58 protein-coding genes and 3 pseudogenes (2 of these 61 only partly in view) are annotated in these 57,671 nt (G+C 30.4%); 4 read left to right on the forward strand and 57 right to left on the reverse strand.

From position 1 onward, the window contains the following. From I6U51_RS05015 to I6U51_RS05155, 29 genes and pseudogenes are all read right to left on the reverse strand, one after another. Positions 1-116 carry the start of a DNA adenine methylase gene (locus I6U51_RS05015; RefSeq protein ID WP_211141511.1) on the reverse strand. Its footprint begins 640 nt before the window's first position, so 116 of the gene's 756 nt are visible here — the first part of the coding sequence; the start codon lies at positions 114-116; the stop codon falls past the left edge of the window. Positions 117-172: 56 nt separating this feature from the next. After that, positions 173-364: pseudogene (locus tag I6U51_RS25420) on the reverse strand (DUF5659 domain-containing protein); the annotation flags it as partial. Between the two features lie 139 nt (positions 365-503). Further along, positions 504-695: a hypothetical protein gene (locus tag I6U51_RS05020; protein ID WP_425489748.1), complete on the reverse strand. Its 192-nt coding sequence runs from the start codon at positions 693-695 to the stop codon at positions 504-506. A gap of 4 nt (positions 696-699) precedes the next feature. Then, positions 700-1,479: an N-acetylmuramoyl-L-alanine amidase gene (locus I6U51_RS05025; protein WP_211141513.1), complete on the reverse strand. Its 780-nt coding sequence runs from the start codon at positions 1,477-1,479 to the stop codon at positions 700-702. 16 nt (positions 1,480-1,495) lie between these two features. Continuing rightward, a complete protein-coding gene (locus I6U51_RS05030) occupies positions 1,496-1,696 on the reverse strand; it encodes a BhlA/UviB family holin-like peptide (protein WP_211141515.1) in 201 nt (66 codons plus the stop codon). A 139-nt stretch (positions 1,697-1,835) separates the two neighbouring features. Further along, a complete protein-coding gene (gene tnpA, locus I6U51_RS05035; RefSeq protein WP_211141516.1) occupies positions 1,836-2,291 on the reverse strand; it encodes an IS200/IS605 family transposase in 456 nt (151 codons plus the stop codon). Positions 2,292-2,553: 262 nt separating this feature from the next. Then, complete coding sequence (locus tag I6U51_RS05040) at positions 2,554-2,763, reverse strand: hypothetical protein (RefSeq protein WP_211141518.1); 210 nt, start codon at positions 2,761-2,763, stop codon at positions 2,554-2,556. Positions 2,764-2,781: 18 nt separating this feature from the next. Beyond that, a pseudogene (locus I6U51_RS05045) lies at positions 2,782-4,008 on the reverse strand (IS91 family transposase). Positions 4,009-4,206: 198 nt separating this feature from the next. After that, positions 4,207-4,788 carry an AEC family transporter gene (locus tag I6U51_RS05050; protein WP_246517075.1) on the reverse strand — a complete coding sequence of 194 codons (582 nt, stop codon included), beginning with the start codon at positions 4,786-4,788 and terminating at the stop codon, positions 4,207-4,209. Between the two features lie 425 nt (positions 4,789-5,213). Continuing rightward, complete coding sequence (locus tag I6U51_RS05060) at positions 5,214-6,011, reverse strand: lipid II flippase Amj family protein (protein ID WP_178908172.1); 798 nt, start codon at positions 6,009-6,011, stop codon at positions 5,214-5,216. Continuing rightward, on the reverse strand, positions 6,012-6,914 hold the full coding sequence (locus I6U51_RS05065; RefSeq protein ID WP_211141522.1) for an MBL fold metallo-hydrolase: 903 nt from the start codon (positions 6,912-6,914) through the stop codon (positions 6,012-6,014). Positions 6,915-7,108: 194 nt separating this feature from the next. Next, positions 7,109-7,699 (reverse strand): hypothetical protein, encoded by a 591-nt coding sequence (locus I6U51_RS05070; RefSeq protein ID WP_211141523.1) that lies wholly within the window; start codon positions 7,697-7,699, stop codon positions 7,109-7,111. A 54-nt stretch (positions 7,700-7,753) separates the two neighbouring features. Then, the gene (locus I6U51_RS05075) at positions 7,754-8,419 is read right to left on the reverse strand and encodes a DUF3786 domain-containing protein (RefSeq protein WP_211141525.1); all 666 of its coding nucleotides are present in this window, start codon (positions 8,417-8,419) and stop codon (positions 7,754-7,756) included. 122 nt (positions 8,420-8,541) lie between these two features. Continuing rightward, positions 8,542-9,597, reverse strand: a complete 1,056-nt coding sequence (locus I6U51_RS05080; protein WP_343069515.1) for an HD-GYP domain-containing protein — start codon at positions 9,595-9,597, stop codon at positions 8,542-8,544. Between the two features lie 118 nt (positions 9,598-9,715). After that, positions 9,716-10,561, reverse strand: coding sequence for an undecaprenyl-diphosphate phosphatase (locus tag I6U51_RS05085; protein ID WP_211141527.1), 846 nt, complete (start codon positions 10,559-10,561; stop codon positions 9,716-9,718). A 22-nt stretch (positions 10,562-10,583) separates the two neighbouring features. Then, positions 10,584-11,318: an ABC transporter permease gene (locus tag I6U51_RS05090; protein ID WP_281395929.1), complete on the reverse strand. Its 735-nt coding sequence runs from the start codon at positions 11,316-11,318 to the stop codon at positions 10,584-10,586. Further along, complete coding sequence (locus I6U51_RS05095) at positions 11,311-12,234, reverse strand: ABC transporter ATP-binding protein (RefSeq protein WP_211141529.1); 924 nt, start codon at positions 12,232-12,234, stop codon at positions 11,311-11,313. Before I6U51_RS05095 ends, I6U51_RS05090 begins: the two co-directional genes overlap by 8 nt. A 149-nt stretch (positions 12,235-12,383) precedes the next feature. After that, the gene (locus tag I6U51_RS05100; RefSeq protein WP_211141531.1) at positions 12,384-13,307 is read right to left on the reverse strand and encodes a sensor histidine kinase; all 924 of its coding nucleotides are present in this window, start codon (positions 13,305-13,307) and stop codon (positions 12,384-12,386) included. Then, a complete protein-coding gene (locus I6U51_RS05105; RefSeq protein ID WP_211141533.1) occupies positions 13,300-14,004 on the reverse strand; it encodes a response regulator transcription factor in 705 nt (234 codons plus the stop codon). The genes I6U51_RS05100 and I6U51_RS05105 overlap by 8 nt, the downstream gene beginning before the upstream one ends. 1 nt (position 14,005) lies before the next feature. Then, entirely contained in the window at positions 14,006-14,548 is a 543-nt protein-coding gene (locus I6U51_RS05110; RefSeq protein ID WP_211141535.1) for a GNAT family N-acetyltransferase, read from the reverse strand. 162 nt (positions 14,549-14,710) lie between these two features. Beyond that, complete coding sequence (locus tag I6U51_RS05115; protein WP_343069517.1) at positions 14,711-15,259, reverse strand: GNAT family N-acetyltransferase; 549 nt, start codon at positions 15,257-15,259, stop codon at positions 14,711-14,713. Between the two features lie 56 nt (positions 15,260-15,315). After that, positions 15,316-16,401, reverse strand: a complete 1,086-nt coding sequence (locus I6U51_RS05120) for a sensor histidine kinase (protein WP_211141537.1) — start codon at positions 16,399-16,401, stop codon at positions 15,316-15,318. Beyond that, positions 16,398-17,084, reverse strand: a complete 687-nt coding sequence (locus tag I6U51_RS05125) for a response regulator transcription factor (RefSeq protein WP_211141539.1) — start codon at positions 17,082-17,084, stop codon at positions 16,398-16,400. The genes I6U51_RS05120 and I6U51_RS05125 overlap by 4 nt, the downstream gene beginning before the upstream one ends. Before the next feature lie 18 nt (positions 17,085-17,102). Continuing rightward, the gene (locus tag I6U51_RS05130) at positions 17,103-17,663 is read right to left on the reverse strand and encodes a class I SAM-dependent methyltransferase (protein ID WP_211141541.1); all 561 of its coding nucleotides are present in this window, start codon (positions 17,661-17,663) and stop codon (positions 17,103-17,105) included. Between the two features lie 193 nt (positions 17,664-17,856). Beyond that, positions 17,857-18,498: a TVP38/TMEM64 family protein gene (locus I6U51_RS05135; RefSeq protein WP_211141543.1), complete on the reverse strand. Its 642-nt coding sequence runs from the start codon at positions 18,496-18,498 to the stop codon at positions 17,857-17,859. Positions 18,499-18,672: 174 nt separating this feature from the next. Continuing rightward, positions 18,673-19,080 (reverse strand): YjdF family protein, encoded by a 408-nt coding sequence (locus tag I6U51_RS05140; RefSeq protein WP_211141545.1) that lies wholly within the window; start codon positions 19,078-19,080, stop codon positions 18,673-18,675. A 237-nt stretch (positions 19,081-19,317) separates the two neighbouring features. Further along, on the reverse strand, positions 19,318-19,857 hold the full coding sequence (locus I6U51_RS05145; protein ID WP_211141547.1) for a nitroreductase family protein: 540 nt from the start codon (positions 19,855-19,857) through the stop codon (positions 19,318-19,320). Between the two features lie 50 nt (positions 19,858-19,907). After that, positions 19,908-20,882, reverse strand: coding sequence for a helix-turn-helix transcriptional regulator (locus tag I6U51_RS05150; RefSeq protein WP_211141549.1), 975 nt, complete (start codon positions 20,880-20,882; stop codon positions 19,908-19,910). Positions 20,883-20,888: 6 nt separating this feature from the next. Further along, the gene (locus I6U51_RS05155; protein ID WP_211141726.1) at positions 20,889-21,392 is read right to left on the reverse strand and encodes a nitroreductase family protein; all 504 of its coding nucleotides are present in this window, start codon (positions 21,390-21,392) and stop codon (positions 20,889-20,891) included. 362 nt (positions 21,393-21,754) lie between these two features. On the opposite strand from I6U51_RS05155, the gene I6U51_RS05160 reads away from it, so the two are divergent. The 3 genes from I6U51_RS05160 to I6U51_RS05170 all read left to right on the forward strand — a co-directional run bounded on the left by I6U51_RS05160 (position 21,755) and on the right by I6U51_RS05170 (position 24,660). After that, positions 21,755-22,228 carry a YsnF/AvaK domain-containing protein gene (locus I6U51_RS05160; RefSeq protein WP_211141552.1) on the forward strand — a complete coding sequence of 158 codons (474 nt, stop codon included), beginning with the start codon at positions 21,755-21,757 and terminating at the stop codon, positions 22,226-22,228. Between the two features lie 131 nt (positions 22,229-22,359). Continuing rightward, the gene (locus I6U51_RS05165) at positions 22,360-22,764 is read left to right on the forward strand and encodes a YsnF/AvaK domain-containing protein (protein ID WP_211141553.1); all 405 of its coding nucleotides are present in this window, start codon (positions 22,360-22,362) and stop codon (positions 22,762-22,764) included. Between the two features lie 174 nt (positions 22,765-22,938). Then, a complete protein-coding gene (locus I6U51_RS05170; RefSeq protein ID WP_211141555.1) occupies positions 22,939-24,660 on the forward strand; it encodes a methyl-accepting chemotaxis protein in 1,722 nt (573 codons plus the stop codon). A gap of 374 nt (positions 24,661-25,034) precedes the next feature. On the opposite strand, the gene I6U51_RS05175 is transcribed toward I6U51_RS05170, so the two are convergent. The 26 genes and pseudogenes from I6U51_RS05175 to I6U51_RS05300 form a co-directional block, all read right to left on the reverse strand. Next, entirely contained in the window at positions 25,035-25,445 is a 411-nt protein-coding gene (locus I6U51_RS05175; protein ID WP_211141557.1) for a hypothetical protein, read from the reverse strand. Positions 25,446-25,540: 95 nt separating this feature from the next. Continuing rightward, entirely contained in the window at positions 25,541-27,883 is a 2,343-nt protein-coding gene (locus I6U51_RS05180) for a bifunctional diguanylate cyclase/phosphodiesterase (RefSeq protein ID WP_211141558.1), read from the reverse strand. Next, positions 27,880-29,001, reverse strand: a complete 1,122-nt coding sequence (locus I6U51_RS05185; RefSeq protein WP_211141560.1) for an ABC transporter substrate-binding protein — start codon at positions 28,999-29,001, stop codon at positions 27,880-27,882. Before I6U51_RS05185 ends, I6U51_RS05180 begins: the two co-directional genes overlap by 4 nt. 76 nt (positions 29,002-29,077) lie before the next feature. Then, complete coding sequence (locus I6U51_RS05190; protein WP_211141562.1) at positions 29,078-30,826, reverse strand: PAS domain-containing sensor histidine kinase; 1,749 nt, start codon at positions 30,824-30,826, stop codon at positions 29,078-29,080. Between the two features lie 5 nt (positions 30,827-30,831). After that, complete coding sequence (locus I6U51_RS05195) at positions 30,832-31,923, reverse strand: response regulator (protein WP_211141564.1); 1,092 nt, start codon at positions 31,921-31,923, stop codon at positions 30,832-30,834. Between the two features lie 260 nt (positions 31,924-32,183). After that, entirely contained in the window at positions 32,184-32,471 is a 288-nt protein-coding gene (locus I6U51_RS05200) for a putative quinol monooxygenase (protein WP_178908195.1), read from the reverse strand. Between the two features lie 104 nt (positions 32,472-32,575). Next, entirely contained in the window at positions 32,576-33,010 is a 435-nt protein-coding gene (locus tag I6U51_RS05205; RefSeq protein ID WP_211141566.1) for a MarR family winged helix-turn-helix transcriptional regulator, read from the reverse strand. 149 nt (positions 33,011-33,159) lie between these two features. Next, positions 33,160-34,059 carry a phosphatidylglycerol lysyltransferase domain-containing protein gene (locus I6U51_RS05210; protein ID WP_211141727.1) on the reverse strand — a complete coding sequence of 300 codons (900 nt, stop codon included), beginning with the start codon at positions 34,057-34,059 and terminating at the stop codon, positions 33,160-33,162. A gap of 367 nt (positions 34,060-34,426) precedes the next feature. Next, complete coding sequence (gene dhaM, locus I6U51_RS05215; protein ID WP_211141567.1) at positions 34,427-34,816, reverse strand: dihydroxyacetone kinase phosphoryl donor subunit DhaM; 390 nt, start codon at positions 34,814-34,816, stop codon at positions 34,427-34,429. Positions 34,817-34,849: 33 nt separating this feature from the next. Next, the gene (dhaL, locus tag I6U51_RS05220) at positions 34,850-35,485 is read right to left on the reverse strand and encodes a dihydroxyacetone kinase subunit DhaL (protein ID WP_211141569.1); all 636 of its coding nucleotides are present in this window, start codon (positions 35,483-35,485) and stop codon (positions 34,850-34,852) included. Between the two features lie 50 nt (positions 35,486-35,535). After that, complete coding sequence (dhaK, locus tag I6U51_RS05225) at positions 35,536-36,534, reverse strand: dihydroxyacetone kinase subunit DhaK (protein ID WP_211141571.1); 999 nt, start codon at positions 36,532-36,534, stop codon at positions 35,536-35,538. 242 nt (positions 36,535-36,776) lie between these two features. Continuing rightward, on the reverse strand, positions 36,777-38,861 hold the full coding sequence (locus I6U51_RS05230; protein WP_211141573.1) for a sigma 54-interacting transcriptional regulator: 2,085 nt from the start codon (positions 38,859-38,861) through the stop codon (positions 36,777-36,779). Between the two features lie 163 nt (positions 38,862-39,024). Further along, the gene (locus I6U51_RS05235) at positions 39,025-39,828 is read right to left on the reverse strand and encodes a VanW family protein (RefSeq protein ID WP_211141575.1); all 804 of its coding nucleotides are present in this window, start codon (positions 39,826-39,828) and stop codon (positions 39,025-39,027) included. 98 nt (positions 39,829-39,926) lie between these two features. Then, positions 39,927-40,577 carry a hypothetical protein gene (locus I6U51_RS05240; RefSeq protein WP_211141577.1) on the reverse strand — a complete coding sequence of 217 codons (651 nt, stop codon included), beginning with the start codon at positions 40,575-40,577 and terminating at the stop codon, positions 39,927-39,929. A gap of 11 nt (positions 40,578-40,588) precedes the next feature. After that, positions 40,589-41,083, reverse strand: a complete 495-nt coding sequence (locus I6U51_RS05245; RefSeq protein WP_211141578.1) for a GNAT family N-acetyltransferase — start codon at positions 41,081-41,083, stop codon at positions 40,589-40,591. A 378-nt stretch (positions 41,084-41,461) separates the two neighbouring features. Next, a complete protein-coding gene (locus I6U51_RS05250; RefSeq protein WP_211141580.1) occupies positions 41,462-42,685 on the reverse strand; it encodes a DUF438 domain-containing protein in 1,224 nt (407 codons plus the stop codon). A 186-nt stretch (positions 42,686-42,871) separates the two neighbouring features. Beyond that, positions 42,872-44,911 carry an FtsX-like permease family protein gene (locus I6U51_RS05255; RefSeq protein WP_211141582.1) on the reverse strand — a complete coding sequence of 680 codons (2,040 nt, stop codon included), beginning with the start codon at positions 44,909-44,911 and terminating at the stop codon, positions 42,872-42,874. After that, positions 44,911-45,653: pseudogene (locus I6U51_RS05260) on the reverse strand (ABC transporter ATP-binding protein). The gene I6U51_RS05255 and the pseudogene I6U51_RS05260 overlap by 1 nt, the downstream one beginning before the upstream one ends. Positions 45,654-45,732: 79 nt before the next feature. Then, a complete protein-coding gene (locus I6U51_RS05265) occupies positions 45,733-46,740 on the reverse strand; it encodes a sensor histidine kinase (RefSeq protein WP_211141583.1) in 1,008 nt (335 codons plus the stop codon). After that, positions 46,715-47,395 carry a response regulator transcription factor gene (locus I6U51_RS05270; protein WP_211141585.1) on the reverse strand — a complete coding sequence of 227 codons (681 nt, stop codon included), beginning with the start codon at positions 47,393-47,395 and terminating at the stop codon, positions 46,715-46,717. The genes I6U51_RS05265 and I6U51_RS05270 overlap by 26 nt, the downstream gene beginning before the upstream one ends. A gap of 61 nt (positions 47,396-47,456) precedes the next feature. Beyond that, the gene (locus tag I6U51_RS05275) at positions 47,457-48,311 is read right to left on the reverse strand and encodes a DUF4037 domain-containing protein (RefSeq protein ID WP_211141586.1); all 855 of its coding nucleotides are present in this window, start codon (positions 48,309-48,311) and stop codon (positions 47,457-47,459) included. 84 nt (positions 48,312-48,395) lie between these two features. Continuing rightward, positions 48,396-48,671: a DUF4491 family protein gene (locus I6U51_RS05280; protein WP_211141588.1), complete on the reverse strand. Its 276-nt coding sequence runs from the start codon at positions 48,669-48,671 to the stop codon at positions 48,396-48,398. A gap of 30 nt (positions 48,672-48,701) precedes the next feature. Continuing rightward, positions 48,702-50,774 carry an exo-beta-N-acetylmuramidase NamZ domain-containing protein gene (locus I6U51_RS05285; RefSeq protein ID WP_211141590.1) on the reverse strand — a complete coding sequence of 691 codons (2,073 nt, stop codon included), beginning with the start codon at positions 50,772-50,774 and terminating at the stop codon, positions 48,702-48,704. Positions 50,775-51,041: 267 nt separating this feature from the next. Continuing rightward, a complete protein-coding gene (gene abc-f, locus I6U51_RS05290; protein ID WP_211141591.1) occupies positions 51,042-52,952 on the reverse strand; it encodes a ribosomal protection-like ABC-F family protein in 1,911 nt (636 codons plus the stop codon). Between the two features lie 595 nt (positions 52,953-53,547). After that, positions 53,548-54,021 (reverse strand): GyrI-like domain-containing protein, encoded by a 474-nt coding sequence (locus tag I6U51_RS05295; RefSeq protein WP_211141593.1) that lies wholly within the window; start codon positions 54,019-54,021, stop codon positions 53,548-53,550. A 66-nt stretch (positions 54,022-54,087) separates the two neighbouring features. Continuing rightward, the gene (locus tag I6U51_RS05300; RefSeq protein WP_211141595.1) at positions 54,088-54,669 is read right to left on the reverse strand and encodes a class I SAM-dependent methyltransferase; all 582 of its coding nucleotides are present in this window, start codon (positions 54,667-54,669) and stop codon (positions 54,088-54,090) included. Positions 54,670-54,839: 170 nt separating this feature from the next. Between I6U51_RS05300 and I6U51_RS05305 the strand changes: the two genes are divergently transcribed. Beyond that, positions 54,840-56,033, forward strand: coding sequence for an MFS transporter (locus I6U51_RS05305; protein WP_211141597.1), 1,194 nt, complete (start codon positions 54,840-54,842; stop codon positions 56,031-56,033). Between the two features lie 140 nt (positions 56,034-56,173). Here the strand turns inward: I6U51_RS05305 and I6U51_RS05310 are convergent, their stop codons facing one another. Both I6U51_RS05310 and I6U51_RS05315 read right to left on the reverse strand, forming a co-directional pair. Then, positions 56,174-57,472, reverse strand: coding sequence for a B12-binding domain-containing radical SAM protein (locus tag I6U51_RS05310; protein WP_211141599.1), 1,299 nt, complete (start codon positions 57,470-57,472; stop codon positions 56,174-56,176). Positions 57,473-57,507: 35 nt separating this feature from the next. Continuing rightward, on the reverse strand, positions 57,508-57,671 hold the 3' portion of the coding sequence (locus tag I6U51_RS05315; protein ID WP_211141600.1) for a hypothetical protein. It continues 142 nt past the right edge of the window; the window shows 164 of its 306 coding nt (coding positions 143-306); its start codon lies beyond the right edge, outside the window; it ends in the stop codon at positions 57,508-57,510.

Below are 57,671 nucleotides of genomic sequence, written 5' to 3' on the forward strand. Positions count from 1 at the left end.
ACCCATCCTGCACCAAAAAATAATTCTACATAACAGCTATGCTCTGGAATCATTCCTATAATAGTCTTTCTTAATTTTGATTTTCCGCCCATTCTACTAATTAGTGGTTTTAACATTTTACATCATCCTTTCAACTTTAAAAAATAAGTTGAAAGATGAAAGCTGATAGAAGTTAGTTATTTTTTTGCATGCATAAAAGAGTTTTCACTCTTCTTTCGGCTGCCATATAATCGCATATATTAATATCAACAGTTCTGTTTGCATACTTGAGTATGCATTCTTTTAATATCTCATTGTCTTCAAAGTATACAATACTTCTATTAAACTTTTTATCTTTCTCTATTTCCTGTATATTTAAGCCACAAGCTACTAAAAAACTATTAAATCTTTATCTGTAATTTCTTTAAGGTGTTTTTTATTCATTTCTGCCTCCTTACAATCGAATATCAGTTCTTTTTGAAGTTTTAAAAAAACTACTCCGGTTTTCCGGAGTAATTTGCATATTAAAGGTTTTGTGTTACTTTTTCTTTAACAGCTTGTCTTGCAGTAGACTGTCCAAAATAAAAAGCAATAACCAAACTGAATACAGTTAAGTATTGCTCAGCTGTTACCTTTCCCATAATAGCTAAGTAACAAAATACTATAGTAAGTAATAAAGCTATAATCTTTTTAATTTGTAGTAATTCTTTCATCATTAATTTACCTTCTTCCTTCTATATATTGAGCTACTTTAAGCATAGTTTTATATCTATCTTCACCTTTGAGATTGAGTTTTGCATAACTCATAAAATTGCCTTCACCAATTTTTATAGGGTAATACCCCTCATAATTGAATGGTGTTTTAGAGTTGTCTATAGCTTCGCAACCCAGATATTCAGATAAATATAGAGCACTTCTTTTATCTACATCGTTGTTGTAGCATACCACATAATGCACTTGCTCTGCAGACTTTAAATTTGATACATTTGCTGTCTGTCCAGTAAGTCCTTGAACTATTGCATTGGCTATTGATTCAGCACCTAATTTGTTATATAAATCTGCATCACTTTGAGTGTCTACAAAACATACCTCTATAAGAATTGTTGCAGGTTTACTATGTCTTATTACATATAAGCTGCTGCCATCTTTTACACCACGATTCGCAAATCCTAGAGCCACTAAAGCCTTTACAACGTTAGAAGCTAACGCATTACCTGCTTCACTCATAGCAAATACTTCTGTACCTTTTCCACCGCCAGCATTTAAGTGTATAGAAACTAAATAGTCTGAATTCGCTGCGTTATAACACCTTTGCTGCAGCGAATTTGAAACACTCCAAGCACTTGAGGGTCTTACATTCCATGCTTGATGTCCTAACGTTTGAAGCTTGTTTATAACTCTATTGGCTATATACAAAGCACAGTTCTGTTCATTTAAATATCCTTCTGCTCCTATATCTGGATAACACCCATGTCCAGAATCTATTGCAAATTTACTCATTCTAACATCTCCTATTTTATTTAAATATTTTATCTTTAACCTCTTTTACGTCATCTTTAATGCCATTAAGGCCTTGTTCTATGCACTCAAATTTCTCTGTTAACTTAGATATAATCTCTTGATATTTTGACTCTCTTTTTGAATTTTCATTTAGTATGAAGAAAAGCACCGCCCATATTCCCTGCTGCATTGCTAAATCTAATACTTTGCTTTCCAAGTTGCACCTCCATTTAAAGTTTGAAACAAAGTCATGACCACCCCTAAAAGGGGTGGCTTGCTCAAGCCCTATAAGGACGTAATACTTCCAGCGCCTAAATGGTGCTAGCTTTCACTACATTCAAGCCATTGTGGACTGATTACTTAGCTACACCCTTAAAAGGGTTTTCCAATTCTTTTGTTGTAATCTTATCCATCATTTGATCATGTTTCTCTTGTTCTCTAATATATTTTGCTATTGTTGCTTCATTTAATCCAACTGTACTCACATAGTATCCATCTGCCCAAAAGTATCTATTTCCAAACTTGTATTTTAAATTTGAATGTCTATCAAATATCATCATTGCACTTTTCCCTTTTAGATACCCCATAAAACTTGATACACTTATCTTGGGTGGAATTGATACTAAAAGATGTATGTGATCTGGCATCATGTGTCCTTCTAAAATTTCTATACCTTTCCATTTGCATAAATCTTTTATTATTTCTTTTATATCTTCTCTTAGTTTGCAATATACTATTTTTCTTCTACACTTGGGCGTAAACACTATATGATACTTGCACATCCACTTAGTATGTGCTAAACTTTGTGCCATAGGACATCACTTCTCTTTCTTTTTTTTGATGGCTTGAACAATCATCATTATATCAGAATATCAAAAAAGTGATGTTCTATTTTTCTTAAGACTTTAATCTCACCCGCATAGCGGGCGGTTTTTAGTTTCGGGCACTATCGCGCCCTCAACATGTTAAAACAATAATAAAAAAAGAGGCCTTTGGGCCTCGTTATCGCTATCGCTCCTAAAAATAGGCGGTAGCCTTTATTTTCATCCTTTTTATTGATTATCTTTAATTTTTTTACAGCTGCAATTTATGCGGTAGCATTAGAAATTTAGAAATTTTTGTTTTTAAACTCCTCAAATACTTCATCAAAATCTGCTTCTTTAAGATATATGTTATAGTTTCCTTCTTTTTTTCTTCAAAAAATGCCTTTACTAAAACTTTAGCCTTTCTTATTTTATTTTTCTCTCTCTGCTTATCTTTTACTTTCTTTTTCTTATTAGCCATCTTTACATCTACCTTTCCTTATGTAAATACTAGCTCCATTTTATCACGAATTAACCCTTTTATCACGCCATAATCATGTATTAGCTTTTCTATCTTCTTCTCATTACTTAATAGAATTTGTTTCTTCATTCGCTCCTTAACACTTACTCCGTAATAGACTATATCGTTAAATTTCATTTGTCTTCCACAACTTGTGCAGCTTAACGGATTCACTCCAAAGGTTAACAATATTCTTGTTTGCCAATTTTTCATCTTCTTTCTGAATTCAGCTACTTTTTCATCTATAAGCTTGAAAAACTTATTTTTGTGCTTAGTATTTTTAGCATATATGCCATAATATCTTATCATTTTAAAATTCTTTTCTGGTATATGTCTTATAACTTTTCCTATGAAATCAATTGCATCTAATTCTTCTTCAACTCTTACTCCATCTTCATGTCTTTCATAATAAAATACTACTTTTCTACCATCATACTTCAATATTCTTGATTCTGCTATCACAGGTCTAGAGGTGTATCTGCCTACATATTTAGTAGCTTGTTTTGCCGTTTTTACTTCACCTTTACCATATACATAAAAGCCATTTTTTAGTTTTTTATATAATTCATCTTTTAACTTTCTAAATTGCTTTTTTACATTTATAAGATTCACTTCCAAAGCATCCAATAATAATTTTTGTCATCTTTTTCTTAATGACTCATAATGTATATGCGTAACTTTTCTCCAAACTGTAAAGTTTCCTGCGCCACCTTCCGTAACTAATAAGTGCACATGTGGATTCCACTTTAAATCTCTACCAAATGTATGTATAACTGCTACTATTCCTGGCGTAAAGCCTTCTTTTTTATTTAAATCTTTAAACCAACTCATGATTGCTTGTGCAGCACATTGCGGTAGCAATGCAAGTAATTTTCTGTTTCTACCAAAGTAATTTCTGATTTCCTTAGGTATAGTAAATACCATATGTCTATGCTTTGTTCTCACTAATCTTAAAACCATTTCGTCTGACCAATCTTCTGATTTCTTTTTTCCGCAGGATGTACAAAATCTATTTTTACATCTAAATCCAACTTTTTTTATTTCTCCACATGCTTCGCATTTAAATTCGATATATCCTATATCCAAAGAACCACAATTAAGCATCTTCTTTATTTCCTTATAAACAATGCTTCTTATGTTACCTCTATTCAATTCTTCAAACCCATCCCAATTGTCTACAAATATATTTTTTATAACCCCTACCATCTTTTCATCACTCTATATAGTTTTTTATATAAATCTTATCATAAATCCACTTACATTTTATCCCCTGAAATATTTTACACAAACTTATAACATTAGTATTTCCAAACCCTAACGGGCTATTTTTTTATGGAGATTTTTTTAAAATTCCTACTAAATAAAAAATAAATGCCCTCCTATAGAGAGCATTTACATTAGTATTTAGCTAAATCGAAGAAACATAAGCATCACTGGTATAGTAACTATTGATAGAATATGAGTTGCCAAAATACACTTTGATGCTAAATTAGCATTCCCATTATACTTTTCACAAAATAACACTGAAACTGTAGCTGTTGGAATTACCTCTGCTGCTATACAGATATTTTTGATTAAAGGTATTCCATTAAAAAAACTTATTATGATAAACATTAAAATCGGAGCAACTATAAGCCTAATAAATGAGCAAAAATAAACATCCTTATCCAATATAATCTCTTTAAACTCTAAAGAACCGATTTTTTCCCCAATTATCATCATAGATAAAGGCATAGTAATGGCGCCTATGTCTCCAAGTGCTTCTTTCGCTATAAAAGGAATCTTTATAGCGAAAATAAATATAAATAAACCAATTATTACAGCAATTATATTAGGATTATTTAAATATTTTCTTATATTAATATTTTCTTTTTCATTAGAGAAGAGACCTTCACCATAGGTCCAAAACAGTATCTGATAAGGAATTAAAAAGATTGATAAATAAAGGACTCCTATTTTGCCATACAATCCGTATACTAAAGGCATTCCCATTGCTCCGCTTAAAATTAATAACTATTCAATTTATGAGCGCCTTTCCAAATACAAGCTTATTAAGCTATAAACTATTTAGATTCATTTAGCATTTTTTCATAACAATAGAATGGTTTTTCTTTTCCTAAAAAACTCATCTCTCCAACAAGTTTGTACCCACATTTTTCAAATAATCTGTTCATTTTTGAATTATATTATTTTACTAACATAGTAAATGCTTTTATTTTATATTTTCTTTTAAAATAATCCTGTATTTCTTATTTAGTAAATAAATTATCTGCATTTGTTTGTAATTAAAAATACCGAAAAATTCACTTGAATAATTCGGTATTTTATAAATTAAATCTTCCAAAATCTAAGCTAGACATGAACTAACTAAATACATGATGTAACATCTACTTTTACGTATATATATTCCTTTATCTGTAGAAATGAACTATAAATTTTGCAGATGGAATTAGTAATAACTGACCTATCAATGTTCCTATTAGCTTCGTTCCTATTAGCATTATAACTAAGGTTTTTACATCTCCATATTCTCTTTTTCCTCTAAATGCTTCATCTGTTATTATTGCTGCTTTTGGATCAATAAAAATAGTTAATAATATACTTGCAATCCCATTAATCATTCCCGAGGACGCTGCTATAGCTAATCTATCACCTGGATCATAAATTGAGGCATAATACGCAGCCAATACACCAATTGTATATATACCTGTAATTAATGCATTCAATAATAGTAGTTTCTTAGGTATATTTTTGTACCTTAAATCACTAATCATATTTTTCCGTGGCATTACTGTATTCTTTGCAACACGTTTTATATTAGCTATGCTTAAAGATTGCACAACTAAATTAGGTATAGAACCGGTTTCCTCAAGCCTTGAAACTGACTTTGAAAATACCCTTAAAAATGTAGGTATAAGTACAATACCTATTAATGTTCCTACTGTTGTTGCTAAAATGACATATCTAACCTCATTAATGGGATCATATTTAATATTTATACTCTTATCAATCATTTTTCCAATTAACGGTCCTTGAAACATGTTAGCTGTTCTTGAAATTAACACTATCAGATTAAATAATGAAAGTGATAATGCAAAGTTCCCACTTTTTACAGAACTTAATCTAACGGAATAAGCTAAAGTATCAATTATATGAATAATTATTGTTAGAACAATTAATTTTTCAAACAAACTTACCTCTAAAATCATTTAATTTCTCCTTTGTATTGAATATTTAAGAAATCCATCATCTATATTTAATTCTATAGCTCCTACTTCATTCAAATATTCAACATAGGACCTTAGCATTCTCTCTATAACCGTATATCTATATCTGTTTTTTACATGAATATTGAATTTTTTAATAACAGCCTTAAAAATATCTTCCATTGTCATAGCTCCATCTATTACATCATATACTCTTGCCGCTCTATTCTTATAGAACTCTATATTATCATTTATAAGTTTTATAATATCATCATACATACCTTTGTGTGCTACTATGTATTTACTGCATTTTAAATCGTAAAGCTTCATCTTACTTTTTAAATCCTCTCTCAGTATATAAGCGTAAGGCATTTTAGCCCCTTCCATAACTTCATAGCTTATGAGAGCATCTCCTAAATATGCAACATCATCAGGAGTAGTAATGCATATATGCGCAGGACTATGTCCCGGTGTGTGAAGAATTTTAAATTTGATACCACACAGATATATTTGATCTTGATTTGGCAAAATCTTAATATCTGTTTCACAAACCATATGTCCAAAATGCTCTGTAACCTCCGATAATGTTTGGCTACTGTAATAAAGCTTTAGATTTACTGTGGAACTGCAAACGAAAGCTTCATAGGCTGGCATAGCAACAACACAGTTATATTTTTCCTTTAAATATGTATTATTTCCTATATGGTCTATATGAGCATGACTGCATATTATACCAACTACTTTGAAGTTGTTTGTTTTTAAAAGCTCATCTATCCCTTTTCTTTCTCCTTTTGCCCATCCCGAATCCAACATAATAATTTCTTCATCATTAATTTTATAAAAGGGTATGTATGTCATTCCAGTATCAATACAAAATGTATTTCCTTTTATCTTTTTTATATCCATGTATTATCTTTAGTGAGGGAGTGTACTACAAGTACACAAAAACACTAAATACTCACTTCCTTTCTATATCTAGTGTATATGCTTATACACCTATTTATTTTGCTCATTATGTACATAGGCTACATGTAACATATGCAGCCTATGATTTATTTATAATTCGTCCTATAAGAATATTTTGAACTTAATCATAGCAATTATTTATAAGGACTTTTAAATGGTTTTTGTTCTGCATAATAGGGTGAAATATTACCATCTATTTTGCTTAATTCCTTACCATCTGCTGAAAGTCCAATAATTTCAAAGTCTGATCCCTCAAATTTATTCATAAATGCAAGCCATATTCTTATGTCGGTAGCATTAATAATTTTTGCTTGCGCTTCAATATTCCTTTTCTTTTCTACAATTTTTACTTGAGTAATGTCTTGATTCCCAATTACTCCAAAGTATATTGGAAGCGAAGTCTTTTCTATGTTAGGAAAGTACTGATGAGATACTCCAAATTTATTTGATACATATTTTATATCTCCTTCAACACCACTATAAATAGTCTTATAACCGCCTATACCTTTTTTTACAAAAGCAGTTGATAAACTATCCTCTCCTAAATGACTAAAGAATACTATGCTTCCTTTATCCGTTTTTTCTTCATAGATAATACTTATTGGTTTTGACCCAGGAGTGGTAATTGCTTCTTCTATTGTTTTCGCACCATGATTAAATTTAACCACTAAAAATAATAAAATAATCATTATTGTAAAAACAATAAAAGTCACCTTCTTTTTCATAAATAACTCCTTATAATAACTTTAAATATAATTTTCTTCTGAATTCATATCTATTTATAACTCCCCTATTTCAAGTATTTTCTTAGCGGCTCCAATTAACTCATCGGCTGCCATAGAACATAATCCAGCTAAGTCTTCTACATGAAGTTCTTTCGTAGCTGAATAATCATAAAGAATAGCAGCCTCCGCTTCAAATTCCTCATCTGCTAGCCATAAAATAAAAGCCATAGGAACGTTAGGTAATACTTTAATTTCTAAGCCTACATCTCCAGAGGTGAATTCTTTTCCGCCTAGTTTAAGACCGGCTTTTAAAAAAAGATCTCCTTTGTTTCCAAAAAACTTTACTAATCTATTTATTCCTTGAAGAGCAAAGCCATCATAAGCATGACCAACTCCTTCTAATTCTCTGAAAGGTACCCATTTGTTTGTCAAATTGCTTTTAGTACATCGGTAAAGATAGCTGAGAATTACCGTTTTGTCAATTATCTTTCTATTATCACCTTTAGAGAAATTTTCTTGTACGTCCTCTTTTAATGTAACAGTTCCCTTTGGATATAAAATTAAGTATTCTCTATTGAAGTAGGTTAAAGTAAGTTGTTGTTTTTCAGAATCATAATAAGCACCGCTTCTCCTAGCCATTTCTTCTGGATGATATTTGTGAAATTCTGCACATAAATTTTCATAGCAAAGACTGTAATTATTTATTTTATTTTCTCCCATAAAAATATCCCCCTTATTGTTTAATCTATATATAGATTATAAACCATAATTTTACATACTTCTATATAAAAAGAGCCAATGATTTAGTAAATATCATCAGCTCATATCTATTCTATATACAACTATATTATTAGTTTCTTTATATAAATATCCTTTCGTTGTTTTAAATCTATAAAGTCTGTTCCATCTACTAAGAGCGGACGTGAAATATCATTTACATTAACTCCTATTACCGTACATATCTTATTTGTATTTAATAAAACACTTTCTCCCATAAGAAAATTTATTACATGTTCTATAAATACTTTACAATACACATAGTCTAATTTTCCTAAGCTTTCTTTTTGAAGTGTTTCCAGTGCTTCGAAAGGTCCTTGGCTCTCTCTATATACCCTGTTGGAGTTAATTGCATCAAAGGTATCTGCAATTGCAATTATTTTGGCAAAGGGATGAATTCTATCTTCTTTAATTCCTAAGGGATATCCGCTGCCATCTAATCTTTCGTGATGCATAAGTACTCCATAAAGTATAGAGATATCTAAAGAAGGTACAGCTTTTAAATAATTATATACTAAGCCTGGATGAGATTTTATTTTCTTCCAATCCTCTGCAGTTAAAGGAGTAACTTTATCTAATATTTCTCTGCTTATCTTTGTTTTTCCGAAATCATGTAAAATTGCAGCATGGCTTAATAAATTTATATCTCTTTCGCTAAATCCAAGCCATTTTCCCAGAACAGCGCTTAAAGCTGTTACATTTACAGAGTGTCTATATATAGCATCTTCTCCACTACCTACAAGTACTATATTTTTTATAACAGACCTTGTTGATCTTAACTCATCTTTAATTTTTCGAGTAAATTCCTCTATTTCTTGAAAATTAGTTTTTATAGTATCTTCTATATTGCTCAGTACTGCTTTCACATCAATTGAAAGATCATTAAAACTCTCCTCTATTTCTTCTACAGTCTTGTTTTTATAGAATTCAAGTACTTCTTCTTGATCGCTATACACTGCAACTCTGCTATAAAAATATATTTTCTGTAGTTTATTAATCATGGCTTCAGTCAGTTCAGTTCTTTCGTTTAATAAAACTATACCATTAGATTTAATTTCCTCTGCAATTATCATCTTTGGCTTTAATTCGTTGACTGTCAGGAATACTTTTCTTCTATTCACTTTTGCATACCCCCCATAAGAATTCTAAATAGAACCAATATTCAGAACACGTTATTCTATTTATATTCCATAACAGTTCTTAATATCCTTCAACTAAAGTTAATTAGGTGTGTTTTTACTAAAACACACCTTTAACTCCAGCTGCTAAAACTATAATTGCAAATATCATTCTATATATCGCAAATATCTTCATTGGTTTTTTCTTTAAATATGAAATAAACTTATCAATTACTACTAAAGCTACTATGAATGAAACCAAAAAACCTACAGCAAGAGAGATTATTTCTGGAGATGTAAGAGTAGCTATCCCCCCAACCTTTAAGATCTTTAAAAAGCTCATTCCTACCATAACTGGAATTGCTAAAAAGAAGGAGAATTCGGCAGCTGCAACGGTAGAAAGCCCTGATACCCATCCGCCTATAATTGTTGAAGCAGAACGTGACATTCCTGGGATTATAGCTAAACATTGAAATAATCCAACTATCAAAGCTTGCTTTATTGTAACATTTAATTCTTGGCTATTTGAATTATTATTTCTAAATTTCTTTTCAGCATATATCATCCATATACCGCCTAGAAACAAAGTTATGGCTACGCATATTGGTGTAAATAAGTACTTATCAGCTAAGTCATTGAGTAGTATTCCAAAGATACCGCCTGGAATGCATGCAATGAATATCATAAACCAAAATTTAAAACCTGACTTTTCATACCCAACCTTTTGTGGAAAGAAATTTATAAGAGTATCTTTTATTTTGCTCCAATAAAGTATAACCACTGCAAGTATTGCTCCAAGCTGTATAACATATGTATACATTTCAACATAGCTCGGATTTGTTCCTTTAAAACCCATTAAATTTTCAAAAATAACCAAATGTCCTGTTGAAGACACTGGTAGGAATTCTGTTATACCTTCCACGATTCCTAGTACTATAGATTTTATTATTAAAAATATTGTTTCCATTTAATCACCTTTTCTAAATTTATTATTTTACATCTACATTTTTAAAGTAGATTATAGTTGCTACAAATCCAATAATAGATGTAGCTACAATAGAAATATAAGAATATATTGGAGGATATTCTGGCCGAAAACCATTGTTTGCTATAACAAGTGCTGCTGACCAAGGATATAAAACACTATATTTCGAATTTGCAATCAGTACATTTACCATGGTTACAGCAATAGTAAATACAATAGCTGGTACGTAATCCTTAAATACTAGTGTTACAAATATAGTTGGGGTTGACAATAAGAAAAGCAGACTGCCCCCTATAATATATTCTTTAAAGGATCTTATCAAAATTATAGTATTCAAACCCTCAAAGGATCCCATTAAACCCAAAATTAAAGTCAGTACCCAAGAAACTACAGTTAATGTGATAATCCAAATCAACAATAGAGTCAACTTACTTATAATAATGCTTATTTTTGATATAGGTATAGTTAATACATTTTTCAATGTATTTTCTACATATTCTCTATTAAAGAGATAAGAAGTAATTACTCCATATAGAAGGACTCCAATTAAAAGCACAACATACAAATTAGTATCTACAAAAAACTCATTAAACTTAATAGGTATATCTGGTCTTTCAGTTTTCTTCATTAAATAACCTATAAAACACATAAAAGGGGCTACTACTGCTCCAACAATGCTGATTAAAAACATATTGGATCTCTTAAGCTTTAATATTTCTGTATATAGTAAATTAACCAATAGTGCCACCTCCTATCAATTTTACAAAGTAATCTTCTAATTTATCTTCACTGGTATTTATCTTTAATACCTCGATATCATTCTCCACAAACACTTTGTTAAGCTTTCCCTGCTCTCCTAGGTGTGAATATACACGAATAGTTCCTTTTTCATGAACTTCATAATCACTAATGCCAAAATGTCTCTCCATAAGCATAACTGCCTTCTTATCGTTAGTAACTTGAAACTCTACATGCTTACGATTTCTCTTTCTAAGTTCTTCTAATGTGATCTCTTCCAGAAGCTTCCCTTCATGAATGATCCCGATGTTGTTTGCCAACTGTTCAATTTCACTTAAGATATGGCTTGAAATAATAATAGTCACATGTTTTTCCTCACATAAGCTGACAAGAAAGTTTCGCATTTCCTGTATTCCAATTGGATCAAGACCGTTTGTTGGTTCGTCTAAAATTAATAATTCCGGTTCATGCATAATAGCAGCAGCAATTCCTAGGCGCTGTTTCATTCCTAAAGAATATTGAGATACTATTTTACGTGGCTCTTTATCAAGGCCAACTCTTGAAAGAGCATACTGCACCGCATCTGATCGGTGAATTCCTCTAAGCCTAGCTAATATTTCGAGATTCTCACTACCTGTGAGATTCTGATAAAATCCTGGTGTTTCAATAATTGATCCAATACGAGTATAAACTTGTTTTGCACTTTGCTGTGCATTCTTTCCAAAGATTTCAATTTCTCCTGATGTAGGCTTCACTAATCCCATAATCATACGTAATGTGGTAGTTTTACCTGCACCATTACGACCTAAAAGACCATAGATACGTCCTTTAGGAACATGAAGATTTATAGCATTTACTGCTGCTTGATTACCAAATTTTCGAGTAAGTTCTTTGGTTTCTAAAATCCACTTCTGCATCCCTATCGCTCCTTGTTCTACTTACTATTTAAGACATACAAATAAAACAACTAGCCAAGCAGGCTAGCATGCAGTCTAGTTATTTTCTGAATATGCCTAACCATATTTTTATTCTACCTAATAGTTCTGACATACAGCTTACGTATTTCTTACTTTTTCTTACTTTTTGGTAGAGAAACTCGAACAAGGGTTTTAGTATATGGAGTACTTTCCATATAAATAGTTCCTTTCATTTTCTGTACAAGTTCCTTTGCTATAGCAAGTCCCAGGCCATGACCTTTCGTCGATCTTGAAGAATCGCCCTTATAAAGGCGCTCGAACACTCTTGCTATTTCATCTTGAGAAAGTCCAGGTCCCTTATCCCACACTTCAAAATAGACATTATTGTCATCTGCCCATGCAGATACTCCCACAAAGTTATTACACATTCCATAACGAAAAGCATTTTGAAGCAAGTTGCTAAAAATCCTGATTAATGCATGTTGATCTCCTATTACAAAATACTCCTCATCGGGAATTTGTATCTCAAGAGTCACCTTTTCTTTTTGCAACCTTGGTACCCAACCTATAAGCTCACTTCGGAGCAGCTCAAGTAAATCAATTTGTTCAAAAGCAAGCTGTACTTCATCAGCATCTATTTGAGCAATCGTAAAGAGCTCATCAATATACTCATTTAGTGCATAAGCCTTATTTTTGGCAATATTTAAGTATTCCTCAGATTCTTCACCAGCCATTCCATCACATAATGCATCTAAATATCCTAGAACCGATGTCAAAGGCGTACGCACATCATGGGATAGATTAGACAACATTTGCTTTCTTGCCTGCTCTGCCCTCAGTGAATTTATTTTATCCTTTTGATAGGAATCTACCAGTTGATTAATTGTAAATACCAAAGGAGCAATTGGCTCCTTTGCTCCAACATGAATTTTACAGTTTTCATTACCTGCAATAATATCTTCTAGAACACTCAAAGTCTCTCGAATGCGGCAGCGGTACTTATATTCACGATAAAGAAAAAAAGTTAAAACTATAATCAATATAATGATAAGCCATATGTTCTCACTACTCATTTCCTGCATCTCCATTAAACTTATAACCCATACCCCAAGCTGTTATAATATATATTGGATTTTCTGGGTCTGGCTCAATTTTTTTACGCAACCTTCTAATATGAACCATAATATTGTTATCATCATAGGCATACTCATCTTGCCATACATTTTGATATATCTGTTTCTTGGTGAAAATTTGTCCAGGATTAGAGGACAAAAAGTATAGTAAGTCATATTCTTTTCCAGTAAGACCAAGATCCTCACCATTATAAGTCACACGCATATGTGCAGGATCAATAACAAGAGAGCCAAAGGTCATGCAATTAGGCTTTTCAGGCGCAGCACCAAGTACTACATATCTACGAATTAAAGATTGCACTCTGGCGGTTAATTCAGATAAACTAAAAGGCTTTGTTATATAGTCATCTGCTCCTGATTTCAATCCTAAAACTTTATCCATTTCGTTTCCTTTTGCAGTAAGCATTAATACTGGAGTATTTTTGTTTTTTCGAATGTTTGTTAGAGTAGAAATACCGTCCATCTCTGGCATCATAACATCTAATATAATCAAATGGTAGTCATGATTATTAATTAACTTCAGACCTTCTATTCCAGTGTGGCAAACTTCTGCCTCATATCCTTCCGTTTCCATGCATTTTTTAAGCAATCTGCATAGTTCAATATCATCATCTATAATTAAAATACTCTTTTTCATATTAGAACTTCCATTCACCTTTAAGCATACCATAAGCAATATGACTAACAAAATGATCATATAGCCATTCGCATTCTCTTAATGTTCCTTCATTTTTAAATCCTAGTCTCTCTGGAATAGCTCTGCTCTTATGATTATTCTCGGCACATCTAATTTCTACTCTATTCAGTTTCAATTCTCTGAATGCATAATCTACAAGAGATGTACATGCTCTTGTCATAATACCCTTTCCTTCAAATTCTTTACCAAGCCAGTAACCAATGCTTGTAGATTTATGTGACCAATTGACATTATGGAATCCAATTACACCTGCTATCTTCCCCTTATACCATATGGACACCTGAAATCCATTGTTGTTTATGTACTGTTGTTTAGTTGAATCTATAAAACCCTTTAAATCATTGCTACTTTTAGTTCCATCTACCCACGGAAGCCACTGCTTTAGGTGAGGTCTGTTAGAATCTATTAATGCAAATAGTTCATCCCTATCACAGTTATCTAAAATCTTTAGTTCTAATTCCTTGTCAATAATATGTTTAACCATAATCCATCACCCCTTTTTATATTTTAAATTTCATTATATCAAATTTTGTAAAAAATGGACATATATTTTTAATATTACAATTATCAATAGTAACTGATAAACATAGTTCTAAGCATCAGGTATTAGTTTTAAAACGAAAAACACCTAAGGATATTTTATTCCCTAAGTGTTTTTCACTTTACTAGTGATCTTTTTTTCTTCTACTTTTTCTTTTCCAGGTAATTCAATACTTAATCTAATCATATCTGTGCATTCAATACCGTTTTCTATAATTTTTTTGTTGTAGTGAATTTTAAAAAAATCTCTATCTATTCCAGTAATGCGAAATCCACATTTTTGATATAATGCTAATTGATCTATACTTGAGTTTCCTGTTCCTACCTCTAAAACTTTTATATTGTCCTGTTTTGCTTTATTTATTGCATGTAGTATAAGTTTTTTACCTATACCTTTCCCTTGGTATTTTTCATCTACTGCAATATTTACAAGCTCCATTGTTAAAGGTCTTGTTTTTATTAGAACATATTCTCCAACAATTTGTTCTTTATAACAAGCTATATAGCAGATCCCTCGAGCTATATAATCTCTAACCGCTTCTTCTGATGGGTCTGCTAATAAAAGCAAATCATAAGGTGCTCTTTCATTTTTATCTAACATTCTTATATCGATATCCATGCCTTCTTCTCCAATTAACTCTTTTAGTTTCTGCACACTGTGCCACTTATTTATCCTCATTAATCCTTTGGGAATATTATTGCTTATTATCTCTACTCATTTGATTGCAATTTAACTTTAAAAGTAATTATGTCTCCACTACTTTCAGCACATATGTGTCCATTATGTAATTCAATTATTTTTTTAGATATAGCTAATCCTAACCCAGATCCGGGCACATTATTAGAGCGTGAAGGATCAATTCTATAGAACTTTTCAAACATCTTATCTATCTTTTCTTGAGGAATATGCTCACCTCTATTGGAAAAAGATATTATAACATGCCCTTCTTCCTTTTCTACATTTACCACGATATCCGAAGGTTTATAACTATATTTCTCTGCATTATTCAATATATTTTCAAATACTCTAACGATCTTTTCAATATCTATTTTTACATTTATATTATTATCGGGCACATTATTTATAATCCTTAACTCTTTTTTCTCTAATATAGTACCATATTCACCTAAAAGTTGGTTCAAAATAGCACATATATTCACATTCACAAATTCTAATTGAACTTCACTACTTGATAGCTTTGTATATTCAAATAATTCATCTATAAGCCTTTTTAGCTTAATAGATAAATTATAAGCAGAGTTTAAATACTCTTTTTCCTCTTCCTCATTTTTAAATTTTTCGTTTTTCAAAAAGTCTAAATAGCCTATAATAGCAGTAAGCGGCGTTCGTAAATCATGAGAAACATTGGTTATTAATTCCGTCTTAGTATTTTCTATTTCTCTTTCACGTTCAAACTTTTCTTTTAATTGTCTAGACATAGAGTTTATATTTCTACTAAGTTCCGCTAGCTCGTCATTGCCTGCAACTTTTAAAGTAGAGCCTAATTCCTTATTGGCAACTATTTCAACATTTTCCGAAATATATTTGATATATTTTATTTCATTCTTTGTGACTATTAGAAAGCTTATGATAAATACTATAATACCTGTCATGAAAACTCCAAGAAGTATCATATTATACATAAAAGGATTCAAATTATTTCTGTTACTATATATATAAGTTTTAGAAATATAGCTAGCAAACAAGATTACAGCAGCAAATGAAAGTGAAAAACAAAATGATATTTTAATTAAAAGATTGATACTTAAGCTTTTTGTAACTGTTACTCTTTTCATATCTTATATCCGACACCCCAAACCGTTTTAATATAAATAGGCTTTTTGGGATCTTCCTCTATTTTTTCCCTTATCTTTGTTATATGGACCATAACCGTACCATCGGATTTATAAAACTCCTCTCCCCATACTCTTTCATAAATCTTTTCTATACTGAAAACTATTCCTTTATTCCTCGCTAAAAGCTCTAAAATATCAAACTCTTTTGGAGTAAGCCTAGCTTCTTTGTTCCCAATAGATACTTGTCTGGAATCTGTGTTTATAGTCAAGTTGCCAATTTCTATAACATTCTTACGCACATGTGCAGCAGCAGTATATTTCTTATATCTTCTAAGATTAGACTTAATTCTAGCTATAAGTTCCATTGCACTAAAAGGTTTTGTAATGTAATCGTCCGCTCCAGAAGTCAATCCTTGTATTTTATCCATATCTTCAGATTTTGCTGATAAAAATATTATTGGCATTACATTATTTTCTCTAATTTTCATGCATACTTCTAAGCCATTCATTCCAGGCATCATTATATCTAGAAGTACTAAATCCACTTCATTTTCTTCAATTATTTTTAGCGCTTCCTGTCCATTTTCTGCCTTATATATTTCAAAGCCTTCATTCTCCAGATATATACTTATAACCTTTCTTATTTCCGCATCATCATCTACTATAAGTATTTTATTAGGCATAATCAGACCCCTTTCAAATTAAACGTTTTGGCACTTTAAGACATATGCTGGTGGAACATTAAGTAGAACCCTTTCATAATCTATATCCTTAAAATAACTGGCAATATACTCTTTCTTTAGTAAAGTATACTGAAATGTAATAAATAATCCACCATTTCTTAATACAGTTCTTGTTTTCTTCAATATTTCACTAGACACATCTTTAGGCAAGCTTGCAAAAGGTAATCCTGAAACTACATAGTCTACTTTTTCAATATCATATTCTCTCAGATATTTATCTATATTTTGTGCTGAATCATTTATTATTAATATATTATCATACTTATTATACTTATCCTTTAGTTCTTTACAAAATTCTTGGTTATATTCAAGTAATATTAATATTGTGTTTTTTCCTTTATTCTTTACAAGCTTGTCTGTAAAAGCTCCCGTGCCTGGACCATATTCCACAATACATTTTGCATTTTTAAAGTCTATGTCATTAACCATTCTATCCGCAAGCTTTTCTGAGCTAGGAGCCACAGCTCCTACAGTTCTTGGTGATTTAACATACTCCATTAAAAATTTTATCCACTTCATACTAACCCTCCTGTATTCTTTAGCAGATAAGCAATTTATAACTGCTTATCTGCTTAAATCTCACTTACAGGCTTAGTATAAAATACGAATATTAAATTTCCATTAGAAAATTCCTTAAGAATTCTTAAGTTTATTTAAAGTTTTTCTAATATTTCTAGAACTAAATAGAAGATCCGAAATCTGGACCTTCTATCTAGACTGATTTATATTGTTTTTGCTCCTTATTCCACAGCCACATTGAGTATATAGTTATAATTAAAATAATTACCCCAGTTACTATGGTGTTATTGTTAGGAGATAAAATACTGCTTCCAAGAAAACTATACAATAACATCAGTGGCATATTTGCCAGTACCACTGTGAAGATAAACTTTCTATAGCTTAATCCTGCAGAACTAGCTAAAAAGCAAGCTACCTCGGAGGGTGCTACTGGACACACTATACCAATTGCTAAAATTCTCGTACTATTTTTAAGTAATTGGTTGTATAGTTTAGGATATTTGTTAACTAAATAGCTTTGAATACTTGAGCTAACTAGAGCCCTTGATGCTGCATATATAATGCTTTCACTAAGCATAACTGAAATTAAGGTAAGAGCAAAAGCTTCTAGCGGATTAAACATACTACCACCCAAAATCATGAATGCTACACTAGGGATTAAAGCGGCTACCCGTACAGTAGATAACGTAATAAATAGTATTATTTTATAGCTGCCAAAACTGTCAAGAAACTTATTTAAATTACCCATATCTCCATTCAATAGATTAAGTTTGTAAAAAATATATATCAATGTGGCCCAAACTGCTATTACTAAAAACTTGCTAATTTTTTTCATATCAAATTCACCTCATATGTAATTTCTAATTACTATTGTAGATGTGAATTCTTAAATATCTGTACAAATAAATCTTAAGGTTTATTAAGAAAGTTATAATTTCCTCATAAGAATTTCCGTATTATAGATAAAAACACCTAAGGATGTTTTATTCCCTAAGTGTTTTTCTCTTTATTAGTGACCTTTTTTCTTCTGCTTTTTCTTTTCTTGTTTCTTTTGAAATTTAATTTCTTCTTCTCTCTCACGTTTTTCTTTTGATAACACCTTGCGTTCAATTTTTCTAGTTTCACAATCAAGCTTTAATGCCTGCTGTGCCTTCGTTCCAATACCTTTCTCCTGTAAAGCTCGTCTAATTTTTCTTTGCATTCTTTTAGGATTAACTTTAGTCTCTGCTTTTACATCAACTGATATGGAATTGCTAAATTGAAGTTTATAGAAGTTTTTCAGGATAAACTCATATATCTCATTGTCTTTAGGTTCCTGCCCAAAAACTACTCTGCAAATTTCAAGCTTATCTTCCTCAAGCCTTTCAAAAACTCCTACCCAAAATGGATCATCAAAAAAAACTGTAAGTTTAATCATGTTTATCCTCCTGTTATTTAGCTTAAATAGAGAAGGGACAACCCCAGGAGGGCAGGTTACTGACGGATTTATCCGCATTCGGACTACCAACCGAATCGTGTTTTTATCTCAAAGCTGCTAATTTTTATTTACATTATATCATTTACATATCTTATGCTCAACAATCTTAAAGTCTACTTCATTTTTTTCATTTCCTTCAGCAATTAAAACTTTAACCTAAACTGATAAGGGTTTCTTTTACCAATTTTCATAATGTATTATATCTTCAAGTTTCTTACGTGGGCGGGCTTTTGGTGTTTCATCTGCATAGCCAACAGGAATAATACCTACTACATATTTGTCCGAAGGTATATTTAATATTGGTCTGATATCTTCCTGTACAAACCACGCAACCCAGCAAGTACCTAATCCTAAATTTTCAGCTTCAAGCACTATATGCTCTATTGCAATGGTTGCATCTCTAATTATAAGCTTAAGCTCTGGCTGCGGACTATCTTCATCTAGTGTTATGTCTATATCATCATTTATTCTTGCGCGTATATCTGCCACACATACTATATGAATTGGAGCATTACTCATCCATTTTTGATCGTGAGACGCCTTTCCTAATTTTTCTCTAGTCAAATCTGATTTGACTATAATAAAATGCCAAGGTTGCGTGTTGCTGCCTGATGGGGCAATTCTTGCGCTTTCGATTAATTGAAGAATTTTTTCATCTTCTACTGGTTTATTACTATACTTTCTTATACTTCTACGGGTTTCAATTTCTTTAATCATAATATTAGCCTCCTATGATTTTGCAATTTTATATTTAATATTAAAGTTTATTAATATTTAATTTCATAAGTTTTATTTAATTCCTTTAGTTCATCTTTAAATTTTTCTCGAACCCATAAAGGTTCTATAATTTCCATGCTATTAAAAAATCTAAAGGCAAGAGAAATATAAAAATCCGGCTTAGTTGTTTTCACATCAATCATATAACTGTCAGTCTCTTCTTTAACTTCACCATATTTAAAAAACACATAGTCTTTTATGCTAGGATATAGATTCTTCTTTATTCTTAACTTTATGAGTATGCTATCTTTATCTTCATAGGCTTTTTTAAAACAGCAAGTGCTGTAATAATTTCTCATATTGAAATCCTCAGGTGAATCGAAGACTTCATTTAATAAAGAAATGCTATCTATTCTCTCAATATTTAAATGAACTTTTGAATTGCTCAACTCTGAAAATGCAACAATATACCATATGCCATCTTCAAACACAATTCCATAAGGTCTTATTATCTGCTCTACTAAACTTGAAGAAATACCTTCATCATAACTTACCTTTATTTTAAAGTTATATTTTAAGGCTTTTTTTACAATATCAAATACATAAGAGTTTTCAATATTAATATCATTAGATTTTATATCAAAAACTATTTTCTTTTGGACATCCTCAAAATCTTTTTTAAAGCATTCATTTACAATATTCTCAATCTTTAAAAATGCAGAATTAGCAAAAGCAGTATAGCCTGGAATATTAATTATGTCCACTATTTTTTTAGCTAGAAGCAGAGCAAAAACTTCATCCTTATTAAACATTATTGGTGGTATAAAATAATCATCTAATAATTCATAGCCTCCTTCACTGCCTGGATAAGATACCACAGGTACATTCATTTCACTTAGAGCCTGCATATCTCTATAGATAGTCCTAATATCAACTTCAAAAGTTTCTGATAACTCTTTTGCAGTCATTTTTTTCTTGTTCTTTAAGGCTAAAATTATAGCCATTAATCTTTCTATTTTCTGCATGTCGAATCACCATGTATGAAAGTGTACTTTTGCTTCATTATATCTATTTGCTGATGCTTTTTTTTCTGCAGGATATCCGATGGATATAATGGAAACAGGAATTATTTCTTCTGGCAGTCCTAATATATCTTGAACATTTTTAGTTCTTGGTTCTACAGGATATATACTGATCCAAACTGCACCGAGTCCTTTTGAATGAGCAGCTAGCAGTATATTCTGAGTTGCAGCAGAACAATCCTGAACCCAAAGGTTAGGGCTTCCCTTATAAACATCTAAATCTTCACAAACTGCTATAGCTACTGAAGCGCCTTTAAGTGGAGCTGCAGCCTGCTTTTCTTCGATTATTTTATTCATTTTCTCTTTGCTTCTTATAACTAAGAACTCCCAAGGTTGCATGTTATTTGATGAAGGAGCAGCCATTGCAGCTCTTAAAAGTTCCTTTACCAATTCATCAGAAACTTCCTTTTCCTCATATTTTCTTATGCTTCTTCTTTCTAAAATTGCTTGCATAGCTTCCATAATAGACCTCCTCATATTTCTTTTAAGTTACGAGTGACTCTTAATCATTTACTATCTTAACTAGCTTATACTAATAGTAACATAGCAATACTGACACAAACCTGTCAGTATTAATATTTATATTTTATAAATTTTTAGTATTTTAATTTTTAACCAGCTGGTACATCTTTTTATTATATTATTTTTTAGGATGATAAAAATTTTGTTTTTTACAATATCATTCAAAGTACTTATCTATAAATTTGATAATACCAAATTTTAAACTCCATTGTAAGTATTTGTATTGGATAATCTTCGCCTAAAAAGGGAAACATAGCAACGTAAATAAAATTTAATGTTTATTGGAGGTAATTATGGCTAATATATTTGGAATTTGGGGCGATGAAGATAAAGATAACAATAACAACAAAACTGAGAATAGGACAGAAAATGCTGAAAATGAAAAACTTAGTCTTCGCCAAGAGCAGTTAGATATCAATAAAAATAAGGTTCAAGCGGGCGAGGTAATTTTGAGCAAAGACGTTGTAGAAGAACAAAAAACAGTTGATGTTCCCGTTACTCATGAAGAAGTTGTTATTGAAAGAAGATCTATTAATAATGAAGCCACTGACTCACCTATTGGCTCAACAGAGAGCATTCATATTCCTGTAAGTGAAGAAAAAGTTGAAGTTGGCAAACATACAGTAGTAACAGGAGAAGTTTCAGCTCATAAGCGTGAAGTTGAGGAAACAAAAAAAGTGGAAGAAACTTTAAAAAGAGAAGAGGCTCGTATTGATACAGAAGGCAACCCTAACATAGTATCTAATAGTGAGAATAATATGCAGTAAAGAATAATAAGGCTAGGCGCAAGAGCACCTTTCAAATCGCAAAAATGATTTGAAAGGTGTTTTTTAAAAAATATATTAATTGCTTAACTTATAATGTAAATTCTACAAAAGATAAATTTGGAGGGATTAATATGTCAAACAAATTATCATTTAATAATGATGGAATTTCTAACACAAAAATTCAACTGCACGAGGAGAAATTAGATATTGCAAAAAAGTGGGTACAAACTGGAGAAGTAAACATACACGAAGAGGTTTTAACAGAGGAAAAAAATATTACTGTACCTGTCAATCGTAAAGAACTTGTCATTGAGAAAAAAGGATCAGATGGAAATTCTGAAGCTATAAGGATACCGATTAGTGAAGAACGGGTTGAGATTACCAAGCATCCAATAGTTCTAGAAAACGTAGAAGTTTTCAAACGCCAATACCAAGACATTAAACCTGTTGAAGAGACTTTAAAAAAAGAAAAATTACATGTTGAAACTACTGGTGATGCTGCAGTTATTTATAATGGATCTGAAAAGCATTTATAATTCATATATTATATAAAAATACTTAAGCAGGAGTCACGCCCTAAAGTGACTCTTTTTTTATTTTCCTAAATTTCTGTTGCTTTTATATTCTGTAACAATAAATAAATTAAGTACATATTATATACTGCATAAACACAGCTATATACACAAGATAACAAAATGGAGGTAATAAAATTGAAAGTATCAGTCAAAGGTAAACTCTTTTTATCCTTTGGGATAATTATTATTTTAACTCTTACCTTAGGTGTATATTCTATATTTGCAATTAAATCAGTAAAAAACAAATCTAATGAAATTAATATAGTATGGTTTAAAGGATTGGATACAGCATATGCAATAACTTCAGCAGCATCAGATTTAAGAGGTAGAGAGTACAAGCATATACTGACCAGCGATATTAGTAATAAAGCAGATGTTCAAAAAAGCATGGAAAATTACAAAAATATAATCAACAGTAAATTAGAAGAATATAAAAAAACTGCTGTATTAGATGAGGATATTAGATTATACAATGAAGTTAAAAAGGAATGGGAAGCATATCTTAGTATACACAATAAAACCCTTGAATTAAGTAATAATGGTTACACCAAAGAAGCAGAAGCATTAACTGTTGGAGATGGATTAGTTGAGTACAACAAGCTTAGCAAAGCAGAGATGGATCTTATTAAATTTAACCAAGATAACGCCCAAAAAGCATATAGTTTAAATGTAATGGTATATAATAGAGCTAAATTAATTCTTCTATCAACGCTTATAATAATAATTCTTCTAAGTGTTATAGTTTCTTATATAATAGGTACCGGGATAGCTAAAGGTTTAAAAATAGCTAACGGCTTGTTAGATAAGACAGGCAAATATGATCTAATCTATGATCAAGAGGCTTATGAAAAATTTAAGAATTATAAGAGTCAAGATGACATCTCATTAATGCTAGAGGTATTAACGAATATGAGGTTGGAATTAAGAACTTTGATAAACAACATTAAGCAAAGCTCAAAGGAAACAGTTGAAAATACTGAAAGCATATCCATCATAATTAGTGACACTGCTCAAGTATTAGAAGGTGTGGCAAAGGCTACTAATGAAATTGCCCAAGGTTCTACTGAGTTGGCTAAAAATGTTCAAAATGGTTCAGAAAAATTAAATAAGCTATCAGAGGAAATTGACAAAGTAGCAACCAGTACAGATATAATGAAAAATTGTATCAATATAACATCTAGCGCTAATAAAGAAGGCTTAGAATGTGTGCATAAATTAAAAGAAGCTGTTAATGATAACATTATGGTGAGTGAAAAAATAGCACATCAAATTAAATTACTATCTAATAAATCAGAATCAATAGGCAAAATAACAGAGACGATTAAATCAATTACAAGTCAAATAAATCTTTTATCTTTAAATGCTGCAATAGAAGCTGCTAGAGCTGGTGCACAAGGGCGAGGTTTTGCAGTGGTTTCTGATGAAATAAGAAAGCTTGCTAATGAAACTGCACTTTCAACTAAAGAAATTGAAGAAATAATTAATGAAGTTAGAAGTGAAGTTATTATAGTAGAAAATCAAATGATTGAGACAAGCCAGGTAATATCTAAAACAACAAACGCATCGAAAGAAACGGAAAAAGCTTTTGAATCAATTGATGCTGCCATTGAAGATATAATATCTCAAATTACTTTACTAATACAAAATATCTGCAATATCGATGAAAACAAAAATAAAGTTGTAGTTGCCATTAGTGAAATATCTGCAATAGCAGAACAATCAGCTTCTGCAACGGAGGAAATTTCTGCTTCAATTCAAGAAGAAGCCTCTTCTATAGAACAAATATCTAATTCAGCTATTAATCTAAAGAATATCTCAACCGCCTTAGAAGAGCTGATAAATAAGTTTAAAACGTAATTTTAAAATAATACAGCGTATTATTTTTTAGAGGACAGAGGACAATTGACAGAGGACAGTGAAGGAGGATTTTTCTTCGATACACTACGAAAAATCTTTAATTTATAAGAAACTCCTGCTCTTTTGTTTCGCAGGAGTAAGCGATCATCTCAAAATCAACACTCTGTGTAAGTGACTATCACCAAATCAAAGATTTGGGATATCTACTTAAGATTTTGGATGTCTGCTTAATTTAGCGATGTTTTGCATTAGCAAAACAAGCCTAAAAAATAAATTAGTTTTCTGACGCAAGGAAGAAAACTCACCTTCACTGTCCTCTGTCCTCTGTCAATTGTCCTCTGATAAAAATTTTGTATCGCAAAATTTTTATACTGTTAAAGCGAAAGTTCCTTTAATAATTTATTTCTATTACCTTTAAATTGAAAGCACATCAACCTGCCGCCATCTTCAAAAACCATTAAAAATGATTGTTCATTTTCTGGAAACATAATAATAACCTCATCTACAAGAGCATTTAACCATCTGTCTTCTATTTTTACAGAAGGACTCAAAGGAATTCTAACTGCATATCCTCTGTCTGGAATTGGATTAAATTTGCTGTATAATCCATCTATTCCTTGAAGATAACTTACAACCGTTTCCTGAATCTTGGAATTTGATTGAATAATTCTTTCCACCTTACCTTGATTTATATTGAAGATTTCAATATTTTTATGTACTTCAGCATGAACATTTGTTGAAAGGGATACTATAACAATTAGGCTAATAATTAATCTTTTGAACATCGCCACCACCTCATTGTTAATATCCCCCAAAGCATACACAATTATTGATTAAATAATTAGAATTTTAGCTTACACATAGCCCCTTGAAATCACCTTTAGATATTCTTCTCATTAATAAAATCTAATATATCCTTAAAAGAACTTGGTTTCTTTATATAATATCCTTGTATATTATCACAATTCATTTTCTTTAGAATCTGAAACTGAGTTTCTTCTTCAATGCCTTCTGCAACAACATCAATACCAAGTTTATGAGACATTACAATAATTGATTCTACCATTTTTTGATTGTGTATGTTACTACTTATATCCTTAATAAATCCTTTATCAATTTTAAGTGTATCAACCGGTAACTTACCTAAATAGGATAATGAAGAAAATCCAGTGCCAAAATCATCAAGAGAAATTTTGATTTTTAATTCTTTAATTTGTTTCAGTTTAATAAGTACTTCCTCTAATGAATCAATCATAACATTTTCAGTTATTTCAATTTCTAACCATTCCGACTTAATCTTAGTAGAGTCTATTATATCAATTAATGTATTTAAAAAATTTGAATCTTTTAATTCAATTGGAGAAATGTTTACTGAAATAATAAAATCACGTTTGTACTTTTCATTTACTATTTTAATAAATTCGCAGGATGTTTTTAAAATCCACTTTCCTATTTCGATAATCATTCCATTTTCCTCAGCAATAAGTATAAAATCCAAAGGACTTACATTGCCGATATCCTTGCTATTCCACCTTACTAATGCTTCAAAACCTCTTATTTGCTTACCTGCATCAACCTGCGGCTGAAACAAAAGCATAAATTCATTATTTAATAATGCTTTTCTTAGTGCTTGCTCTATGCTCACTTCTTTTTGAAGTTTATTTTTCATTTTTGAATCAAAAAATCTATATGTGTTTTTACCACTTTCCTTAGCTGCATACATTGCCGTATCAGCGCACTGTATTAGTTCAGAAATTCTATTTCCATTTTCCGGATAAACCCCAATACCTATACTTACTGTAATATTAATAAGCTTACTCGTACATTCAAAAGGTTCAACAACACTTTCCATAATTTCTTTTATGCATAAATTTATTTTTTCCTTAATTCTATTGTCAGGAACAACTAAAATAAATTCATCTCCACCTAAACGTATAAAAATGTTATCGTGTGAAATATTTTTTTTAAGTCTTTTACTAAATTGATATAACAGTTCATCACCTAATAGATGTCCATAAGTATCATTTATTCTTTTAAAGTTATCCATATCGAAGTATATAATGCCTAGATAATTATTTGGATTTTTCTTTATTAGTCTTTTAAGTTCTTTAAACATAAAAGCTCTATTGGGAAGCCCTGTTAAATTATCTGTGTATGCTATTTTTTTTAATTTCCTATCTCTTTCTTTAATCTCTTTGGCCATAAGGTTAAAGTTATCAATTAACTCATCAAATTCATTGTAGCTTTGCTTTTCAATGTTATCATAGTGTTCTCCTGATGCAATTCTCTTTGTTTGATCGTTTAACTCTTGAATAGCATAAACAATTTCATTTGCTCTTACAAAAGTAAGAATTGTAGAAATAACTAAACATAATACTAATAAAATAATCAATAATAAAATTAAATATTTAACTAATATCCAAACCTCATTTGAAGGTTCATATACTATAACATACCAACCAGTTGCCTCTATTCTAGAGGCATTTACAAAGACTTTATTACCATCATAATTTAGAGTAGCATGATTAATATTTTTTGCAATCATATCTTTAATTTCATTAAAATTTGCTTCCAGTTTTCTTTCATTAGCCAAATTAGGATTTTTGTTTGAAATAAAAATACCATGTTCATCTGTTATTGCAATAGTTATTTTATTGCCAAAATCCTTGATAAAATCACTCGATAGTTCTCTTATTCTATTCAAGTTTAAGTAGCCAACAATTATCTTATCTTCACTTGATAAGGCTAATGTGATAGTTGGCTGATTTGTAATTATAGAAATGCTCGGTTGAGACCAATATACTTTATTATTTTTATTTACATATTTTAAAAAATCTTGTCCAAGTCTATCCTCTCCTATAGTATTTGGCGTTAACGGAGTAGCATGTACCACTTTACCTTTATTATTTACAACTTCAATTCTTTGAAAAAAATGATGGCTAGCATCTATCTTTTCTAAAGTAATATTTTTATAATCTCCATTATTATCTTTTAATATTAACTCTATATTCTTAAGTATCTCAAGTGGTTCATCTAAAGTCTTATCCATATAGTTTGTAAAAGTATTTACTATAATAGAATTTTTCTCTATAGTATCCTTATAAAAATAATTTATTATATTTAAGCTAATAAAATATCCCAAAAGCATAATAGGAAACACAATAGCTATAAGATTACCTTCAACTATTGAGAGCCACAGTCGTTTCCTTTTCTTAATTTTCATTTTTCTACCACCTTAGTAAATTCGCCATTTATAATATGATAAATGTACTCTGTTCGCTCTGCATCTCCATAGGCACTAATATAAATTTCTCCCTGAATGCCTTTATACCTTGATTTTTTAATAATTGCAGATTTTAATGTATCTGATTTTAAATTAGAAGAGTTTTTTATTGCATCTTCTAATACTTTTATAGCTTCATAAGAAAATATTGATGAAAATGTAGGTTGACTTCCAAACTTGTCTACATATCTTTTTTTAAATCTTAAGTAATCTTCAGAGTTAGAGTTATAGTCAACAAAATTTACACCATAAGCTCCTTCTACTGTTTGTCCTCCTTGCTCTAGCAAGTCATTTGTCATTGCCCAGGTTGGAATAAATACCTGTAATTTTACATCTTCTTTTTTTATCTTCTGGCACCAAAGTGCAACCTCATCTGCAGACCCTAAAATTAAAATTCCCTGTGCTCCTGAAGAAGCTATCTCTCTTATAAAATACGGAAATTGATCTTGTTTATTAATGCTGAACTGTGAAGCATAAGAAACTCGACCATTTAACTTTCCATACGCAACTTCAAAATCCTTCTTCCAATTCTCTGTAAATACTCTATTATCCTCTTCATATAGTATTGCAACCTTAGAAATATTTTTATTAATCATTGTTTTTGCAATAGAGTCTGCCTGCTGCTTGTTTTCTGGAATCATTCTAATAAAATAATCATCTCTATTAGAAAGTTCATCTACTGCTATAGTAGGACTAATCATTAGTATTTTATTTTCATTAATATAGGGAACCGTTAACTCTGCCATAGAACTTGTCATATGTCCAATAATTGCTGTGCAGCCTTCTTTTGCTAAATCCTTATCCACTTGAAGTGCTGTATTCTTATCATTTTTATCATCCTTCGACACTAACTCTAACTTTCTGCCATTAATTCCACCGCTTTCATTGATTTCTTCAACAGCAAGAGCCGCACCATACATTCCATTTACGCCCAGTTCCGAGTTTCTTCCTGTAAGTCCACCTACATATCCTATTTTAATAGGCTTATTGCTGCAACTAGTTAAACTAGAAACTAGAATTATGATACTTATTATAGCTAAACAAATTTGTTTAGTCATAATTACAGTCCTCCTTTCTCTCTAACATATGCTTACAAAACCTGTAAAATCTAATTACCCACTACATTAGTACAAATTACAATAGCTCAAGAATCTTTTCGTATTTAAACTCCCCTGCCAATTTTTTTAAGTTTTCAATTTCTTTGATGTTAATTTCATTTATATTGCTTATTAGTTCATTTATTTCATCAACATCTCCATCTAATATTGCTTCTTTTAATTTTAGCTTAGTTTCTTTATCTAAAGAGCATGCTTCTTTTTCATTAGAATGAATGTCATTATTTTTATTTTGTCCAAGCTTTATATAACTTTTCTCTTTACTGTTATTTGCAACAGTAACTGGTATAAAAAAGTTAAACTCTGAACCTTTTCCGTATGTACTTTTTAAAGTGATGATGCCCTTTAAAAGTTCAACAAATTCTTTTGTTATAGTTAACCCTAATCCAGTACCACCTTTAGAGTATTTTGTATCATATACTTGAGTAAAATCATCAAAAATTTTATTGAGATTTTCCTCTGCTATTCCTATGCCAGTGTCCTTCACAGCTACGTACAATAAGCTATTATTTTGCTCATTCTTACTATTTATTACTACAGATACACTGCCTTTGTCTGTAAATTTTATGGCATTCCCAATTAAATTAATCAATATTTGTCGGAGCTTTAGTTCATCAGTAATTATGATCTCTGGAACATCATCATCAATAAAAAAATTCAAATTAATGTTCTTATCCTTAGCTTTTAAATAGAATATATTTTTCAAATCTTCTATTAACCTATATATATTGAATTCACTAAGATTTATAGATGCTTTACCCGCTTCTATCTTTGATATTTCAAGTATTTCATTTATCATTTTTAATAAATGCTCACCAGTGCGATTTATAGTTTCAACCTTACTCTTTTGTCCTTCTGATAAATTGCTGTCATTTAATAATAATTCTGAAAAACCAAGAATAGCATTTAAAGGTGTTCTTATTTCGTGACTCATATTTGCAAGAAAAGTGCTTTTTGCTCTATTAGCACTTTCTGCTTCTATTTTAGACTTTATTAACTCTTCTTCTATGAGTTTTCTTTTAGTTATATCTTCTTTAACAGCTACAAAGTGTGTTATTTTTCCCTGTGAATTGATAATTGGCGAAATTGAAGATTCTTCCCAATATATTTCTCCATTTTTTTTCTTATTTTTAAAAGTTCCCTTCCATATTTCACCTTTCAGAATAGTACCCCATAGGTTTTTATAGAACTCTCTAGTTCCTTCACCGGAACTTTGAATCTTTGGATTTTTACCTAAAGCCTCCTCTTTTTTATAACCAGATATTATTTCAAAGGCGGGATTTACATACTCAATAATTCCATTCTTATCTGTGACTACTATACTTACGGGACAATAAAATACTGCTTGAGCTTGCTTTTTTAACTCTATTTCATTTTTCTTATTGTTGGTTATATCATTAATAACACTTACAAAATATTTAGGGCTTTTATCATTATTACGAACTAAAGAAACAGTTATGTTAACCCATACAATAGAACCATCTTTACGTATATATCTTTTCTCTGTGTTGTAACCATTAATTTTGTCTGTAATAAGATCATTTACATAGTTTAAATCTACATTTATATCCTCTGAATAAGTAATATCTTTAAAAGATTTTTCTTTTAATTCCTCTTCACTGTATCCGGTGATTTTGCAAAAAGGTTTATTAATCATTAAAAAGACCCCATCCGGTGATACCTCTGCAATGCCTACTCCAGATAGTTCAAATATACTTTTATAAAACTTTTCACTTTCTTTTACTTCATCCCTTATACCTTTACTCATTTTTATTATATATCTCCCATATTTTCTCTTATTCTATTAAACTCTTTTTCCACGTTCAAAAATGCATCTATGATAATGGGATCAAAATGTTTTCCTTTACCTTCCAATATAATTTTCACACTTTTTTCATGTGAAAAAGAATCCTTGTAAACCCTCTTAGAACGTAAAGCATCATATACATCAGCTACAGCCATAATCCTCGCGCTTAATGGTATATCAGCTTCACTAAGCCCCATCGGATATCCACTACCATCCCATTTTTCGTGATGTCCACCAGCAATCTCAACTCCCATTTTTAAAAAACTGTTTTTAGTTAATTTATTATAGGCATCCTTTAGGTAATCTCTACCAATATCTGCATGAGTTTTCATTATTTCAAATTCTTCAGGAGTTAACTTACCAGGCTTTAAAAGAATTCTATCAGGTATTGCTATTTTCCCTATATCATGAAGGGGAGAGGAGTTAAAGATGTTAATAATAAAGTTATCGTCAATTATATTTTTAAATTCATCTTTTTTTTGCAATTCTTCTGCAATTATCTTACAAAAATTTTGAGTTCTTTCGATGTGTCTTCCAGTATCATCATCTCTTGCTTCTGCAAGCTTTGTCATAGCTGCAATTATTGATAAATGCCCTTTGGAAATTTCCTTTACCTGTTCTGATACAACTTTTTCTAATTCAGAATTGTATCTTTCTACCTTCTTTTGCAAATATCTTATAGTTAAATGAGCTTTTACTCTAGCTCCAATTTCTCTTGAATCAAAAGGCTTGGACACATAATCAACGCAACCTACTTCAAAAGCTTTAACTTTATCAAAAGAATCTGATAAGGCACTTACAAATATTATAGGTATGCTTTCAAATCTTTTATCTTTTTTTAGAATTTTACAAACTTCATAACCATCTATATCCGGCATCATAACATCAAGTAAAATAAGATCTGGAGGATTATTTAAAGCTGCTTTTACTGCCATTTTCCCATTAGGTAATGCTTTTATCTTGTAACCTTGATTTTTCATTATATTTACAAGCAGCATCAAATTTTCAGAAACATCATCAACTATCATAATAACTGATTTTTTTATATCTTCATCCATTTCGATCACCTCTTTTTTAGTCTTATTTTATTACTTTGCCTATATTATTACAACGATTATTACCGCATTATTCCTTCTAATTCTGAAACAATTGGAACTACCATATAGCTATAAACAAAATTGTATTAAATTGCCACAGGTTATAAGATTACTTGTTAACATAATTTATAGCTACCTAAAAACAGATTTTGATATAAGCTTTATTATTTGCAGAATAAAAAAATAAACGGCAGTTGAATTTTAACTACCGTTTAATACTATTAAATTAACTTATTGTATATATTCATGTCCTTTTTCTTTTCAGCTAGTTCACCTATCATTGGAACTATTCTAGTAAAATGCTCCGAGTTCATATGTCTCTCTAATGCGTCTTTACTTTCCCACTCTTCAATTACAGCTAGTACTCTAGGATCTTTTTCATCTTGATATAGCTCATACTTTATGCATCCTTCTTCTTTCCTTGTTTCTCTTACTAGTTCCTCATATAATTTTATGACTTCTTCTACCTTACCTTCATTAACAAGTTTTTTTGCTACAACTTTTATCATTTTACAAATCCCCCTCTTTTAATTAAAATATTTTGTAATATGTATTAGTTTTGCAAAATATTTTCCTTCCTTCGCTAATGAACTTTTACTATTTAAAAATACCATTAGAGTAATTTTTCAATATTATATAAAGCCTTATCAATATTATCCTCAAATACATTACGTTCATCTTTATCAAAATTTTTTAGTAATAAATCTAAAAATTCATTTTCAATTTGGTCTAACTTTTCTTTTATATATATGGCTTTCGGAGTTAAACTTATGTATACACTTCTCTTATCTTCAAAACAACAACATTTTTTTATTAAACCTTGATTTTCATATTTAGCAATAATATCCGATAGGGATGACTTTGAAATCTCCCACATATTTACTATTTCATTAAACAATAATGATGTCCCATCTTCAGGAAGTATGTAGAATAAGGATATATGATTTCTTAATATTGGTAAACCTTCTTCCTTTATTCTTTTAGACATGTATCTATCAGATATTGAACATATTTTATCTATTTTTCCAATAATACATTTGTGTTTCATTTCCTAACTCCTATTCCTTAATAAACAAATTAATAGTATCACTTATAAAATTTTATGTCAATTTTTTCAATATAATCTTACTCATCTTTTTTCTTTACCTACTGTTCGTTAAAAGTTCTATTAATGAATGTCTTATTTTAAGACATTCATTAATAGCTAAGAATAAACTTCTTCTCTAACTTAAAGGGGTAATAAGAAAGTTTGGCTTTTCTGAGTCCCTCTATGCCTAGATCCTGTTCTCTATTTATTATTTTCACATCACTAAAGCACATATCTATAAAGGTTTTATTAATAAAACTATAAACTCCTCTATAATTCATATCACCTTTTTCTATATGAATGACTGCTAGCTTATCATTAAGCTTTTCTCCTAAACTAAAGGCCACTACTTGGTTATCTACATAGACAGCTATTCCTTTTAAGTTGAATAAATTAATATTTTGAACAATTTCTTTTATAGCTGCAGTTTCATAATAAAGCATCTTATCATTATTATTATTTTCTCTAAACCATTTTTCTGCAGCATTTATTACATCATCAGTAATCTTTCCATCAATAATCTCTTTTACTTCATAATCATAGTTCTTAACAAAAGAATTATAATGATTTTTCTTGCCATGAAGTTTTTTTCCCGAAAGTTTTATTAGCTTATCAGCTTCATATAAATAATCAAAGTTATCCCTATCCTCTTTAATATAAACATTCTGTTCTTCTTTATAAAAACTTCTTATTTTTTCTGCAAAATCTTCTTCTAAATCCTTAAATATATACTTCATATTATTTTCTTTTTGATATTGTGATAAACATTTTAATAATTCTTTTAAATCTTCTTCTTTATACCCTAAAGGTTGCATAAAGTAATAGTTTCCTTCAAAATCTTTTTTCTTTATAATTAGTGACTCCTTATATATTGCATACTGAATATCACAGGCATCTTTCCAGATATATAAAGTAGTAAATGAATATTCACAGCTTAAAAATTTATACGGATTTAAATATTTATTAAACAACTGTTTATCTTCTAATGTAAGCTTTTTAAAATCCATTATATCAACCTTTCTCAATTTATTTTCACACCCTTATACCCAATAACCATCATATAATATATTAGTTTTCTCTCTTTATTCTTTTTAAAACCTTATTTATTCTTGATTGTTTTTTATACAATATTCTGATTTTAAATTACTATTTTTATATTTAATCAATTTAGTTCGTCCGAGTACGAATTAATCATAACTCTTATTTTTCTTATTGTCAATATATTCCCTCTTGATTTTATCCGATATATACCATCACAGTACAAGTAATAATAGCTAATCCTATTTAATATAGACACTTTTTAAAGTAATCATCACAAAAAAAGAGAGAAACACCTTTTATGGCATATTTCTCTCTTTTTGAATTTCTCTTTAAGATTTAAGGCATTTTCCCAAGACACATTGGTTTTAAGGATTCTTTTATTTCTTCTCTATTTTTTCCTATACTAGCTTCAATAGATGCGGTTAACGCCCCTTCTATTAATGCTGTATCAACTATTTCAACCTTATTCTTCATACATTCATCTAAACATTCTATAGCCATTTCCGCATTCATATATGCACTACCTAAATCAAAAAGTATAAGCACTCCATCCTCAGAATAAACTTCATTTATAGCGCCAAGAATCTTGTCTACATCTGTACCTAATCTTCCGTCAGTAGCCCCTCCGGCAGTAGCTATTTTACCTCCTATCGCCATTTGGCTTACTAATTCTTTTATTCCTTCTGCAATCTTACTGCTATGTGATACAATTACTATTCCTACCATATTTTATACCTCAATTCTTTTATATAGATGTATTTACATTTTGCTAACTTCTTCATAAATGGTATTAAATATTAGATAACTTGAAGTAGCCCCTGCATCTTGATGTCCTATACTTCTTTCTCCTAAATAACTTGCCCTTCCCTTTTTTGCAATGATTTTTTTAGTATTTTCAACGCCCTCAAAGGCAGCACTTTTAGCTTTTTCTAAAGCTTCTATTGGACTCAAACGGTCAGCTACGGAGCTCTTCAATGCTTCTAATGCTGGCTCTATAGCATCTATCATAGTCTTATCTCCCAGCTCTCCTTTTCCCCTCATCTTAATTCCTGCCAATGCTTCTTCTAGCATCCTTATAAAATCATTTATATCCACTTTTTCTTTGCCACTTGCTGGAGCTGCAGCTTTCATAAAAGCTGTTCCATATAAAGGGCCTGATGCTCCACCTACATTAGATACTAATGCCATACCAGCTTTCTTTAGAGTATCTCCTATGTTGTTTCCATTATCGTCCTTCAACTTTTCCTTTACAGCTGTAAAGCCTTTACTCATGTTTATTCCATGATCACCATCACCAATAGCGGCATCTAACTCTGTTAAATATGCCTTATTTTCATCCATAACTTCACAAATTTTATTTAATATTTGTATTAACTGCATTCCATTTATGCTCATATCATATCTCTCCTTAAGTTTTCATAGATATATTAGTATTTCTTTAATAATTAATATACCTTCAATGCAGGAGTATCTGCTTTCTCATTCAATAATGTTTTTAACTCATCATCTAATTTCAATATAGTTATCGAACAGCCTGCCATTTCTAATGAAGTCATAAATTCTCCTACAAAAGTTTTATGAATTTTAATTTCTCTTTCACTTAACATTTCACTTACTTTTTTATTAACTATATAAAGTTCCATCAATGGAGTTCCTGATAATCCATTAACCATAACTGCAACTTCAGTCCCTTTTTCCACTGACATATCTTCTAATATTTTACTAACTAAGTGCTCTGTTATTTCGTCTGCTGTCTTTATAGCTTCTCTATGAGTTCCTGGTTCACCATGTATTCCCATGCCTATCTCTACTTCATTTTCTGATAATATAAAGTTTGCCTTTCCTGCTGCTGGAACTATACATGAGCTTAATGCCATTCCCATACTACGCACATTCTCTACTACCTTTTCAGCAATTCTCTTTACCTCTGTTAAATTTGCACCCTGTTCTGCTTTTGCTCCAGCTATTTTGTGTACAAAAACCGTTCCTGCAATTCCACGTCTTCCAGCTGTATATGTGCTATTCTCAACAGCTACATCATCATTTACTACTACGCTTTCTACCTTTATGCCATCCATATCAGCCATATCTTTTGCCATATCAAAATTCATTATGTCTCCGCTATAATTCTTTACAATTAAAAGCACTCCCTCTCCACCATCAACTGCTTTAATTGCCTCATAAACTTGATCTGGAGTTGGGGATGTAAATACAGCACCTGCAACTGCAGCGTCTAACATTCCTTTTCCTACATACCCTGCATGTGCTGGTTCATGTCCACTTCCTCCTCCACTTACTAAGGCAACTTTACCTTTTATCGGTGAATCTTTTCTTATTAATATGTTTCCAGCATCACTCTTTTTTAAATATTCTGGGTGAGCTGCTATCATTCCTTTTATCATATCCTCTACTACTAAATTAGGGTTGTTTATCAATTTTTTCATAATATATTCCTCCAAAATTTTATTTTATTATCTATTACTTTGTGCTTATTTAAATTAGCAAAATCTATGCCAAAAGAAAACGTTTTAAGACATTATTTTGTGAAATCAATACACAACCTCTAAATATATAGCTTTACAATATTTATATACTTATAACTAAAATATCAATTAAAATAAGCATAGATAAAATGCATATATTAATTGATATTTTAGTCATTTATTGATACTTATTACCAATATGTTCATTTTAACCAAAGTACAACTTTTTCAATTCCATACAATTTTGCCTTTGCTGCTACAGTTTTATGTGTAATACCTAAAGCTTTTCCTGCAGCATTATAGCTACCATATTTTTTTAGCGCTTTCTCTATAATAATCTTTTCATATTCCGCTAAAGGTAGTATTTCTTCATTCTCCTTTATGCTAGCTAATACGGTACTAGCATTTAAGTGCTCTGCTTCCACTACCTTTTCTTTTTCATCCTTAGCTGTATCTTCTTCCTTTATGTATGATGGCAAATCCTCTACCTCTATGTACTCGTTATCAGTGAGAGCAACAATCCTTTCTATTAGATTCTCTAACTCTCTAACATTTCCCGGCCACTTATAGCCAACAAGTACATCTATAGCATCCTTGCTTATACCTTTTATATTCTCTTCACCTTTCAGCTTTTCAATGAAGTGTTCTACCAATAAAGCTATATCTTCTTTTCTTTCTCTAAGCGGTGGAATAATTATTGGTATTACATTTAACCTATAGTATAGATCTTCTCTAAAGTCTCCTTCTTTAAGCATTTGCTCTAAATCTCTGTGAGTAGCAGCTATAATTCTCACATTGGCTTTTATAGTCTCCTCCCCACCTAACCTTTGTAGTTCCCTATTTTGTATTATTCTTAAAATTTTTGCTTGAACACTTTTGTCCAGTTCTCCTATTTCATCTAAAAAAATGGTGCCATTTTGTGCTAGTTCAAATTTACCTAACTTTCTTTTTATAGCTCCAGTAAAAGCTCCTTTTTCATGTCCAAACAACTCACTTTCCAACAAATTAGCTGGAATTGCAGCACAATTTATTCTTATAAAGGGTCCTGAAGATCTTTTGCTTGAAAAATGAATACCCTCAGCAATTAATTCTTTACCAGTACCGCTTTCACCTCTTATTAAAACTGTAGAATTACTTTGAGCTGCTTTAGTAGCTACTGCTAAAGCATCTAGCACCTTACCGCTTTTGCCTTTAAATTTTTCAAAAGCTCTATGAGGCTTCCTTGTTCTTAAAAGCTGTTCTTCTAAATATTCTGCCTTTGCAGATACTTTGTTTAATTTCTCATAAAGACCTTGAACCTCAGTTATATTCTTTACAACAGAAACTGCACCGCTCATCTCGCCATCAATGATTATTGGACTGATATTTGATACAATAGTAACTCCATTTTTCTTATAACTTATTGCTCCTGTTATAAACCTGCCTGTATCTAGTACTTTTTTTCTAGCCCCCATAGGCGATATATCTTTTACATTCTTATTTATTAAATCTTTTTCCTCTTCATTTAAAATTTTTAAGTAAGCTGGATTTACATAAGTTATTACCCCTTCATTATTTATTACACATATACCATCTTGAACAGATTCCAATATAAGCTGTAGTCTTTCTTTTAGCTCCTTTACTTCCTTAAGCTCTCCTGTTATTTTTTCAAAATTAGAAATATCTTCAAAACTTGCTACCGCTCCTTTAGATTGTCCATCAATTAAAATAGGTGTTCTATTAGTTAATATTAATGAATCTCCTATTAATTGTTTACACATGAGCTCTGCTTTTTTAGTTTTATTTACAATATGCAACCTAGAGTTGGGTATAACATGATAAACCTTTTTACCAATTGCCTCTAAAGCATTTACTCCTAAGATATTTTCTGCCGCTGGATTAAAAACAGTTATTACATCATTCTCATCACTAACCACTATTCCATTAGCCATGCTCTCAAAAACCTGTTCCCAGGTTATAGTGTTAGTATTTATTATGCTATCTATTTGATTTATTTCGTTTCTATCATAAATATCAAAGTCACCTTGAAGAAAATTACATAATTCATTGACTGCCGCTTCCACCATTTCACCATGAGCCTCAACAATTACTTCTTCATTTCTTTTTACTTTTAAAAGCACTAAAGGCATAACACTTGTAGCAGGTATTTTATTTCTATCTTTATATATAATAAATAATTCTACATTATATTTTTTTTGTAGCTCGCTGGCTTTGTGAACTACCATCGCAATAACCCTTGCATGCAATCCTTTTTCATGTTTAATTATCACAGATTGTTTTGCGAACATAATAAACCCTTACCTCCTTCCTTCAACAGTTTTTATGTTAATATTATACATGTTACACCCTACACTATCCAAATATTTAAATTCGATTCTTATAGAAAAAGAGAGAGATACCTTTACAGTATATTTCTCTCTCTTAACCTCTGTATGATTTATTTAATTATATCTACATGCTCTTAATTGTAGAAACATATACCTTACCGTTTTTTATATTTACTATAAACTTTACAGGATAGCTATTAAGATTTTTGAACTTTAGGTCTTTATATCCATAACTTACTGCAGCATCCTGACCTCTTGGAATATATCCAACCTCGCCGCTATGAGTATGCCTTTCTATAATTTGCATGCCAGACTTTAAAGCAGCGTTATATATAGTGCTGCTTAATTGACATATTCCTCCTCCAACACCTTCATTTGATTCTCCATTTACCAAAACCTTAGCTTTTTTATATCCTTTATTGTAATCTCTTTTTCCAACAATTTTATTAAAGGAAAAAGTTTCCCCTGGCTTAAGTACAAATCCATTTATTTTTTGAGACGCAAGCCTTATATTATTAACTCTGTTTTCATCACTATCTAAAATTGTTGTACTAAAGGTAGCTAATACTTTATTTTCGCTATTTTGACTCCTAGGCTGTTCGGGCTTTGGATCCGATTTTGGAGTAGGTTTTGGAGCAGGTTTTGGAACAGGCTTAGGCTCTGGAGCAGGTTTGGATTCTGGAGTAGGCTTAGGTTCTGGCGCAGGTTTAGATTCTGTACCAGCTTTAGGCTCTGGAACCAATTCTGCTTTTGAAGGTGGTGCTTGTTTCTTTTCTTGTGGCTCACTACCTTCCTTCACTTGCTCACTATTACTATTTGGAGTATTAGTACTGCCCTTTGGGGCTGATTTATTTGTTTTGCATCCTATAGAAAAACATATAGTTAAAATTAAAATTGAGAATAACAAAATCAATTTATTTTTTCGCATTTTATCACCTCTAGAAATAATATTTGCTTATGTTTTGAATATAATACACAAAAAAAGAAGCTACTTTTAAAGTAACTTCGACAAACCTCCAGGAAAAGTTATTTATGAATAAATTTACATCTAAAGATATAAACACTGTTACACTGCGCTAATTCTTCAGAAGAAATATTGCTTTTATTAAATATGTCTATAGGAGTACTTGAAACATTATCTCCTTCAACAATAAAAGCTAAATTTATTGGTTCCCCAATAATAATCTCACCTTCTTCCCTTGCTGAAAAGGAAGAGCTTGTATATATTTTAGGTTTTGTTATAACCATACTTCCAGTTCCTGATCCTCCTTTTGTACTATAAGAAAGTGTCCATTTTTCTTCTTCTCTTTTTGAAAAACCATTTTGTGTAGAAAATATAAGCATACCTGATGATTCACTTTTAAAATTTATTTGTGTACCAGATCTTAAAATTTTATTTTTAAATTTTCCGTTTTCATAATAATCAACCCAACATTCAACCCAATTTATATCCTTGTTCTGAAGGTTTACGTCAAAGACAAATTGTTTATCTGCACCAAACCCTCTAATCAGTTGTTGTTCCTTATCTGTAAGATTAGCTTTGACAATTGTTCCATCCTTATGCTCTTTCCTTCCATCCTTATTTTCTTTACTGCAAGAAGGTAGAAATAATATAAATATAGTTATAAACAATAGACTTATAACACTCTTTATATTTTTACGTAAAACAAATTCCATTTTATCACTCCTTACAGCGCTTTTTCAAAACAGAAAAAATCACCCTTTCTAAAGTTTACTACTCCTTTTACCTTATAACCATTCTTCTCATATAGCTTACATGCACGGCTATTTTTGCTAAATGCATCTAAGCGTATTGATTCATATTTATTCTCTTGCCCTAACTTTTCTACATACCTTATAAGAGTAGTTGCAATACCTTGACCTTTATATTTGGGACTAATGCATAGTCTATGAATAACTAAATGCTTACCATTGTTGTATTTCCAATTTATTGATTCATATGCTTTGTCCTGACATTCGTTTAATACAACAAAACCCTTGATAACACACTCATCTATATAGATATAGAGATTTTCACTATTAATGTCATTAGTTATTACTTCTTCCTTTGGATAAATGTCATCCCATTGATATATTCCCCCTGACTCCATATCAATAATAGCATCTTTAATTATATTCATTATTGCCTTCACATCTTCAATTTTTCCTTTTTTAATTTCCATATACAGTATATCCCCCTATACCTTACTTCTTAAATATATATGTCTCTAGGTAAATGTCTCCAGAAAAAATAATTTCTTTCTTAGCCTTCCCTTCATCCATATAGTGCTAATTAATTATAATTTTAACATAAAACTATCAGTGCCGTACTTAAATGTATTTTAAAACTTTTATTGACTCTTACCTTACAGAATAGATTATTATATAACTGTAATCAAATCATATGCTGCACTACAATAATTAAATTATATAATATCAAAAGCCGGTAAGATGATTATCACCCTAACCGGCTTATTTTTATGATTAATACGCAATTATACTATAATTATTTTATATTTTTAAAAATTTTCTTTTGAACCCAATCATTTATAAATATAGCACTAATCAGATATTAATCTCTTTTCTCCTGTAATTTCTTGAATTGGTTTAATGTTTTGGCTAACTTCAAGTATTCCAAGGAATTCACCATTATCATCTCTTACGGCAAAGTATCTTATGAGTATATACAACTCTCCCATCTTAATCCAGAAGTCTTCGTGCTCCTTCTTGCCAGTTCTAAGGTCTTCAGCTACTTGTTCAACTACATGTACACTAGCTGGTGGATGACAGTTTTGAACCTTTCGTCCAATTACAGCCTTTGTTCTAATGAATATTCTTTCTTTGCTATTAGAGAAATATTTGACAACGCCATCCTTATCAACAAAAGTTATATCTACAGGTAGGTGATCAAAAATTGCGCTTATTTCTTTAGCCTTTAGTATTCCAGTATCAAATTTTATATATCCCTCTGAATCTTCGCCAGCAAGCTTCTTTTCCTGTTCTCTAGCTTCCACATCAGCTCTGATAGGTTTCCATTTATCTGCTGGACCAGTTAAACAATAGCCTATACTATCACTATCTGACTCAATTTCATACCATTCATCTTCAGTTAGACTATCAAGGCTGAGGGGAAAAAGAATATTCTCCTCTTTAAAAATCATTTCCTGTATTTTATTTGTAACCTCATCTATTTTAGATATAATGTTTTCCTTACTGCTTGAATCATTCTGAAGCATAGACTTTGTTTCTTTTATACCTGCCCTTATCTCGTCATCTACCCCCCACATAACCTTCGGCGGTGCAGTAACTCCGTACTTTTCCAAGTAAGGGAACAACAAGTTTTCTTTCCTGCTGTAATGCTTATCTAAATCCCACAGCATATTGAAATTTTCAATAAGTTTATATCTATTATCTTTATTATCATTTTCTTCAAAGTATTCTAAATTCTTTTTTACATTTTCATAAATATATTTTCTTACAGCCTCATTTTCCAGCTTAAATGTATGAATAGGATGCCCTGCAGCCTTATCGGGATGGTGTATTTCTTCTATAGAACCTTTAAACACAGCAGCATGGACATCGCATAATCTTTGGATTTCCTCAACGGGCATTCCTTCTTTAATCAAAGCAGCTTCCATCTCTGATATCTCTTTTGTGGATATATTATGAACCAGATCATGAAACCTTTCCTGAACTTCCTCTACATTCTTGCCATTATGAAGCTCACTAATCAATTCTTTTAGGACCTTCTGCCTATACTCTCTGTTATTAATTATATCACTCATCTCATTAATATCCTCCTCTAATTCCAACGCTTCCATTAGTCCTATACATATATTATCTTCTTTCCTTTAACAAAATATTCCTTAATGGTATTCTGTTTTTCTTTTTTAGAAATGCTATTTTCATTCAGCGATGGTGTATTAGAGCTTCGGTTAAACTACAAATCCATGATAAATGCTTACATAAAATTATCTAAGCACCTCATTTAAGTATCTTCGTCTACATATAAAATAAAATATCGTTTGTAATACAGCATAAATTAATACTAATATTATTGATTTTTTTACTAAAATATACATCAAGGAAGAATTGCTAAACATTACAGAAAGATAGTATAACCCTAATCCTCCCCCTAGTATTATAGGAACAAAGAATATAGTTCTTAACTCACTTAATAAAATATTTTGTAGTTCTCTACTTGTCATTCCAATTTTACTTATACTTTCAATTCTCTGTCGTTCTTCTTCTATGTCTGTTAATACCTTATAATAAAGTACTACTCCTGATGATATTAAGAAGATTAATCCTAAAAACATCATTGAAAAGAAGTAAGCTCCATTTTCTTTTAAAGAAGCTTTTAATATTTCTCCTTTGAATATCGGTTTATAATCTTCTATAATTGATTTTTCATTTCCTTTGTTTACCTTTTGCAGATCACTTACTAAGGCATGGAATATCTTTGATTTATCACCTTTTTTTAGATTAATTAAGTGATTCTTTGATATACTACTATCCCCTATTTTATTTTTAATTTTTACATAATCATTGTCATCTATGATAAATGCACTTCCTGTATAATACATGCTATTAACATGATCATCAGTATATGGTGCATTTATATATGTCTTTTTGTCCTTAGTCACTACAAATAAATTATCTTTATTTACAGTGGCATAGAATTTTTCCTTTGATAGTTTAAAATCTTTATCAAATATTTTGCTTCTTTCTTTTACCTTCTTCTCATCCTCAAATGTAAATATTACATCATTATTTTTATGAGAGTTTGCCATCCTTTCTTTGATGACATTTACCTGAACTAATTCTCCAGATTTTACATCTATTTTTGTATTCATATGCTTGTTATAATTACTTTCACTAATTATAGAAGCTTTGTCATCCCAAAATTCTACTTCACCATCTATAACCATATACTCTGGAAGGCGCATATATTCTAAAATTGAGTACTTTTCAAGCTTTCCTCCATTTGCTTTTATTAGATTTTCCACCTCTCCATATGAAATATTATTATAATTGTTTTCTTCTACAAACATAATTTCATAAGGATGAGTTTCATTAATTTGATCCTCAGCTGAACTATATAAGTTATAAGTGAAACCAATAAAAAATATGGCTCCACTAACTAGCAGTGATACTATATATAACACTGTTTTATATGCCGAGAATCTGTGAGAAAGATTTGCTAAAATTAACAGATTATCATTGTATAACTTTGGAAACAACTTTATCATATTTTTAAACAAAACTATAAAATTACCTATTATAAAATAAGGACAAATTATTATGACTACTGCAAAAAAAACAACTATATTATCATTTCCATTAAAGGCTTGTTTGAAAAGAGTTTTAGGTAAAAAGTATAGTGATAACAAAAATATAATTAATGCTAATATACCAAGGGTTAATCTCGATTTGCCTATTTCCTTTTTAGAAACGGACTTTATAACCTCAATAATCGATAGCTTACATATATAAATGTTAGTGAAAATTGTATTAATTATAAAAATTACTAAAAATACACCTGAACTCAATAAAAATGTTTTATAGCTTATTTGATAAATTGATCTTTCTATCATCAATATCTTGCTAACAATCATATAAAATAGTCTTGAGAAAACTAATCCTGTTATAATTCCTGCAAATAATGAAGTTATCACTATTATTATATTTTCAAGTAAAGTCATTTTTCTCAAATCCTTAGTTGTCATTCCTAAAGTTAAATAAACTCCAAATTCCTTCCCTCTATATTTAACAAAAGAAATGTTTGTATATGATATAAAGATTATTGAAAATGCTGCTATACCGATAAATGCCATTTTCATATTTTCAAATATAATACTTTTCCCTATTTCCTTTATTATAATATTATTAAACATTAAACTACCGTACATAAAAAGTATGGCCACAATAAAAGCGTTAACGAAAAAGAATGAAATATATTTCTTTAAATTGTGCTTTAGGTTTTTAAATATTATAGAAGAAAAAGTCATTATTCCTCCCCTCCTATAAAGCTTTGTACTTCTAATATCTTATCAAAGAATTTCTTTCTATCTCCACCTGATGCTATTTCTAATTTAATTCTGCCATCCTTTATGAATATAATTCTCTTACAAAAAGAGGCTGCAAAAGGATCGTGAGTTACCATAAAAACTGTACTGTTCATTTCCTCATTCATCTTTGCTATGGTATTCATAATACTGAATCCAGATTGCCTGTCGGTTCATCTGCATATATTACAGCAGGATTATTAACCAAGGCTCTAGCCGCTGCGGTCCTTTGCTTTTGTCCACCGGATATATGATAAGGATATTTTTCTATTAAGTCGCTTATATTAAAGACTTCCATAAGTTTTCTTACCTTCTTTTCAATTATAGATGGTGCTATCTTATCCAATATAAGTGGCAGTGCTATGTTTTCCTTAATAGTTAAACTATCTAAAAGATTAAAATCCTGAAAAATATACCCTATATTTTTTCTTCTAAATAAAGATAGTTGATCCTTACTCATTTTACTTATATCTTTATTATCAATAATAACTGTTCCTGAAGTACTTTTATCCACTCCTGAAAGAATATTTAAAAGAGTGGTTTTTCCACTTCCGCTTGGTCCCATTATTCCAACAAAATCACCTTTGTTTACACTTAGGCTGATTCCATCTAAAGCAACTAATTCCTTAGCTCCCTTATAAGCATTATATATCTTCGTTAGATTATTTACCTTGAGTATCTCCATTCATTTACCCTCCTTCTTTTCTATGATTTTAGTATAAAAGGCAAATACATTTTAACAAATGCATTTGCCTTACATTACCTTACATTTTTGAAAGGTATATAATTTTAACTTCGGTACCTTTACCTTTTTTTGAGTTTATATGTACCCTATGCCCTAACTTTTCTGAAATAAGTTTTACCATATATAATCCAATGCCAGTTGCATTTTTATATTCTCTTCCGTTATTTCCTGTAAAAAAGGCTTCAAAAACCCTTGGTATATCCTCTAAGTCTATGCCTATACCTTCATCTCTTATACTTAAAGTTATACTATTTTCTTCTGTATTAGAAGTTATGTAAATTTTCTTGTTTTCATGGCTTGCAGAATACTTTATAGCATTAGATAAAATCTGATCCATCATGTAAGAGCACCATTTTTTATCTGTGTAAACTTCTATATCTGCATCTATTTGCACCTTAGGATAAACTCGCCTATATATAAAGTCTCTCTTCTTAGCATTAATTACATCGTTAACTAATTTTATTAAGTTAACCTTCTCTGGTATGTAATCCTTCGAGAAATCCTCAAGCCTTAAAACATTCAAGCACTGCTCAAGATTCATTTTTAATTTATCGTTCTCCTCTTTTATGTCTTGCAAATAGCTAGTATCTTTAATTTCTAAAGGTCTTTTCTGTGAGGCTAAATCAATAACTGTTACTGAAGTCTTCATGTTATGTATGAATTGTGAAAACAAAGTGTCTTTGTCCCTTTGCTCACAGTACATTTCATAAAACTTATTGGTGTATCCATCATGTATATTCTTAATAGTATCAAATATCATTTTTTCTTGTAAATTCATGCTTTTACACTGATAATCAGGGCTTACCTTTGCTTCTTCAAGACTGCTAACAAAATTTTTGTATTTTAACATCTCAATAAAAAGATATATGAATAATACAAATACACTTATAACAATAGGGTATAAAAATTCCTTAGCATCTAGTAAAAGACTATAAAAAATTATTAATATACTAGTATTTATAATATAGGCTATAATTACTCTGCTCTTATTTTTTAATACATCAGTTATCAATTCCATTAAATACATAGCCTACTCCTCTTTTAGTTACAATAATATTCTCAAGCCCTAAATCACTAAGCCTCTTTTTAACCCTGGTTATATTTACTGTTAGAGTGTTATCATCAACAAATGCAGTATCATCCCATAAAGTTTCTAATAATTCCTCTCGAGTAACTATTTTACCACTATTTTTAATAAGTATCTTTAAAATTCTATATTCATTTTTGCTTAGTTCTAATGTTTTCTCTTTATATTTAAGATTCATGTTATCATCAACTAAAATTAAATCCCCTTGTGTTAAGCCAGCTGTTTCACTATATTCATCCACTCTTCTAAGTAATGCATTAATTTTAGCTAGTAATATTCCTACACTAAATGGTTTAGTTATATAATCATCGGCCCCAAGATTCATACCTCTAATTTGCTCTCCTTCCTCACTTCTTGCAGAAAGGATAATAACAGGAATATTGTATTTTTTTCTTATTAACTTAAGAAAATAAAAACCATCAAACTTAGGCAAATTAATGTCTAAAATAATAAGTCTAGGACTTATCTCTCCTACTCTCTCTATAACACAATCATAATTGTCAATGGTAAAAATACTGTAGTCATATGCACTTAAATATTCTGTTATGTATTTTTGCAATTTTATATCATCTTCTATTAATAAAATGTTATTCATAAAAACTCCTCTAGGGATTGTTTCCCAACAATCCCTTGTTTTTAAAATGATTCCAACTTAGCTATCTATTAATATTATTCATAATTTTTCTAACTGTATTATATTCTACGTCTTCTGGTATAAGAGATAGAGTATCATATATTAACTTAAAACAAGCCTTTAAACTCTCCTCACAGTCTTTTATACATATAATAGAATTTATTCTATCAATTAAGTTTTCAGGCTTTATATCTAAATCCTTAACTATATGTTTTGTCCACTTCCAGTCTGGTTCCCATTGTTTATTTAGTGCGTATAAAATTCTTAATACTCTGTGGATATCTGCTATCATCCTCTCAAGCAGTGGTATTTTATCCTCTCTCTTAGCTAACACTCTTCTAACATTTAAGCCTAAGTCTATAGTCCAAGGACTAATAGTATTCATTATAATCTTTTGTTGAAGATCATCTGGATAAGAATATAACTCTTCTTGTAAGCTATCCAATATTCCATTCTTTCTTATAAAAATCGCATTTTTGAATGTTGAAGCTAAAGTGAGCTTATCGTGAGTATAAACTTCACCTGTTAAAATTACCTTTATGTTATCTCTCATAGTATCAATTTTTTGCCAACCTGCTTCAATCCAATATTCTTTATATTTGAATATTATCCATACAGAACCATCCCCTATTGGTGCACCATAAGGATGTATCTCTGTTCCCCCAATTTCTTTAATCCAATTGACCATATCACATTCTGACATTAAATTATCAACTAAAAATTCAATTTCAATATCAGAATCCTCATCTGCAAGGTCTCTTGAAACAGATCCAGTGATAATAATTTCTTTTCCGTATTCCATAAGACATTTACTTGCAATTTCCTCTGCCAATTTAATTCTTGACCTACACTCTTCACTTATTATTTTTTTAGACATGACAATCTCCCCCTATGAAATTAATTGCAGATATCTCTTGATATTCTGCAATTCAAACCTGTAATTAAATTATAAAGTATATTTTTACTCTTTCTTTGGATACCATCCTTTTTGTACTCTTTTCTCTTGTTCAAAAATTTCGTGAATACTCCAAAGGCATGTAAACCCCGTAATACCTAATATAGCTGATAATGTTTGTGTATTTATACTAATAGATAAAAATATAAATACTATACCAACAATTAAGAATACAGGCCAAATCTTTTTACTAAAATAGTACTCTGCTTTAATTACAATAGGATGAAAGATTCCTATTATTAAAAAAGAAATTAACCCTATAGTAACACCCTGAAAATTCAAAATACCACCTCTATCATTTTTTATATCAAATTAATTATATAACAAATATTTCCTTCTTTCAGCTTTAAATTGCTCAAGTCCTGATTTATATTCTGCTTCAATTTGCTGAGGAGTATAGCCCATTTCTAAGTATTGTCCAATTTTATCAGTACCCATTATCTTATCAAACATATTGATTGTATCTGTACTTTTAGGAACTTGAAAATTGTTTAAGGAGTGAGCATAAGCTAATACATATATTCCTGTTCTTGCAGGATTGAATGTATGATAATCTGTAATTTCAAGCTTTACTCCACCGAAGCCATTTCGTGAAGCTGCTTTGAATTTAACTCCAGGTAAATTAGCTGTATTTAAAAATTGTGTAAACTTTTCAGAATTAATACCTTTTCCTCCAACCCATGTAAAATAGTCATCCTGGTATACTGTAGTTCCCTCGCCAAGTCCAGTAGCTGAATAACAAAAAACAGATTCTATATTTGGTATATAGGGAGAACTTTGCACCCAACTTAATCCAGTATCTTGAAATATCATACTTCTATTATATCCTTCCATAGGTACCACCGTAAGCTTGGCCATTATGTTTCTATTAAAGAATTGCGCCAATTCCCCTGCAGTCATACCATGAGTCATTGGCATATTATCTACCCCTACAAAACTTTTAAATTTATCTTCTAACACTGGACCATCTAAAATTTCTCCTCCCAATGGATTAGGTCTATCTAAGACAATAATTTCTTTATTATACTTAACTGCTGCTTTCATACAATAATTTAATGTAGACATAAAAGTATAAGAACGTGCTCCTATATCCTGTATATCAAACACTAAAACATCTACCTTAGATAGCATTTCTTCTGTAGGCATCCTTGTATCTCCATAAAGACTATATACGGGAATTCTTAATCTTTCATCAATATAGGAGTTCACATAATCTCCAGCCTTAGCTTTTCCATCAATTCCATGCTCTGGTGCAAAGAGAGCTGTAAGCTTAGCTTCGCCGTAATTAGCTAATATATCAATAGTACTTGTCCCCCTACTGTTTACTCCTGTTTGATTGGTAACAAGTCCAATGTTTTTACCTTTTATTAAATTACTGTATTTACTTATTAATAAATCATCTCCAAGTTTAAAATTACTTTCCACTTTATCAATTAATAAATTTTCTACAGCTTCATTTGGCACAACTGCCTCTCCTCCTAATACCCTAAACTCACTTCCTGAAGAAATTTTAGAATAAAATTGAGTTTTTGTAATTGAGGACTTGCCATTTGTAAGTATCAAAGGTGAGTTTGTTTTTGCCGCCGCTGCTGAACCAGATAATGCGTCTGCAAAACCTTCCCCTGAACTTACATAGATACTGCTAAAGTTTATATCACTAGAAAATTCATCAATTATCTTTTGATTGGTTTCATATCTATCCATGCCACCTAATCTCTTGTAATCAGTAATGTAATCAGTAGTACTATTGCTTATTACGCCAACGCCACCAACAATATAACACTTTTGGGTGCTATTTTGTATATATTGCTTTGCACCTTGAGGTAAATCATTTTTACTAGTTAATAATATAGGTATTCCCTTAACAGCAGCTATAGGTGCTATTGATAATGCATCTGCAAAGTTCTCACCTGATGCCAGAACTATCCCTTTATCATTTCCTATAATTTGTGCAACCTTTAAGCTGGTATCATACCTATCATTGCCAGCTATTCTCTCATGTCCTATTTTCATGATATCTAACTGTTTTTCTATATTCGCTGATACAACTCCAGTGCCACCTATTATAAATACCTGCTTCACATTTAATCTAGTTAACTGTTTTTCTATATCTCCACTTAAAATCTTTCCATTTGTCAATATAACTGGTGCATTATATTTTTTTGCTAAAGGTGCAGCACAAAGAGCATCTGCAAAGCCTTCTCCTGAAGCTAAAATTACATAGTCAGATTTATCCCAGTTATTTTCACATATACTGATGCTGGTATCATATCTGTCAATACCTCCAAATCTGTTTTGAACCATTGCAGCGGATACCTTAACTGACATGCAAAATAAAGTACTTGCTAAAAAACTTGCAAAAAATAAATATTTCCTTTTTAACATCCTATACTCTCACTTTCATAAAATTATGTACCTTGAAAAAACTTCTTCAAGATAGCTTTTCAATAAAAATATTCCCCCGTGTATTTTATTATTTTGTTAATTTAGTTATTTATAGGTGAAATTTTCATAGCTATTTTAATTATAAATAATTTTACAACTTTTTACTATAGATATAGGACTTTATTGCTCAATTTACACGGAGGAATATGTTTCCAAAGTCGAAGGTCGATTTAAAAACTTTTTATCAATCTTACTTAATGAATTGTTTTATGAAATTTGCACCCACTGTTCCATTAGATCTTCAATTTCTAAATTAATATCTTCCTTTAAGATATGAAGTTCATTAAGCCTAGAATATTCATTACAACTTCCCATTTCTTTTTCAATTAGATTGATTTTGCTTTCCAGTTCCTGAATTCTCTTTTCAATAACAGCAGCTTTTTTTTCATTAGTTGTTTCCTTGTTCTTTATTTTTTTATTATATATTTTCCTATCTTCATTCTTTTTTACAGTTAACTTTTCATTTTTAGGCTCTGTATTACTTTTTAACTTGTAGTATTCATAGTTACCTTCATAGGAAGTCAACACCCCATCCTTAAGTTCAACTATTCTACTGCAGATTGCATTTATAAAATACCTATCATGAGAAACAAATAAAATGCTTCCTTTAAATTCTTTTAATGTATCTTCAAGAACTTCTCTAGATACAATATCTAAATGATTTGTTGGCTCATCTAAAATAAGAGTATTAACTTTTCTAAACATGAGCTTTGAAAGTAACAGACGGCTTCTCTCTCCGCCTGAAAGATTTTTGACTTTTTTAAATACATTTTCACCGAAGAACAAAAACTTTGCAAGGTACTCCCTAGCTTTGCCTTCAGGTAATTCTATATCTTCTCTAAAACATTCTAATATTGAAAATTCTTCATTGCTAAATACCACATTCTGAGGTAGATATCCAATTTCTAGAGAAGTACCAATTTGTACTTTTCCACTATCTAATATATAATCTTCAGACTCCTCTTGAGGATTTAAAACTTTTAGCAGTAATTTTAATAGAGTAGATTTTCCACAACCATTATTTCCTATTAAAGCTAGCTTTTCTCCATATCTAAAATGAAGATTAGCATCTTTTAGAATAATTTTGCTTTTAAAACTTTTAATTCCATCCTCTAACTTAATTACGTCTTTGCCTGAACGCTGACCTGTATTGATATTTAAATTCATGCTTCGATTTTCAAGCTTAGGTTTATCTACTCTTTCTATTTTTTCTAACCTCTTTCTAATGTTTTCAGCTCTTTTAAAGAACTTTTCATTATCCCCTTTCATTCCCCAATCTCTTAAGTCTTTAATAGACTTCTCCATAGCATTAATTCTTTTCTGCTGAACATTATATTCTGCAAGTTGAAGTTCAATATCTTTTTCTTTTTGTTCTAAATATTGAGAGTAACCTCCTAAATAGGTTTTACTTTTCATATTTTCAACTTCAATTATTTTAGTTACTACTCTATCTAAAAAATACCTGTCATGAGATACTATAAGCACAGCACCTTTATAGTTTTTTAGAAAATCTTCCAGCCATTCTATTGACTTTAAATCAAGATGATTAGATGGCTCATCCAGAAGCAGAATATCAGACTTTTGAAGCAGCACCTTAGCAAGAAGTACAGTGGTTTTTTCACCTCCGCTTAACGTGCTGAAGTTTCTTTGTTTAAAGTCTTCAGTTATATTAAGCCCAATGCAAATCTTGCTTAATCTTTCATCTGTTTCATATCCTCCTATCTGTTCATAACTTTGTTGAAGGTCATTATAATTTTTAAGAATTTTATCCAATTCATCTTCTTTGATATTTTCCATTATATCTTCTAGCTTTTTCATGTTTTTTAGAATCTCATTTTCAGTATTGAATGCTAGATTTAACACATCAATAACCTTAAAATCTTCATTATAGCTTGGCAGCTGGTCTACATATCCTAGTTTAGAATCTTTTTTTATAATAATATTACCGCTGTACTCTGCTTCGAGCCCCATAATAAGCTTTAATATTGTACTTTTCCCACAACCATTCTTGCCAACTATACCAACCTTTTCACCTTCATGGACTTCAAAACTCATATTATCAATAATTTGAGTTCCTCCGTAGTATTTTTTAATATTATTTAGAGCTAATGCTATCATAATTTTCATCTCCCTTAATTGTTTCATTTATATTTTTAAGCTTAAATATTATAGAAATATTTAATGCTATTTTTCATTATTATCACTCCTATTGAAATATTTTTACAAAAAAACAAATAAGCCACATAAATCATCAACTTTGATTTACTGGCTTATAGGAGCGTACATCCAAAAAACTTTAATTTTATCACCATATTGTCTGGCAAAAAACTAAAGTTTATTTTATTAATAAGAAAAGCTCTATAGTATAAAACCATAGAGCTATAATCCGTGCTAAAATATAAGAGATCCTAGCATTTAATTAAGCATGATTTTATACATACAGTTTTTCTAAAAAAGGACGCACTTCTCCCGTAAAAAAGCACATTTCCGTTTTTTGCAAATGAACTACTGTACATCATGCATTTCATACTAGACCCTCCTTAAGTAAATTTAAACCTATATATTATTATAATCAATTTAGTAATATATTACCACCCTTTTTTGAACTCTTTTCTCTTGCTCAAATTTTTTTGTGAATACTGAAAAGGCATAAAGACTCTGTAATACTTAATATTTTATATAGCACACCAAGCAAAATTCCTACACTATAAGCTTAATTTATTGAAATATAAACATGTATTTCCTGGTTATTCATATCATCTGAAATATTTTGATACTCCTCAAAATCGCTAGTATATTTTCTATCCAAGTCCATTTTCCAAAGCTTCGACCAAAATTCACCTACTGCATTTTTGACATGTCCATTAACGATAAATTTTGCATATTTCCCAGCCTCGATTACCTTTTTTTCAAGAGATGCTACAATCTCCCCAGCTTCATCTACTTCGCAACAAGCATAGAATTTATAAGGCTTAGTAAAATCTCCTTCATAATCAGTATATAGACCTATTGTTTTATAATTTGTTTTATAATTTGTCTTATTTTTAATCTTTGAATAAACACCGCTGCCTAAAAAGTCTTTCCACAACAAGCCAATATCTATAACCGCTTGATTGTTATTATTTGTAGTTTTTTTCATTAGGCCAACTACTACCTTTTTCTCCAAGCCTACTATTTCATAATTCATCACAATCACCTCATGTTTTTTCTTTAATTATACATAAGGCTATATGACATCAGTATGTCATATTTGCTATCTTATACAACTAAAGTAGAAAAAATCTTCATCTTCTATAATACTTTCTTTAAAATCATATTTTTTTACGAGTTTATCTAAAATATCATCACTTGGAATTGCTTCTCTTCCTAAATTAAATCCTATTTTTTTATGATGCTCTTTTAATCCTTCACGAGTTCGTGCATGTACTATTGCAAAAATTCCTCCACTTTTTAAATGCTTCTTTGCATTAGAAAATACTATATCTAAATTTTTAAAATGGGGAATACTGTTAAATATTATAATATAATCAAATTCTTCTCCTAATTCCACTTCTTTATCAAAATCAGTACATATAGTTTTTGCTTCAGGGTATAAAGTTTTTAGTCCCTCTAGCATTTTTTCCGATATATCTAAAGCAATATAATTGCTTAGTTGTTTGTATTTTAAAGCTGTATACAATATACCTACTCCTGACGCCACGTCCAGTACTGAGTCTCCTTTTGATATTCCTAATGCATTTACAGTCTTGTTTATAATATTATCCTTTTCATTAGATATTTCTTTCCATCTCTCATAAGTGTTATTAAAATATTCTTTTTGATTTTTAATATTCATGTGATATTCTCTCCTTGTTTTTACAAAAATATATAGAATTGCAACCCTATTTTAAATGCTGCTTATTAAATATATTATACGGCGTCTATGCCTATATTCCCAAGTTTTTTAAATGATTCTTTCTTTGTTATAATGGTATAGGAATTTATAACTACTCAAGGAGTGATACTATGAAACGTGGACATATAGGTTTATTATGTGCAGGACATTTGGTAACAGACATAAACCAAGGTGCACTTCCTGCTATGCTTCCATTCTTGATAAGTGGACGACATCTTAGTTATGCAGCTGCTGCTAGCTTGATATTTGCAGCAAATTTCAGTTCATCAATTGTACAACCATTGTTTGGTTATTTTGCAGATAAAATTTCAACTCCCTGGATAATGCCTCTTGGAATGCTTTTAGCAGGCCTAGGACTGGCTGCTGCTGGCTATGCCTCAAATTATTGGCTTATTTTCACCGCAGTTGCTATTAGCGGTATAGGTATAGCCGCATTTCACCCCAGAGGTGCTCAATTAGCTAACAACGTATCTGGAGAAAAAAAGGCAACTGGTGTTAGCATATTTACTGCAGGTGGAAACGTGGGCTTTGCATTAGGTCCAATACTTACTACACCCCTTTTATTAATCTTTGGTTTAAAAGGAAGCATATTTTTAATTGTTCCAGTGCTAATTATAAGTATTATTTTCATGATTCAGATTCCATCTTTATTACAGAAGGAAAAAGAAGAATCTTCTAAAATAACAAAAAGAACTGTAACCTCTGAGGAAGTTAAAGATGAATGGAATTGTTTTTTAAAGCTTTTAGGACCAATCACCTGTCGTTCTATAACCTTCTTTGGTCTAAATACTTTTCTTCCATTATATTTTATACATGTTTTGAATCAATCTAAAACAACGGGAAGTACAGCATTAACTATTTTACTTGTTATGGGAGCTATAGGTACTCTTATTGCTGGTCGTTTAGCAGACCATTACGGTCAAAGGAATGTTGTAAGAGTAGGCTTTGGAATTTTGATACCATTATTAATTATATTCGTTAACGTTCATACTGTTTTGACATCTATGATACTTTTGATACCAATAGGATTAACGCTTTTTGCACCTTTTAGTCCTATGGTAGTATTAGGGCAAAAGTACTTGCCTAATCATATGGGATTGGCTTCTGGAGTTACCTTAGGTCTAGCTGTAAGTATAGGAGGGGTAGCAGCTCCATTTCTGGGATGGATTTCAGATAATTATGGAATTAGACAGGCATTAACATGCTTAACAATTTTACCTGTAATAGCAACTATAATTGCCTTTATTTTACCAAAGCCAAAAATAGATTTACTAAAAGTAAAACAAGTTCAAGCTGAAGCATAGTAAAACTATGCAATATCAAATAGAGTATTCCTATAAACAGAATGCTCTATTTCTTTTCATATTTTGCATCAAAAGGACTATCAAAAACCTTACTTGTTATTATAGGATTATCAGTAATAGCCTCAATGCGTCCATTACAATTACTTATAACACTTTTTATTAGTATCCAATATGGACATTTTGTATCCTAGATTCACTACAAAATTGTATAACAGATTTGTTTTGGAAACTGACATTCTTCTAAAAATAGACTTTATAGAATAGAATTCTTTTCTAAACCACATATAACCATCATATAATTCTCCTGCAGTCATATTTTTAGGTTTAAATGCTACTCGTGTTTTACCATTGTAGTATGTCCATTTATTACTTATTAATCTTCCCTCGCTTTTCATTTGTTCATATATAGGAGTTCTTGGTAAGGGAGTTAATATACTTACTGTAACGCCATCTACGCCTAGTTCGTTGCAGGCATTAAGTGTCTTTTCAAATATATCTTTTTTATCTGTATCTAAGCCGAATATTATCCCTGCTTGTATTGATATTCCATTTTTATGTAATAGATTTATTATGCTCTTGTATTTACTCACATTATTTATTCCCTTATTAACACTTGCAAGTCCATCTTGCGAAAAGGACTCTAATCCAACAAAGAAATATATGCATCCTGATTTTTTTGCAATTTTTAAAAGTTCTTCATCTTGACATCGTTCCAATGTAACTTGTGCAGCCCATTTCTTTTTCAATTTTGCAAGTTCAGTCATTAATTTTTTAGCATACTCTATATCACCAAAGAAGTTATCATCCCAAAATACAAAGTATTTACTTTTAATGCTTTTTATATCTTCTATCACTTCATTTATAGGACGAGTTCTAAAGGAGTCGCAATATATTTGTTTTAAATTACAATAGCTGCATTTATAAGGGCAACCTCTAGTAGCAAAAACTGCTCCTTTTGTAAAATATCTGCCTTTAACAAGGTCCCTTCTCGGTATAGGAATCCCTTTCAAAGAAGGTGCGTCTTCACAGATATACTGCTTCTTTGCACAATTGTTATAGAAATCATTAAGAAACTGAGGCCAAGTTTCTTCAGCTTCTCCAACTATAATATAATCACAATGCTCTATGGCCTCATTTGGTAACAAAGTTACATGTGGTCCTCCCATAACTACTTTTACATTTTGTTCTCTAAATTTTTGAGAAATATTATAACAATGTATTGCATTTGGTGTATTTACAGTTATAACAACTAAATCATACTTGCTATCATATTCTATGTCTTGATTGTACTCATCAACTAAAGTAATATTATATTTTGATTCATCAATAAAAGCCGCTAAATATGGCATAGTAATTTGAATAAAATTATTATATTGTTTTTTTCTAAAGTTATTGATTTCTTTGTTTTCTGGTGTAATCATTAAAATGTTTTTTCTCATCATATAGCTCCTATTAAATCTTATTTAATCATAGGTTAAGGTCCAAAAATTAAAGTCCCTAAATACCAGTATAAAAAAGGCAGTATAAATAATATGACATTACTAATTACGCCCCACTTGCCAAATGTATTACGTGATATTTTTAATGATATTACCCCCATAATAAAACCTATTGGAGTTATAAAAGGTGTTATGAGTA

Origin of the sequence: Clostridium aciditolerans, assembly GCF_016316925.1 — a bacterium.
In the GTDB taxonomy this organism is placed as follows: domain Bacteria; phylum Bacillota; class Clostridia; order Clostridiales; family Clostridiaceae; genus Clostridium_AM; species Clostridium_AM aciditolerans.

Coding starts and splice junctions, on each gene's coding strand:
- I6U51_RS05020 (WP_425489748.1), bottom strand. CDS start 695: ATGATGAAAGAATTACTACAAATTAAAAAGATTATAGCTTTATTACTT.
- I6U51_RS05025 (WP_211141513.1), bottom strand. CDS start 1,479: ATGAGTAAATTTGCAATAGATTCTGGACATGGGTGTTATCCAGATATA.
- tnpA (WP_211141516.1), bottom strand. CDS start 2,291: ATGGCACAAAGTTTAGCACATACTAAGTGGATGTGCAAGTATCATATA.
- I6U51_RS05040 (WP_211141518.1), bottom strand. CDS start 2,763: ATGGCTAATAAGAAAAAGAAAGTAAAAGATAAGCAGAGAGAGAAAAAT.
- I6U51_RS05050 (WP_246517075.1), bottom strand. CDS start 4,788: ATGCCTTTAGTATACGGATTGTATGGCAAAATAGGAGTCCTTTATTTA.
- I6U51_RS05060 (WP_178908172.1), bottom strand. CDS start 6,011: ATGATTTTAGAGGTAAGTTTGTTTGAAAAATTAATTGTTCTAACAATA.
- I6U51_RS05065 (WP_211141522.1), bottom strand. CDS start 6,914: ATGGATATAAAAAAGATAAAAGGAAATACATTTTGTATTGATACTGGA.
- I6U51_RS05070 (WP_211141523.1), bottom strand. CDS start 7,699: ATGAAAAAGAAGGTGACTTTTATTGTTTTTACAATAATGATTATTTTA.
- I6U51_RS05075 (WP_211141525.1), bottom strand. CDS start 8,419: ATGGGAGAAAATAAAATAAATAATTACAGTCTTTGCTATGAAAATTTA.
- I6U51_RS05085 (WP_211141527.1), bottom strand. CDS start 10,561: ATGGAAACAATATTTTTAATAATAAAATCTATAGTACTAGGAATCGTG.
- I6U51_RS05095 (WP_211141529.1), bottom strand. CDS start 12,234: ATGCAGAAGTGGATTTTAGAAACCAAAGAACTTACTCGAAAATTTGGT.
- I6U51_RS05100 (WP_211141531.1), bottom strand. CDS start 13,307: ATGAGTAGTGAGAACATATGGCTTATCATTATATTGATTATAGTTTTA.
- I6U51_RS05105 (WP_211141533.1), bottom strand. CDS start 14,004: ATGAAAAAGAGTATTTTAATTATAGATGATGATATTGAACTATGCAGA.
- I6U51_RS05110 (WP_211141535.1), bottom strand. CDS start 14,548: ATGGTTAAACATATTATTGACAAGGAATTAGAACTAAAGATTTTAGAT.
- I6U51_RS05120 (WP_211141537.1), bottom strand. CDS start 16,401: ATGAAAAGAGTAACAGTTACAAAAAGCTTAAGTATCAATCTTTTAATT.
- I6U51_RS05125 (WP_211141539.1), bottom strand. CDS start 17,084: ATGCCTAATAAAATACTTATAGTAGATGATGATGCGGAAATAAGAAAG.
- I6U51_RS05130 (WP_211141541.1), bottom strand. CDS start 17,663: ATGAAGTGGATAAAATTTTTAATGGAGTATGTTAAATCACCAAGAACT.
- I6U51_RS05135 (WP_211141543.1), bottom strand. CDS start 18,498: ATGAAAAAAATTAGCAAGTTTTTAGTAATAGCAGTTTGGGCCACATTG.
- I6U51_RS05140 (WP_211141545.1), bottom strand. CDS start 19,080: ATGATTAAACTTACAGTTTTTTTTGATGATCCATTTTGGGTAGGAGTT.
- I6U51_RS05145 (WP_211141547.1), bottom strand. CDS start 19,857: ATGATTAAAGAAATTGAAACCCGTAGAAGTATAAGAAAGTATAGTAAT.
- I6U51_RS05150 (WP_211141549.1), bottom strand. CDS start 20,882: ATGCAGAAAATAGAAAGATTAATGGCTATAATTTTAGCCTTAAAGAAC.
- I6U51_RS05155 (WP_211141726.1), bottom strand. CDS start 21,392: ATGCAAGCAATTTTAGAAAGAAGAAGCATAAGAAAATATGAGGAAAAG.
- I6U51_RS05160 (WP_211141552.1), top strand. CDS start 21,755: ATGGCTAATATATTTGGAATTTGGGGCGATGAAGATAAAGATAACAAT.
- I6U51_RS05165 (WP_211141553.1), top strand. CDS start 22,360: ATGTCAAACAAATTATCATTTAATAATGATGGAATTTCTAACACAAAA.
- I6U51_RS05175 (WP_211141557.1), bottom strand. CDS start 25,445: ATGTTCAAAAGATTAATTATTAGCCTAATTGTTATAGTATCCCTTTCA.
- I6U51_RS05180 (WP_211141558.1), bottom strand. CDS start 27,883: ATGAAAATTAAGAAAAGGAAACGACTGTGGCTCTCAATAGTTGAAGGT.
- I6U51_RS05185 (WP_211141560.1), bottom strand. CDS start 29,001: ATGACTAAACAAATTTGTTTAGCTATAATAAGTATCATAATTCTAGTT.
- I6U51_RS05190 (WP_211141562.1), bottom strand. CDS start 30,826: ATGAGTAAAGGTATAAGGGATGAAGTAAAAGAAAGTGAAAAGTTTTAT.
- I6U51_RS05195 (WP_211141564.1), bottom strand. CDS start 31,923: ATGGATGAAGATATAAAAAAATCAGTTATTATGATAGTTGATGATGTT.
- I6U51_RS05200 (WP_178908195.1), bottom strand. CDS start 32,471: ATGATAAAAGTTGTAGCAAAAAAACTTGTTAATGAAGGTAAGGTAGAA.
- I6U51_RS05205 (WP_211141566.1), bottom strand. CDS start 33,010: ATGAAACACAAATGTATTATTGGAAAAATAGATAAAATATGTTCAATA.
- dhaM (WP_211141567.1), bottom strand. CDS start 34,816: ATGGTAGGAATAGTAATTGTATCACATAGCAGTAAGATTGCAGAAGGA.
- dhaL (WP_211141569.1), bottom strand. CDS start 35,485: ATGAGCATAAATGGAATGCAGTTAATACAAATATTAAATAAAATTTGT.
- dhaK (WP_211141571.1), bottom strand. CDS start 36,534: ATGAAAAAATTGATAAACAACCCTAATTTAGTAGTAGAGGATATGATA.
- I6U51_RS05230 (WP_211141573.1), bottom strand. CDS start 38,861: ATGTTCGCAAAACAATCTGTGATAATTAAACATGAAAAAGGATTGCAT.
- I6U51_RS05235 (WP_211141575.1), bottom strand. CDS start 39,828: ATGCGAAAAAATAAATTGATTTTGTTATTCTCAATTTTAATTTTAACT.
- I6U51_RS05240 (WP_211141577.1), bottom strand. CDS start 40,577: ATGGAATTTGTTTTACGTAAAAATATAAAGAGTGTTATAAGTCTATTG.
- I6U51_RS05245 (WP_211141578.1), bottom strand. CDS start 41,083: ATGGAAATTAAAAAAGGAAAAATTGAAGATGTGAAGGCAATAATGAAT.
- I6U51_RS05250 (WP_211141580.1), bottom strand. CDS start 42,685: ATGAGTGATATAATTAATAACAGAGAGTATAGGCAGAAGGTCCTAAAA.
- I6U51_RS05255 (WP_211141582.1), bottom strand. CDS start 44,911: ATGACTTTTTCTTCTATAATATTTAAAAACCTAAAGCACAATTTAAAG.
- I6U51_RS05265 (WP_211141583.1), bottom strand. CDS start 46,740: ATGTATTTAATGGAATTGATAACTGATGTATTAAAAAATAAGAGCAGA.
- I6U51_RS05270 (WP_211141585.1), bottom strand. CDS start 47,395: ATGAATAACATTTTATTAATAGAAGATGATATAAAATTGCAAAAATAC.
- I6U51_RS05275 (WP_211141586.1), bottom strand. CDS start 48,311: ATGTCTAAAAAAATAATAAGTGAAGAGTGTAGGTCAAGAATTAAATTG.
- I6U51_RS05285 (WP_211141590.1), bottom strand. CDS start 50,774: ATGTTAAAAAGGAAATATTTATTTTTTGCAAGTTTTTTAGCAAGTACT.
- abc-f (WP_211141591.1), bottom strand. CDS start 52,952: ATGATAGCATTAGCTCTAAATAATATTAAAAAATACTACGGAGGAACT.
- I6U51_RS05295 (WP_211141593.1), bottom strand. CDS start 54,021: ATGAATTATGAAATAGTAGGCTTGGAGAAAAAGGTAGTAGTTGGCCTA.
- I6U51_RS05300 (WP_211141595.1), bottom strand. CDS start 54,669: ATGAATATTAAAAATCAAAAAGAATATTTTAATAACACTTATGAGAGA.
- I6U51_RS05305 (WP_211141597.1), top strand. CDS start 54,840: ATGAAACGTGGACATATAGGTTTATTATGTGCAGGACATTTGGTAACA.
- I6U51_RS05310 (WP_211141599.1), bottom strand. CDS start 57,472: ATGAGAAAAAACATTTTAATGATTACACCAGAAAACAAAGAAATCAAT.